Here is a 57,671-nt window from a genome sequence, read left to right on the forward strand (position 1 = left end):
CTGGTGCTCAGCGGCCACAGCCACACCCAGCAGCACGTCTACCACGGCAAGGCCGACGGCTGGAACGGCGACAAGCCGCTGCACGAATACAACGTGGGTGCCAACTGCGGTGCGTTCTGGTCGGGGGTGAAGAATGCCGCCGGCGTGCCGGACAGCACCATGAGCGATGGCACGCCGAAGGGCTATGCGCTGCTCGACGTGGCCGGTAATGGCAGCTACAGACTGCAGTACCGCGTGGCCGGCAAGCCGGCCAGCGAGCAGATCGGCCTGCATGCCCCCAAGGTGCTGCGCCAGGGGGCCTATCCGGCATGGGGCATCTATGCCAACGTCTACATGGGTGAGGATGCCAGCGTGGTCGAGTACCGCGTCGATGGCGGCGCCTGGCAGCCGATGAAGCAGGTCAGCCAGCCCGATCCGCGCCTGATGGTGGAGAACGTGGCCGACGATCTGGCTGACAGCCTGCGTGGCTACGACCGCTCGCCGGAGGCCACCGCATCGCCGCACCTGTGGCGTGGCGCGCTGCCGACCGATCTGGCCGTGGGCAGCCACAAGGTCGAGGTGCGTTCCACCCAGCCCGACGGCGCGGTGTTCACCGCCAGCACCAGCTACAGCCTGCAGACTGCCCAGCCCTGACCCCCGCGCACCAGCGCTCCAGCGAAAGGACCCCGCATGGATATCCGCTTCATGGCCGGCACCACACCGGTGACCCTCAGCCGCCACTGGTTCACCGGCGCGATGCTGCTGCAGAGCGCCACCGAGAAGGTCTGGGTGCAGCACCCGCTGCATCCGGGCACCCACTTCTCGTTCTCGCTGGTACAGTCGTGGCTGCGCCACATCGCCGGCCATGAAGTGCTGGTCGAGCGCACCCGGCCGCTGCTGTTCGCCGGCTTCCGCCCGCAGCGGCTGCGGGTGCTGGTGGATGGCGTGCAGGTGGCCGAACAGGAAGGCATGTAGGCCAACCTGAACCGTCGGCGCGCTAGGCAAAGCCGCCCCGATGCCTGAGAATCGGGGCGATTCAATCGATCCAAGCAGGCCAGCGTGACCATCGCAGCAGCGTCCCCGGTTTCCTCCGACTCCGCCCGCGGCGGTCTTCCACGCCGTCTGGTCGTTGCCGATGTCGGCGGCACCTTCGCCCGCCTCGCGCTGGCTGAAACCCAACCCGGCCAGGCGCCGCTGCTGAGCAGCCATCGCACCTATGCCTGCGCCGAGCATCCCAGCCTGGCGGCGATCCTGGCCGATTTCACCGCAGGCCTTGGCCAGCCGGTGCAGACCGCGGTGGTGGCCATTGCCGGCCTGCTCGATGGCGATGTGCTGATCAATTCCAACCTGCCATGGACGGTCTCGCTGTCGGCCACACGCGCGCAGTCCGGGCTGCACGAGTTGCAGCTGATCAACGATTTCGAGGCGGTGGCGCTGGCCATTCCTTATCTGCGGCCGGACACGCTGGTGCCGCTGAACGGCGATGCTGATCCGGCGCAGGCATTCCCGGCGCTGGTGCTGGGTGCCGGTACCGGCCTGGGCGCCGCACTGCGCTTTGCCGACGGCGAGCGCCCGGTGCTGGCCAGCGAGATCGGCCATGCCGCGCTCGGCGCCGGCAACACGCTGGAATTGCAGGTGCTGGGCAAGCTGCTGCAGCGCTGGCCGCACGTGGACAACGAACGCGTGCTGTCCGGCAGTGGCCTGATGAACCTGTACCCGTGCCTGTGCGAGCTGCGCGGTGCCACCGCGGTGTGGACCAGTACCGAGGCGCTGATCGGTGCCGCCCGCAGCGGCGAGGATGCACTGGCGGTGGAAACGCTGCAGGTGTTCTGTGCCTGGCTGGGCAGCCTGGCCGGCGACGCGGCGATCGCTGTCGGTGCGCGCTCGGTATACCTCGCCGGAGGTATTTCCGCGCATGTGCAGGATTTCCTGGCCGATGGCCGCTTCCGTGAGCGCTTCCTCAACAAGGGCGTACTGACCGAGGTGCTGCGCCAGGTGCCGGTATGGCGGGTGGAGCACGGCCAGTTGGGCGTGCTCGGCGCAGCGGTCTGGCACGCCGCACGGCAGCCCACGCACGACTGATCGGCAGGGTCGGCATCGGGCCGGCCGTGCATTGCAGACTGGGAGGGGAAGATGGTGGATCGCAGGCAGTTCCTGCAGGCCGGTGCACTGGCTGCAGGCATGGCGGCTTTGCCGGGCGTGCAGGCGCGCACGCAGGGTGGGGCCAAGGTGGTTTCGACCTGGGACTTCGGCGTACCGGCCAACCAGGCCGCGTGGAAGGTACTGGCGCAGGGCGGCAGCGCGCTGGATGCGGTGGAAGCAGGCGCACGCTGGACCGAGAGCGAGCTGTGCAACCCCACCGTCGGCCATTGTGGCAACCCGGATCGCGACGGCGTGCTGAGCCTGGACGCGAGCATCATGGATGGCGATGGCCGTTGTGGCGCAGTGGCCGCGCTGGTCGACATCCTGCATCCGGTGTCGGTGGCCCGCAAAGTGATGGAGAACAGCCCACACGTGCTGCTGGTGGGCGAGGGCGCGCAGCAGTTCGCGATGCAGCAGGGTTTCGAGCGCAAGCACCTGCTGACGCCGCAGGCCGAAGCGGCCTGGCGCGAGTGGCTGAAGACGGAGAAGTATCAGCCGCAGATCAACGCCGAGCGGCGAGGTATTCCCGGCAACAGCGACAACCACGACACCATCGGCATGCTGGCGCTGGATGCCAAGGGCCACCTTGCCGGTGCCTGTACCACCAGCGGCATGGCCTGGAAGCTGCACGGCCGGGTCGGCGACAGCCCGATCATCGGTGCCGGCCTGTATGTCGACAACGACGTGGGCGCGGCCACTGCTTCGGGCGTGGGTGAAGAGATGATCCGCAACGCCGCTTCGTTCCTGGTGGTCGAACTGATGCGCCAGGGGCGCTCGCCGGCACAGGCCTGCCGTGAAGCCATCGACCGCGTGGTGCGCAAGCGCCCCGAAGCGAGCAAGACACTGCAGGTCTGCTTCCTGGCCATGAACAAGCAGGGCGAGGTGGGCGCCTACGCGTTGCATCGCGGCTTCGTCTACGCCGTGTGCGATGCGCAGCGCCAGGATGACCTGCGCGACTCGCCGTCGATCTACACGAGCACCCAGGCGTGAGCACGCGGCTGACCCTGGAGGTCGCCAGTAACTCGCTGGCTTCGGCGCTGGCCGCCCAGGCCGGCGGCGCCGACCGCATCGAGCTGTTCGACAACCTGGCCGAGGGAGGCACCACGCCGTCGTTCGCCACCATCGCGCTTGCGCGCGAACGCCTGTCGATTCCGCTGTTCGTGCTGGTGCGACCCCGCCCGGGCGACTTCCACTACGACGCGCTGGAAATCGAACTGATGCTGCGTGACATCGCGCAGTGCCGCGCGCTCGGCTGCGACGGCGTGGTGATCGGTGCGCTGGATGTGCAGGGCGGTATCGACGTGGCGTTGTGCCGTGAACTGGTGCAGGCTGCCGGGCCGCTGCAGGTGACCTTCCACCGCGCCTTCGATGCCGCCCGCGATCTGCCGGCGGCACTGGAACAGGTGATCGAACTGGGTTGCCAGCGCGTGCTGACCTCGGGCGGCCAGGTCAGTGCCGAGGCCGGTGCCGATGTGCTGGCGGGCCTGGTCACCCAGGCGGCAGGACGTATCACGGTGATGGCCGGCGCCGGGCTGGGCCCGGCCAACATCGCCGCCGTCGCACGACGCAGCGGCTGCACCGAACTGCACGCCTCGGCCAAAGGCCTGAGGCGCTCGGCCATGCAGTTCCAGAACCCGGCGCTGCGCGGGCTGGGCCCGGACTGGAGCCAGACCGCCACCGCGACCGTGGCCGCACTGCGTCAGGCCCTCGACGGCTGATCGCAGGGCCGGGGTCGGATCCCTTCGCAGAAGGGCTCCGACCCCACCCGACGCAATCGGGTCATAGCCCTTCTGCGAAGGGATCCGACCCCGGCGCTGTCCTGCGACGGACAAATCCGTTCCGCGCGCGATTGTCGCGATCGCGTCATTGACGTGTGCGCTGTTCTCTCAGCGATGTTTTGCAACCCTTTGATTGTTCTGGATGCCGGCAGCCGATAGCGGCATTCCCTCGGGCATTGCTGCATCGCCGCATGCCCGGCGTGGTTCAGCTGTGCTTTAGTTTGGATCGATCCACAGGGGAGGGTGTCGGGACGGTCTTGAACCGATCCAGGTGCCCGGATCAGCCGTAGCGCCGCGCCACCACCCGTCCGTGCGTCCACACTTTCGAAGAGCAACCACCCATGGCTCAGAACGTCCGCAAGCGTCGTCACCTGCTGTCCCAGGCCCTGGTCCTGGCCCTGTTGCCCCTGGCTGCCAGTGCACAGGAAGCTGCCAGTTCGTCCACCAAGGATCTCGACGCGGTCACCGTCACCGGCTCGCGCATCAAGCGCGCCAGCGTCGAAGGCCCGGCACCGGTCAACGTGATCACCGCCGCGCAGATCCAGAAGGAAGGCTTCGTCAGCGTGTACGACGCGCTGAAGACCCTCACCGAAGCGACCGGCACTGTTGAAGCCGCCTCGCAGTGGGGTTCGCATACGCCCAATGCCAGCGGCCTGAACCTGCGCGGGATGGGCCCGAACCGCTCGCTGCTGCTGGTCAACGGACGTCGCGTGGCCGACTACCCGCTGCCCTATGGCGGTGAAACCAACTTCTCCAACTACGGCAACATTCCGGCCGCGGCGGTGGAGCGCATCGAAGTGCTGACCGGTGGCGCCTCGGCCATCTATGGCTCGGATGCGATCGCCGGCGTGGTCAATGTCATCCTGAAGACCAACTACGACGGCGACGAAGTGCGCGTGCGTGGCGGCACCTCCACCGAGGGTGGGCGCGACACCTGGGACCTGTCCTGGGCCGGCGGCAAGAGAGGTGACAACTGGAGCGTGACCTACGCGCTGCAGTACACCAAGCGCGATCCGTTGTTCGGCCGTGACCGCCCGCAGATGGACGATGCCGATGATGCGCCGTACCCGTCCTGGAACATGGAACAACGCAAGGTCGGCTTCCGTCCTACCGCCGGACTGGCGTTGATCGATCCGACCACGGGCCAGCGCCTGGCGCCGCCCACCGGCACCTGCGAGAAGTTCGGCAGTGAGTACTACACCGCCGATCGACTGGTCTACAACTACGCCGCCAACACCATCACCAACACCGGCCGCCTGTGCGGCATGAGCGCCGACTACGCCAACTGGCTGCTCACCGGCGGTGCCGAGAACGTGTCCGGCAACCTGTATGCCACGTTTGATTTCAGCAATGACCTGCAGGCCTGGACCAATCTGGCGGTCTACCGTTCCGAAGCGATCTGGGGCACCAATCCGCCCGGCGTGTCGCTGATCGACGATGACAACGGCTACTACTGGGACGCCAACCGCAACCGCCCGATTCTTGGCGTGCGCCAGTTCACCCCGAATGAGGTTGGCGGGCTGGATACGTTGCGCAACACCAACCGCGAACTGTCCTGGGACTGGAGCGCTGGCCTGCGTGGCCGCCTGGCCGATCGCTTCGACTGGAGCGCCACGGTGGGGCGTTCCTATTACCGCGTGGAAGAACGGCAGAACGTGGTCGACAAGCAGAAGTCGTACGACTACTTCCTCGGCCCGAAGCTGGGCACCACGGCCGATGGCGAGGCGATCTACGCCTTGAACGAATCGCGCTGGTGGAATCCGCTGACGCCGGACCAGTACTGGCAGATGGGTACGGTGGCGAAGAACCGTGCGGCGTCCTGGGTCAACCAGGCGTCGGCGGATATCACCGGCGAACTGTTCCAGGGCTGGGCCGGCCCGATCTCGTTCGCCGCGGTGGCTGAAGTCGCGCAGCAGGGTTATCACCTCAGCCCCGACCCACGCGCCGGCATCGACTTCGACCTGCAGAACGTCGATCGCGGTGGCGGCGAGCGCACCCGCTATTCGGCCGGCGTCGAGTTCAAGATTCCGCTGCTGGACAGCGTGACCGCCACTGCGGCCGCGCGCTATGACCGCTATGGCAACTACAAGGCCGACGACAGCAGCGAAGCACTGAACATCGGCAGCCAGAAGGAAACCACCTGGAACGTCGGCCTGGAATGGCGCCCGGTTGAATCGCTGCTGGTGCGTGGCTCCTATGCCACCAGCTTCCATGCGCCGGACATGCATTACCTGCTGGGCCAGCCGAGCAGCTCCGAAGTGCAGACCTATGACCGCCTGCGCTGCATCCAGAGCGGTGCCTACCTGGTCAACAACTGCGGCGTGGGCAACACCGATGTCTGGTACACCTTCGACGTGAACCGCCGTGGCACGCCGCTGCTGCGCTCGGAAACCGGTGATTCGTGGACGGTCGGTTTCGTCTGGGACGTGATGCCGAACCTGTCGGTCAGTGCCGACTACTGGGCGATCAAGCTGGAAGACATGATCGTCGACGTCGGCGCCGATGAGGTGCTGGCCAGCGAGGCCGGCTGCCTGACCGGCAAGAACATCGATGGCACGCCGTGGGCCAATCCGGCCGGTGGCGACTACTGCGCCGGCATCCTGGCCCGCGTGAACCGTGACGGCAGCGGCCGCCTGGTGTCGATCGAGCGCGGCCCGTTCAACCTGGCCAGCCGCGAAGTGCGTGGTGTCGACCTGACCGCACGCTATCGCCTGGAAACCGCGCAGTGGGGCAGTTTCCAGCTGGGCCTGAACTACACCAACCAGATCTCGACCAAGGAACAGCGCTACGCCAACGACCCGAACCCGGAACGCCGCGACCGCGACCTGCGCAGCAAGCTGCGCGCGAGCCTGGCCTGGCAGCGCGGCAACTGGAATGCCAATGTCTATGCCGACCGCGTGGGCTCGGTGCCGGGCGTGCGCTACCACTGGGGCACCGACCGCCTGGACAACCCCGGCGGCTGCCTGCCGTTCGCCGACGGCTACGTGCCCAGCGACAGCCCGTCGCTGAACTGCCTGGAGCCGGCGACACGTCCGGACGGCTCGCCGAACCCGAACCCCAATGCCGGGCAACAGACGGCGCGCTACTACGGTCGAGTGGGGCCGTTCATCACCTGGAACTTCAACGTGGGCTACCAGGTGACCGAACACGCGAAGGTAAACGTGTACGTCAACAACGCCTTCAACTCCGCCAGCTGGAACCACAAGGACCCGTACAAGCTGGATTACGACTTCGCCCCGACCCGCCTGCTGGGCGCGGTCGGCCGCGAGTTCGCGTTGGAGTACGTGTTCACCTTCTGAGCAGACCCGCAGGGGGCGCCGGGCTTGATCCGCCTGGCGCCTCCGTCCGCTCGGTAGTTCCACGCCATGCGTGGACGAACCCCATCATGAACCCCGGGGTGGCTGGATTTGACCTTCCCACGATGGCAAGGTTTAGCCTGTCCGCATCCAGAAGGAACCCCGGGAATCCGATCATGAGCACGCCCCGCGCCATTGCAGCCCCCGCAAGCCCCGCCACCATCAGCCTGCCCATCGAAGGCATGACCTGCGCCAGCTGTGTCGGCCGGGTCGAGGCGGCGCTGTCCAGGGTCGAAGGCGTGGGCAGTGTTTCGGTCAATCTGGCCACCGAGCGCGCGGATATCCGCCCGTCCGGTCCGGTCGATCGGGCCGCGTTGATCCAAGCGGTGGAGCGGGTGGGCTACGACGTGCCCCCCACCACCGTTGAACTGGCCGTGGAAGGCATGACCTGCGCGTCCTGCGTGGGCCGCGTGGAGCGCGCGTTGCTGGCGGTGCCAGGCGTGAGCCAGGCCAGCGTGAACCTGGCCACGGAGCGTGCGACCGTGCGCGGCGTGGCTGATACGGCCGCCTTGGTTGCGGCCATCGACAAGGTCGGCTACGCCGCCCGCCCGATCGAGGCCGGTGTGCAGTCCGATGATGAAGCCGCTGAAAAGAAGAATGCCGAGCGCGCCGAACTGAAGCGCGACCTGATCGTGGCGACCGCGCTGGCGCTGCCGGTGTTCGTGCTGGAGATGGGTTCGCACCTGATTCCCGGCATGCACGAATGGGTGATGGCCACCATCGGCATGCAGGCCAGCTGGTACCTGCAGTTCGTACTGACCCTCCTGGTGCTGGCCATTCCCGGCCGCCGTTTCTACCAGAAGGGGTTCCCGGCCCTGCTGCGGCTGGCGCCGGACATGAACTCGCTGGTGGCGGTGGGCACCGCCGCGGCGTTCGGTTATTCGGTGGTGGCAACCTTTGCACCGCGGCTGTTGCCGCCGGGCACGGTGAACGTCTACTACGAAGCGGCGGCGGTGATCGTCGCGCTGATCCTGCTCGGCCGCTTCCTTGAAGCTCGGGCCAAGGGCCGTACCTCCGAGGCGATCAAGCGTCTGGTCAACCTGCAGGCCAAGGTCGCCCACGTGATCCGTGACGGCCGCACCGTCGATATCCCGGTCAATGAAGTGCAGAGCGGCGACGTGGTGGAAGTGCGGCCAGGCGAGCGTGTGCCGGTCGATGGCGAGGTGGTTGAAGGCCGCAGCTACATCGACGAATCGATGATCAGCGGCGAGCCGATCCCGGTTGAGAAGCAGCCGGGCAGCAACGTGGTGGGCGGTACGGTCAACCAGAAGGGCGCACTGACGGTACGTGCGACAGCGGTGGGCGCGCAGACCATGCTGGCGCAGATCATCCGCATGGTCGAACAGGCGCAGGGCTCGAAGCTGCCGATCCAGGCGGTGGTTGACAAGGTCACGCTGTGGTTCGTGCCGACGGTGATGCTGGCCGCGCTGGCGACCTTCCTGGTCTGGTTGATCTTCGGTCCGTCACCGGCGCTGAGCTTCGCGCTGGTCAATGCGGTGGCGGTGCTGATCATTGCCTGCCCGTGCGCGATGGGGTTGGCGACCCCGACCTCGATCATGGTCGGGACCGGCCGTGGCGCTGAAATGGGCGTGCTGTTCCGCAAGGGCGAGGCGCTGCAGCTGCTGAAGGACGCGCAGGTGGTGGCGGTGGACAAGACCGGTACGCTGACCGAGGGCCGCCCGCGCTTGACCGATCTGGAGATCGCCAGCGGTTTTGATCACGGCACGGTGCTGGCGGCGGTGGCGGCGGTGGAGTCGCGCTCGGAGCATCCGATTGCCCGCGCCATCGTCGATGCAGCCACCGAGCAGGGCATCGCGCTGCCGTCGATGGTCGATTTCGAATCGGTCACCGGCATGGGCGTGCGTGCCAACGTTGATGGTGCGCGGGTGGAGGTCGGTGCCGATCGCTTCATGCGCGACCTGGGCGTGGACATCACTTTGTTTGCGACGCTGGCGGCAGAGCTGGGCACCCAGGGCAAGTCGCCGCTGTATGCCGCCATCGACGGCCGCCTGGCCGCAATCATCGCGGTATCCGATCCGATCAAGCCGAGCACGCCGGCCGCAATCGCGGCACTGCATCAGCTTGGCCTGAAGGTGGCGATGATCACCGGTGACAACGCTGGTACCGCGCAGGCGATCGCGCGCCAGCTCGGCATCGACGAAGTGGTGGCCGAGGTGCTGCCGGAAGGCAAGGTCGAGGCGGTGCGCCGCTTGAAGGCCACGCATGGCCATGTCGCCTTCGTCGGCGACGGCATCAACGATGCGCCGGCACTGGCTGAAGCCGATGTCGGCCTGGCCATCGGGACCGGCACGGATATCGCAGTTGAATCGGCCGATGTGGTGCTGATGTCGGGCAACCTGCAGGGGGTGCCGAATGCCATCGCGCTGTCGAAGGCGACGCTGGGCAACATCCGGCAGAACCTGTTCTGGGCCTTCGCCTACAACACCGCGTTGATTCCGGTGGCCGCCGGCGTGCTGTACCCGGTCTGGGGCGTGCTGCTGTCACCGGTGTTCGCGGCCGGTGCGATGGCCCTGTCCAGCGTGTTCGTGCTGGGCAACGCGCTGCGCCTGCGCCGCTTCCAGCCGCCGATGGCGGATGCCGCCGCCGTCACTCATTGAGGGGGATGCCCATGAACATCGGTGAAGCCGCCAAGGCCTCCAGCGTGTCGGCGAAGATGATCCGCTACTACGAACAGATCGGCCTGATTCCCGCCGCTGATAGAACCGAGTCGGGCTACCGGGCGTATTCGCAGGCGGACATCCACCGTCTGCGCTTCATTCGCCGCGCGCGCGATCTCGGCTTCCAGGTGGCCGAGATCGCTGATCTTCTGGGCCTCTGGAATGACACCTCGCGGCACAGTGCCGACGTGAAGCACCTGGCCGAACAGCACATTGCCGATCTGGAACAGCGCATCGAGCACATGCGGCAGATGGCCGACACGCTGAAATCGCTGATCAGTTGTTGTGCGGGCGACGAGCGGCCGGAGTGCCCGATCCTGCAGCGGCTGGGTGAGGACGATCAGACGCCGGTGCCGGTCGATACCGCGAAGACCGGTGCGGTGCGGCGGCGTACGCACAAGCATTGACTCGATAGCGCATGCATGAAAAAGCCCGCGGGTGCGACAGCACCGGGCGGGCTTCTCTGTGTGAGACGGGGTAGGGGATCAGGCAGTACGCGGCGGGAAGCCTGCGTCGTTCACTGCGGCGAAGACGTCTTCCTGCGATGCGGTGGTCTGCACCTTGACCAGGCCGGTCGGCGGGTCGGCGACCACGCTGGCGTTGGGATCGATCTGCTGGATCGCACGGGTCACGCTGCGCGCGCAGCCGCCGCAGGTCATGCCATCGACATGGAATTCCATTTTTAGCTCCTTCAGTGCTCTTGGGGTGGAGTCAGTGTGCACCTTCCAACGATGGCAGGGTCAAGCGCCGGGCTGAACGACAGGCAAGGCGCCGACAAAAAACGGCAGCCACCTGTACCAGCGCGGCTGCCGTGGAGGAACGTCCCCGCCAGGGCGGGGCGTGGGTTGCACCGGGGCGCGCCCGGGCAACCCGGTGTTGCCTTAGAACTTCCAGGTAGCGCCGAAGTACAGCTGGCGGCCTGCATAGGTATTGGAGATCAGGCGTGCCTTGGTGTCGCTTCCCAGGTGCACGCGCTGCTCGGACTTGGTGGCATTGATCACCGAGGCGGTCAGGGTCCAGTCCGGGGTCAGGTTGTAGGCCACGTTCAGGTCCAGCTGGTCATACGGCTCGGTGTAGACGGTGAGGCCATTGTTGAGCCCACCGACCACCTGGCCGCGACGGTTGAACGAGGCGCGCGCGAGGAACTTCTCGTTCTCGTAGAAGACCGTCACGTTGGCCTGGTTCTTGGCGCTGCCGACCAGCGGCGAGGAGCCGATTTCCTGCCCGTCCAGAACAATGGAAGCCAGGTTGGTGTCGTTGTAGGTGTAGTTGGCCTGCACGCCGAAGCCAAAATCGAAGGTGTACTGGCCATACAGCTCGACGCCCTGCGACACACCATCGCGGCCATTGGCCTGGGTCTCGTAGCGCTGCACGTTCACCGCTTCACCGTTGATGACCATGGGCGTGTCGCGCACCACCGGCAGGGTGAAGTTGTCCACGTTCTTGCGGAACAGGCTGACGCCGGCGACCGCGCCCGGCTGGAAGTACCACTCCACGCCCAGGTCGAACTGGGTGGCCTTGAACGGCTCCAGCTGCTTGTTGCTGCCCTGGCCGACCCAGCCTGCGGTCGATGCGCCACCGGCAACGCGGCGATCATTGACGTACTCCTCGCTGTAGTAGCTCAGTGCGCCCGGTGCTGCGATATCGGTGTAGCCAGGGCGGGCGATCACCTTCGATGCGGCACCACGCAGCACCAGCGTGTCGGTGATGTCCCATGCAATGTTGAAACTCGGCAGCACGTCGGTGTAGGTGCGGTCCACGCCGATCAGGCTGTAGGTCTTGCTCTGCGCCAGGTCATGCGGCAGGCGCACGAAGCCGCTCTCGCAGCTGTAGGTCGGGTAGGCCGCAGCGGCGGGATCGGTGCACGCCATCGGCGCGCCGGACGCGTTGTCCAGGAAGTAGTCGTTGAACTTCTCGATCGAGTCGGAAGACTGCGCGAACTGCTTGGTGCGCACCACACGCACGCCGACATTGCCGCGCAGGCGCTCGGTGCGGAAGTTGGCCTGGAAGTAGCCGGAGTAGATCTTCTCGTTGACGTTGTAGACGAAGTCTTCCTCGGTACGGTTGTGCGAACCACCGTAGGTCTTGTTCAGATAGTCGATGTAAGCCGGGTAGTTGATGCCCGGGAACACGTTGGCATTGAAGCCACCGGCAATGTTGCTGATCGGGTTCGACAGGAAGAAGCCGGGCTGCGCATCGCCGGCAGTCGGATCGCAGCCACTCTGGTAGCGGCTGTTGTCATAGTCGGCCGGGTCACGGCCCGGGCACACCCAGTAGGTGTTGCCGGTGTTGCGGTGGACCTTGCCATCACGGTACTTGGCACCGAACTGGATCGAATCCAGCCAGCCGGACTCGAACAGCTTGGTCACGTCGGCCTGGAAGTAGTTCTGCTTGACCTCGGTGCGCTTCCACGACGAATCGGTCGAGCCGGTGTCGACTTCGGCGATGCCGTTCATCAGCTGCTGCTGCAGGTCGGGCGAGAAGGTGGCAGACGGCGTGCCGGTCAGGTCCCATGCGCTGTACTGGTTACCGGACAGGTAGTCGTTGCCGACCTTGCGGCGCGGCTTGGCCGACATGCGGAAGTTCATCGACGGACCACCTTCAGACCAGGTGCGGCCACCGGTGAACGAGGCCTTCCACAGCGGGCTGATGTCCCAGTCGATGGTCAGGTCGGCGGTCTGCGACAGCGCCTTTTCCTTGCTGTAGCCACCGGTCAGCTGCGGTGTCGGCATCGTGCAGTCGTCCGGGCCCCAGCCGCCGGGCTTGAGGCCGGCGGCCTTGGCCTGGTCTTCGCTGCAGTAGTAGGTCTTTCCGGCCAGCTTTTCGAACTGGGCACCGGTGACGGTGTTGCCGCTGGGGTCGAAATCCAGGCCGTTGAGCAGGCGGCCGCCGGCCCAGTTTCCATCGCCGTTGAAGCGGGCCATGCTCCATTCCGGAATCTTCAGCATGTTCTGGGTGTAGTCACCCTGCAGCTCGAAGCGGAAGTAGTTGGCGGTCATCGTGACGTTGTCGACCGGCTTGAACTGGAAGGTCAGCTGGCCGCCCTTGCGCTCGCGCTTTTCTTCCTTCACGGCGAAGTTGACCGAGGTCGGCATGAAGAAGTCGCTGTAGTTGCCGCCGGTCTGGTTGTTGAAGCCGGACTTGCCCCACCAGTAGTGGATGCCATCCTGCTGCTGCACGTTGCCATAGGCGTCGCGTGCCTTGCCGGCGCCGTACCACTGGTAGTCCTCGGTGCTGGCTTCCATGGTACGGGTCGTGCGCTTCTGCTGCGTCACGCCGACCAGCACGCCGAAACGCTCATCCTTGCTGTGCCACGAATACAGGGCCGAGGCCTGCGGGTCGATATCGTGGTGGGTATCGGAGGAGGTGCCCTCGAGCGTGACGAAGCCCGAGTTGGACTCCATGTCCAGCGGACGGCGGGTGTGCAGGATGACCGTGCCGCCGATGCCGCCTTCGTCGATGCGTGCTTCTGGCGACTTGAACAGCTCGGCGCTGGACAGCATGTTCGACGGCAGCAGGGTGTAGTTGAACGAACGGGTGGCTTCGTCGTTGGTTTCCGACGTGGCCACGTAGTTGCCATTCAACTGGGTCAGGGTCAGGTCCGAGGCCAGGCCGCGCACGCTGACACTCTTGCCTTCACCGCCGCTGCGGGTGATGACCACGCCGGGCACGCGCTGCAGTGCGTCGGCCACGTTCTTGTCGGGGAACTTGCCGACGTCCTCGGCGGTGATCACTTCGACAACGGCGTTGGCGTCGCGCTTCTGCTCAAGGCTCTTTTCGATGGCGTAGCGGTAGCCGGTGACCTGGACGCTGTCCAGGTTGGTGGCTTCCTGCGAGCCGCTGGTGGTTGCCTGCTGCGCGGCGGCGCCGGCCGGAACGACGGCGGCGGCCAAGGCCAGCGCGACGGCCAGCGACAATGCGTCCTGGCCATGCGTACGTGGTGAATGCTTCATTCCCATCTCTCCCTCTCTCCTGGATTGATCCGGTGACGTGGCACGGACAACTTGAATCGATCTAATTTGAAGTGACATTGTCGCTATCGCCATGCAGTGGCAGTTGCACCGTGCGCGTGGCCTGGTACGTCCTGTTGCCGCTCCCCCAACTCCCGGCCATCGCAATGTCGGCTTGGATCGATCTAAGCGATGGGCGGGCGTTTTTTAGCATGGGTCGCCCGTGGGCGCATGCTGCTCCGCAATATGGTACTGGCGTGGCGAAGGGATGACGGTTTGCTGAAAACAGTGAAATCGTTTTCGTGCGCAGGGGAGGGTGGGTCGGCAGGGCTGCGCCCTGCACCTGCTCGACGCCAAGGCCAAAGCCAAAGCCAGAACGGCTCTGGTTTTCTGTGGGTTGGGCGGGGCGGTGTCGGATTGCGGGGACGCCGTAAACCCGTCCATGGGGGCTTGGCCGCGGCATCCATGCCGCGGACACCCCGCAATCCGACACCGCCCCACCTTCGACAGTTTCCCGGTGACGGTTGGATTGATCCTGGAACGACATGGGGTCGTGGCGTCAGATCCGTTTTCCTTTGGAAAACGGATCTGACGCCCGATTGATTTCGATATCCGACAGAGATTCATCCACGCATGGCGTGGATCCACAGATCGCGGAAATCTGTCGAAGGCGGGGTGGGTCCGGTTGCGGGGGTGTCCGCGGCATGGATGCCGCGGCCAAGCCCCCAGGGACGGGTTTACGGCGTCCCCCGCAACCGGACCCATCCCGCCATCCCACGGATAGTCGGCTTTTGCTGTTGCTTCGGCTTCGGCAGGTGCAGGGCGCAGCCCTGCCGAACACCCGCTCTCATGCTGCGCCGCAGAATGCATTCGGCTGAACCTGCATGCTCTACTTGAATCGATCTAAATTCACGGTCTGGTGGGTCGGGCGTCATTCCAGGGGGAGCTCTCTGCCGGTCACGGCGGGTCTCAGCGGAACGGTGCCGAACGATCCCGGCCGTCTGCCTCCGCGTCATCGACTACAGGAACCCGACATGCGCCCAGTGCCGTCCGCTCCCGCCGTCCCATTGTCCTCCCGCCCGCTGGCGCGCCTGGCCTGTCTGCTGGCGCTTTCGACCATGCCGATGCTGCTGCAGGCCGCACCGGCGGCGCTGGAGCGCGAGGTCAACACCTTCATCGGCAGCAAGGACGACGGCAATACCTTCCCCGGCGCATCGGCACCGTTCGGCCTGATCCAGGTCAGCCCGATCGGCAGCCACTATTCGGGCTGGCGCTACGACGACGAGAAGATCCGCGGTTTCGGTCACTCCTTCATCTCCGGCGCCGGTTGCTGGGAGCAGGGCGGGCAGGTGTCGATCCTGCCGGTCACCGGCAGCATCGGTCCGGGCGGCGATTTCGATACTGCTGACGCCAAGAACTTCAACCACAAGACCTATGCCGCTTCGTACACGCATGACGGCGAGATCGGCCAGGCCGGCTATTACAAGGTGCGCCTGACCAGCTACGGCGGCATCGACGCCGAGGCCACCGCGCGTACACGTGCCGCGGCCGAGCGCTATACCTTCAGCCAGCGCCAGGGCGAGGGCCACGTGCTGGTCAATGTCGGCCAGGCCAATGAGCGCCATTCGGTGATCGGCAGCGTGGTCGATGTGGTCGGCGACCGCGTGGTCGAGGGCAAGCTGGTGACCAAGAGTTTCTGCGGCGGCCATCAGTACACCACCTGGTTCCGCATCGAGTTCGACCGCCCGTTCAAGGCGCATGGCACCTGGGGCGAGGGCGGCGGCCTGCCGGGCGCGCGCCACAGCATGGAAGGCGAACAGAAGCCGAACGGTGCCTGGCTCAGCTTCGACCTGGCCAAGGGCCAGTCGGTAACGGCGGTCAGCGCGATCTCACATGTGGATGCCGAAGGCGCGCGCATCAATCTGCGCGCGGAGGGCATGCAGGGCGGGGCGCTGCTCGGTTTCGACCGGATGCGCGCGCTGTCCCAGCAGTCGTGGCGCGAGCAGCTGGGCCGGGTGCGCGTGCAGGGCGGCACCGCCGATGACCGCGCTGTGTTCTACAGCGCGGTCTACCACGCGCTGCTGCAGCCGATGACCGGCAACGACGCCGACGGCCGCTACCGCGGCTATGACGATGGCATCCACCGTGCCGATGGCTGGACCTACTACGAGTACTTCTCGCTGTGGGATACCTACCGCGCGCAGAACCAGTGGCTGGCACTGACCCGCCCGGACGTGGCGCGCGACATCGGCCGTACCCTGCTGGCGATCGACGAGCAGGGCGGCTGGCTGCCGCGCTGGGGCTATGCCAACTTCGAGACCAACATCATGACCGGCGATCCGGTCACCCCGTTCATGGTCGACCTGTGGCGCTTCGGTGCGCTCAAGGGCCGTGAATCGCAGGCCTGGGATGCGCTGCGCCGCAATGCCTTCGGCACGCCGCCGCTGAACTCGCGCATGGCTGGCCGCTCCGGCAACCCGACGTACCTGGACAAGGGCTACGTGGTCTACGACCGCGCGTTCCCGTCCAAGGGCATGGACGTCGATCCGCACCACGGCGGTTCGGCTACCTTGGAATACGCAGTGGCCGACTGTGCGCTTTCGCAGATGGCCGATGGCCTCGGCCATGCGCAGGACGCGGCGACGCTGCGTGAGCGCGGCCGCAACTGGCGCAAGGTGTGGGACCCGCAGGTGCGCGACGCCGAGACCGGCTTCACCGGTTTCCCGCGCCCGCGCACCGAGGATGGCCAGTGGTGCACCCCGGCCGATGGCCACTACAGCCCGCGTTCGCACCACGGTTTCCATGAAGGCACGGCGTGGCAGTACCAGTGGCTGGCGCAGCAGGACGTGCCGGGGCTGATCGAAGCGATGCAGGGCCGCGAACAGGCCGGCCGCCGCCTCGATGCCTTCTTCGCGATGGACGCGCTGCAGGCGGACCCGCTCAACGCCGCCCGCAAGGAGTGGGTGGTCGGACCGTACAGCTACTACAACCAGTTCCGCTACAACCCCAACAACGAGCCGGACCTGCACTCGCCGTGGCTGTACACGCTGATCGGCCAGCCGTGGAAGACCGCGGCCGTGGTGCGCGCCGCGCAGCAGTTGTTCACCAATGCGCCCAACGGCGTGACCGGCAACGATGACCTCGGCACGATGTCGGCCTGGTACCTGTTCAGCGCCATCGGCGTGTACCCGGCGGTGCCGGGCAGCGGCCAGTTCCTGCTGCACACCCCGCGCTTCAGCAAGGTGGAACTGGACATGGGCAATGGCCGGACGCTGCGCATCGACGCGCCGGGTGCCGATGGTCGCCGCCTGCAGTACGTTCAGGGCGTGCAGGTCGATGGCCAGGCGCATGCGCCGGTCTGGCTGGACTGGAACCAGCTGCAGCAGGGCCCGCGCCTGCAGTTCGCGCTTGACGCGAAGGCGCCGGAGCAGGGCTGGGGTACGGCGGTGAAGGACCTGCCGGTGTCCTGGTGCGCGGCACCGGGCAGCCAGCTGCGCTGAGCCGGACTGTGCCGTTCGCGGTGACCCAGCGAACGGCACGGCACGACACGGCCCTGATCCATTAGGCTTGAGCCTCCAGCGGAGTCCGGGAAGACGATGAACGACAACGGCAGCAGTCCCAGCAAGCGCGCCGGCAAGGCAGTGACGGTGACCGACATTGCGCGTGCCATCGGCGTGTCACGCGCGACCGTGTCGCTGGTGTTGCGCGGCAGCCCGCTGGTCAACGTCGATACCCGTGCCAAGGTCGAGGCCGAGCTGCGCCGGCAGCGCTATGTCTACAACCGCGCTGCCGCCAACCTGCGCCGACGTACCTCGTCGAGCATCGCGCTGGTGATCAACGATCTTTCCAACCCGTTCTTCGCCGAATTCGCGTCCGGCGTGGACGAGGCGCTGGGCGGACGCGGCTACGTGACCCTGCTCGGCAGTACTGGCGAATCGCCGGAGCGCCAGCAGGCGGTGCTGTCCACGTTGATGGAGCACACCCCGGCCGGCCTGATCCTGTCGCCGGCCGAGGGCAGCGATACCGTGCAGTTGCGACAGGCACTGGGTGCCAATGCCAACGTGCTGCTGTTCAACCGCGAACTGGAAGGGGCCGACTGGGACTTCCTGACCCTGGACAACCAGCACGGCGCCTATCTGGCCACGCGCCACCTGATCGAGCGCGGCCATCGCCAGATCGCCTTCTTCGGCGGCCACGCTGCATCGAGCTCGTGCCACCAGCGCCGTGCCGGTTTCCAGCAGGCGCTGGCCGAGGCCGGTCTGTCGCTGCCGCCGGGCTGGATGATCGAGTCGGCGCCGAACCGGCTGGAAGCCGCTGCGCGCACCGATGAGCTGTTTGCCGATGGCCATCGGCCGAGTGCGGCGGTCTGCTACAACGACACCGTCGCGCTGGGCCTGATGCTGGGCTTGAATTCACGGGGCATCCGTCCGGGAGGTGACTTTGCCGTTACCGGCTTCGACGATATTTCCGAGGCCGCGGTGGCGGTGCCGCCGTTGACCACGCTCACCGCCGATCCGCGCGAGCGGGGCCGGCAAGCTGCGGCGCTGCTGCTGCAACGACTGGACGAACCGGACGCGCCGCCACGGCGCACGGTCGCGCCGGTGCAGTTGCGCATCCGCGAAAGCAGTGCCGCACGACCGAACTGACTTCTTCCGTACACCCCTTCCACGCAACAACGACCTTCCGCGCATCGAGGCGCGTACCGCATGCCGATCTCCGCAACGCCCCGTCCAACGGGATCTTCGGGCAACGCACCTGCCGTCACCAACGGCAAGGCGCTGGCCGTGGTCACCACGATCTTCTTCATGTGGGGCTTCCTGACCTGCCTCAATGACATCCTGATCCCGCACCTGAAGGCGGTGTTCGAGCTGAACTACGCCAAGGCGATGCTGGTGCAGTTCACGTTCTTCGGTACCTATTTCCTGATGTCGCTGCCGGCAGGTCGGCTGGTGGCGGCGCTGGGCTACAAGAAGGGCATCGTGGCCGGCCTGGTGATCGCCGGTATCGGCGCACTGGGCTTCTGGCCGGCGGCCGAGCTGCGCGTGTATGGCGCCTTCCTCGGTGCGTTGTTCGTTCTGGCCACCGGCATCACCGTGCTGCAGGTTGCTGCGAACCCCTACGTCGCGCTGCTGGGCCCGGAGCAGACCAGCTCCAGTCGCCTGACCTTGGCGCAGGCACTGAACTCGCTGGGCACGGCCATCGCCCCGATCTTCGGCGGCATGCTGATCCTGTCCAACACGGTGAAGAGTGCCGATGACATCGCGGCACTGCCGGCCGCCGAACAGCTGGCCTACCGTGCCGCCGAGGCGCAGGCCGTGCAGGGCCCGTACGTGGGGCTGGCCGTCGGGCTGGTGCTGCTGGCGCTGTTCGTATACCTGTTCCGCCTGCCGGCACTGAGCGATGCCACCGAGCAGGCCGACCAGGGCCACCACCACAGCTACCTGGATGCGCTGCGCAAGCGCCACCTGCTGCTGGGTGTGCTGGGCATCTTCTTCTACGTCGGTGCCGAAGTTTCGATCGGCAGCTTCCTGGTCAACTACCTGTCGATGCCCAACATCGGCGGCTTCAGCGAGCAGGAAGCCACGCATTACGTGTCGGCCTACTGGACGATGGCGATGATCGGCCGCTTCGCCGGCTCGGCGCTGCTGGCGCGCTTCTCGCCCAGCCGCCTGCTGGCGATCTTCGCGCTGGTCAACGTGGGGCTGCTGGTCACGACCATGCTGACCTCCGGCAACATCGCGCTGTACTCGGTGGTGGTGATCGGCCTGTTCAACTCGATCATGTTCCCGACCATCTTCGCGCTGAGCATCGAGCGCCTGGGCCCGCTGACCAACAAGGGTTCCAGCCTGCTGATCATGGCCATCGTCGGCGGTGCGGTGGTGCCGTACCTGCAGGGCGTGCTGGCCGACCACATCGGTGTGCAAGCCAGCTTCATCCTGCCGCTGCTGTGCTACGGCTACATCATTTTCTACGGACTGGTCGGCGCACGCACGCCGGCTTCCGCAACGCAGGGAGGCTGAGTCCGGAATGGGTTCCATCGTTTGCTTCGGCGAAATTTTGATCGATCTACTAGCGCAGCCGCCGGCCTCGGCCGATACGCCGCGGGCGTTCCTGCAGTACGCCGGCGGGGCGCCGGCCAACGTTGCCGTGGCCGCTGCGCGGCTGGGCGCGAAGACCCAGTTCGTCGGCATGCTCGGCCGTGACATGTTCGGTGACTTCCTGGCCGACAGCCTGGTCGAGCACGGCGTGGGCACGGATTACATCGTGCGTACCGATGCGGCGAAGACCGCGCTGGCCTTCGTCGCCCTCGACGCCAGTGGCGAGCGCAGCTTCAGCTTCTACCGCCCGCCGGCGGCAGACCTGCTGTTCCGTGACAGCGATTTCCAGGCCGCCTGCCTCGATAGCGCGCAGTGCTTCCACGTCTGCTCCAACAGCCTGACCGAGCCGGCCATCGCCGGGGCGACCTTCGCAGGCATGGACCGTGCACGTGCGGCCGGCGCGGTGGTCAGCCTCGATCTGAACCTGCGTCCCGCGCTGTGGCCGGCGAACGAGGACCCGACGCCGCGCCTGTGGCAGGCGCTGGAACGCGCCGACCTGGTGAAGCTGTCGCGCGAGGAGCTGGACTACCTGGCCGCGCCGCTGGGCGCCGATGGTGAGGCAATGGTGCTGAGGCGCCTGCTGGCCGCGCAGGCGCGCTGGGTGATCGTCACCGACGGTGCGGCCACGCTGCACTGGTACACGCGCGACAACCACGGCACGGTCACCAGCTTCCGCGTGGCCACCGTCGACACCACGGCGGCTGGCGATGCTTTCGTCGGTGGCGTGCTGGTTGGGCTGCTGGAGCGCGGCGGCGCCGGTACCGGTTTTGCCGCCTTCTGCCAGGACCCGGAGGCGATCACCGCCACGCTGCGCTTCGGCGCCGCGGTCGGCGCGCTGGCTGTTACCCGCAAGGGCGCGTTCGCCGCGATGCCCTCGCTCGATGAAGTGCAGCAGCTGCTGCAGGCCCAGGACATTACCGCATGAGCACCTCCCCCGACTTCCGTTCACCCGCGTTCCTGCGCGCGCACATCGCCGATACGATGGCGTTCTACCATCCGCGCTGCATCGATCCGAACGGTGGCTTCTTCCACTACTTCCGTGACGACGGCAGCATCTACGACGCCAACCATCGCCATCTGGTGAGCAGCACGCGTTTCGTCTTCAACTACGCGATGGCCTACCGCAAATTCGGCAACGCCGAGTACCGTGAGGCGGTCGAGCACGGCGTGCGCTACCTGCGCGAGGTGCACCGCAACCCGGCCACCGGCGGTTACGCCTGGACCCTGCGCGACGGCAAGGTCGAGGACGACATGAACCACTGCTACGGCGTGGCGTTCGTGCTGTTGGCCTACAGCTGCGCACTGAAGGCCGGTCTCGAACAGGCCCGCGCATGGATGGACGAGACCTGGCAGCTGCTGGAAGCGCGCTTCTGGGAGCCCCAGCACGGCCTCTACAAGGACGAAGCCGATGGGCAGTGGAACTTCACCGGCTACCGTGGCCAGAACGCCAACATGCACATGTGCGAGGCGATGCTGGCGGCGTTCGAGGCCAGTGGTGAGCAGCGCTATGTCCAGCGTGCGCTGCAGCTGGCCGACAACATGACCCGCCGCCAGGCGGCCAAGGCCGGCGGGCTGGTCTGGGAGCACTACGATGAGAACTGGGAGATCGACTGGGACTACAACCTGGACGACCCCAAGCACCTGTTCCGCCCGTGGGGCTTCCAGCCCGGCCATCAGACCGAGTGGGCCAAACTGTTGCTGATCCTCGATCGCAACGTGCAGGCCGACTGGCTGGTGCCGACCGCGCAGCATCTGTTCGACGTGGCCGTGGCGCGCAGCTGGGACGACGCCCGGGGCGGCCTGTACTACGGCTTCGCACCGGAATCGCGCCGGCAGCCAGGCATGGACGGTGCGCCGATCGGTGGCGACAGCTTCGTCTGCGACGACGACAAGTATTTCTGGGTGCAGGCCGAAACGCTGGCCACCGCCGCACTGATGGCCAAGCGCACCGGCGATGACCGCTACTGGCAGTGGTATGAACGCATCTGGGCCTACTCGTGGGAGCACTTCGTCGACCACCAGTACGGTGCATGGTTCCGCATTCTCGATGCCGACAACCGCAAGTACAGCGACGAGAAGAGTCCGGCCGGCAAGGTGGATTACCACACCATGGGCGCGTGCTACGAAGTGTTGAACGTGGTGCGCTGAAGATCGTTTGAATGCAGTAATGCCAGGCCATGCCTGGCAATCCGGAATCGGTAGCGCCGGGCCACGCCCGGCGGAAGAACAGGAGCTCCGCGTGCATCGTCTTTCCCTGGTTGTCCGTCTGCTCCTGCTGCTGATCGCAGTCTCCGCCTTCCCGGCAACTTCAGCCCCGCTGCAGGCGCGATGGGAATTCCGCATGCTGCCCGGTGATGCGCAGGGTGCAGCCCACCCGGGCCTGCAGCAGTGGCGTGCGGCGAAGGTGCCGGGCAGCGTGCACACCGACCTGCTCGCCCACGGGCTGATCCGCGATCCGTACGTCGGTGCGCCTGAGGCCGAGCTGCAATGGATCGGCCTGGCTGCCTGGGAGTACCGCGCCCGCTTCGACGTGGATGCGGCGACATTGGCCAAGCCCAATGCCGAGCTGCGCTTCGATGGGCTCGATACCTATGCCGAAGTCAGCCTCAACGGCAGGCCGCTGCTGCGCGCGGACAATGCGCACCGCACCTGGCGTGCGCGCGTGGAAGGGCGCCTGCGCGCGAGCGGCAATGAACTGCAGATCGTGTTCCGCTCACCGATCCGCACGCTGTTGCCGGGTGTGCAGGCGATGCCGCACAAGATCGCCGGCAACTATCCTTCGCCCTATGGCGATGAGCCCAAGGACGCGATGGTCGGCAACTTCGCGCGCAAGCCGGCCTATCACTTTGGCTGGGACTGGGGCCCGCGCTATGTCACCGCCGGCGTGTGGCGCTGGGTCGACCTGCAGGCCTGGGATGCGCACCGCCTGACCGATCTTGCCGTGCGTACCGATGCATTGAGCGCGGAGCAGGCGAAGCTGGCCGTGCTGCTGGAGATAGAGCAGGGCGCGGCGGCCGGTTCTGCGGTGGTCCATGTCGATGTGCGCGATCCGCAGGGTCGCATCGTGGCCCAGGTGCAGCGCAGGGTGCTGCTGAAGCCCGGCCAGAACGCCGTCGAAGTGCCGGTCGAACTGGTCAAGCCGCAGCGCTGGTGGCCGGTCGGCCACGGTGCACAGGACCGCTACACCGTGCAGGCCCGCCTGGACGGTGGCGCCGATGCAGCGCTGGTGCGCGAGCAGCGCATCGGCCTGCGCACGGTTGAACTGCGCCGCGAGCAAGACGGCAAGGGCGGGCAGGGCTTCGCTTTCGTCATCAACGGCGTAGAGATCTTCGCAAAGGGCGCCAACGTCATTCCGTTCGATGCCTTCCCCGCACGGGTCGACGCCGCGCGCCTGCGCCAGGTGCTGACCGCCGCACGCGACGCCAACATGAACATGCTGCGCAACTGGGGTGGCGGCTACTATGAGGACGATGCGTTCTTCGACATCGCCGACGAGCTGGGCCTGCTGGTCTGGCAGGACTTCATGTTCGGCGGCGGCATGCAGCCGGGCTACGATCCGGCGTTTCGTGCCAACGTGGTGGCCGAAGCACGCGACAACGTGCGCCGTCTGCGCCATCACCCCAGCATCGTGCTGTGGTGTGGCAACAACGAGGAAGAAACCGCCTGGAAGGACTGGGGCCACGGCCGCGACCTGAAGGCGGCCAACCCGGCATTTGCGGCGAAGGTCTGGCAGGGCTACGTCGACCTGTTCGGCAACGATCTGCGCCAGGTAGTGGGCGAGGAGGGGCTGGGCGTGCCGTACTGGTCCAGCTCACCGAGCAACGACCTTGACGAGAAGGCCAACGATTCAACGCGTGGCGACAAGCACTACTGGCAGGTCTGGGGCAATCCGGCGCTGCCGGTGCAGGCTTACCTGCGCGAGACGCCGCGCTTCATGTCCGAGTACGGCCTGCAGGCATGGCCGTCGGTGGCCACCGTGGACCAGATCGCCACCCGCGCCGAGCAGCGCATCGACAGCCCGGTGATCCGCGCGCACCAGAAATTCATGGCCGGCGAGGGCAACAGCCGCCTGCTGCACTACATCGAACTGGGCTACGGCACGCCGAAGGACTTCGAGGACTTCGTCTACCTCAGTCAGGTGATGCAGGCCGATGGCATCGCGCTGGCCGCGTTGCACCATCGCGCCTCGCGGCCGTACACGATGGGCTCGCTGTACTGGCAGCTCAACGACGTCTGGCCGGGTGCTTCATGGTCCAGCGTGGACTACTTCGGTCGCTGGAAGGCGCTGCACTACGCCGCGCGGCGCTTCTTCGCGCCGGTCACGCTGGCGGCATTGCGTGATGAGGGCAGTACGCGGGTGCGCCTGATCAATGATGGCGCTGCCGCAGATGCACGTTGGCGGTTACGGGTGATGGATGTGGATGGCAAGGTGCTGCGTCGTCGCGAGGACGCGGTGGCGTTGACGGCGGCGGGCGTCACCTCGATCGGTGATTTCCGCGATGCCGAGCTGCTGGCCGGTGCCGATCCGAAGCGCACGGTGGCCGTGTTCGAGCTGCTGCAGAACGGGGCGGTCAGTGCCCGCCAGATCGTCGGATTCGTCGAAGCAAAAGATCAGGTGTTGCCGCGGCAGAAGCTGAAGGCCACCCTGTCCATCGAAGGCGACCACTATCGACTGCGGCTGGACAGCGCAGCTTACGTGCGCGCGACGTGGATCGATTTCGGTGCGCTGGATGTGCAGGTCGAAGACAACCTGCTGGATCTGCTGCCGGGCGAGACCCGGGACATTGCGGTGCGCGGCCCGGTGGACCTGACGACCCTGCGCGAAGCAATGAAGCTGAAGACCCTCAACGATCGTTGAGGGCGGCACATCCTGTTTTGGTAGGTGCCAACCTTCGTTGGCACACCCCGAACATGCCAACCAAGGTTGGCATCTACCAGACGCGGAGACGGGCAGGTGCGGACCGGTGGCCCGCACACCTTGATCGTTGAGGGCGGCACATCCTGTTTTGGTAGGTGCCAACCTTGGTTGGCACACACCGAACATGCCACCCAAGGCTGGCATCTACCAGACACGGAGCCGGGCAGGTGCGGACCGTCGGTCCGCACACCTCGATCGTTGAGGGCGGCACATCCTGTTTTGGTAGGTGCCAACCTTGGTTGGCACACACCGAACATGCCAACCAAGGTTGGCATCTACCAGAAGCGGAGACGTGCAGGTGCGGACCGTTGGTCCGCACACCTCGATCGTTGAGGGCGGAACATCCTGTTTTGGTAGGTGCCAACCTTGGTTGGCACACCCTGAACATGCCAACCAAGGCTGGCATCCACCAGACGCGGAGCGGGGCAGGTGCGGACCGTTGGTCCGCACACCTCGATCGTTGAGGGCGGCACATCCTGTTTTGGTAGGTGCCAACCTTGGTTGGCACACCCCGAACATGCCAACCAAGGTTGGCATCTACCAGGAGCGGAGCCGGGTAGGTGCGGACCGTTGGTCCGCACACCTCGATCGTTGAGGGCGGCACATCCTGTTTTGGTAGGTGCCAACCTTGGTTGGCACACACCGAACATGCCAACCAAGGTTGGCATCTACCAGAAGCGGAGACGGGCAGGTGCGGACCGTTGGTCCGCACACATCTCTTCTTTACAGCTGGATCTGCTGGAAGTTCTCGACCCGCTCGTGGCCGTTGGCGGCCTGGCCGATGCGCGGCATCGGGTAATCATCCAGGCGATCGATCAGGCGGGTCTGCAGGCCGGCTTCGCGGGCGGCGTCCAATTCCTCCACCACATCGGACAGGAACAGGATCTCGCCGGCCGGCACGCCGATCGCCTGCACGATGCGGCGGTAGCTGTCGGCCTCGCGCTTGCCGCCGACTTCGGTATCGAACCAGCCCGACACCAGCGGGCTGAGGTCGCCGGCGTCGCTGAAACCGAAGAACAGCTTCTGCGCCGGCACCGAACCGGAGGAGTACACGTACAGCGGCAGGCCGGAAGCGTGCCAGCCCTTCAGCACCGGCGCCACTTCCGGGTAGAAGTGCGCGGTGTAGTCGCCACGGCGGTAGCCTTCGTCCCAGATCAGCCCCTGCAGCGCCTTCAGTGCGGTGTGCTTGCGGTCCTGGTCGATCCAGCCCTGCAGCGTCTCGGCCACCAGATTGTCCTGGCAGGCACCGCCGATCTCGGTAGCCACCGCGTCCAGCCAGCGGCGGACTTCAGGCTGCTGGCCATGTTCGGCGACGAACGCCGGCAAGGCCTTGCGGGCATAGGGGAACAGCACGTTCTTGACGAACGAGATGCTGCTGGTAGTGCCTTCGATGTCGGTCAGGATGACGCGGGGCTGCATGGATCAGGATGCCTGGGTGGGTACGTAACGGGGGAACTTCTGCGCGATGTCGGTGCCGGTGAAGTGGCCGACCCAGCCATCCGGCTCGGTGAAGAAGCGGATCGCCACGAAGCTGGGTTCCTCGCCCATGTCGAACCAGTGGGTGGTGCCATCGGGCACGGCGATCAGGTCGTCCTTCACGCACTCGATCTCATAGACCTTGTCACCCACGTGCAGGGTGAACAGGCCGGAGCCGGCGACGAAAAAGCGCACCTCGTCTTCCTTGTGGAAGTGCTCGTCGAGGAACTTTTTCCGAAGCTCGGCGCGGTTCGGGTTGTCCGGGGCGATCGAGGCCACGTCCACGCTCTTGAAACCGCGCTCGGCCACCAGGCGGTCGATGTCGGCGCGGTACGCGGCGAACACTTCCTCCTGGCTGGCGCCCGGTGCGACCGGCGCGGTGGCCTGCCAGCGCTCGAAGGTGACGCCGATCTTCTGCAGCTCGGCAGCGATGACCGCGCCGTCCTGGGTGTCCAGCAGCGGCGATTCGGGGCGGATGTCGTCGTAGATGCGCAGTCGGCTCATGGCGGCAGCTTGAACGTCTCGGGGGGAGGACAGGGTAGCAGGGTGGGCGCAGGATGCAGATTCCGGATCGGCATCTGCACCTGTGCGCCGGTTCAGCCGCGCAGCCTGCGCAGTTCCAGCTCGCAGTGGAACAGGAATTCGAAGGCTTCCAGGTGACGGCGCGCCTCGGCCATGTCGCGGCCCCAGGCGTACAGGCCGTGGCCGTCGATCAGGTAGCCCCACAGGTTCTGCCGGTCGAGCAGGTCATCGACCTGCTTCGAAAGCACGTTCATGTCCTGGGTGTTGGCGAACACCGGTACGTCGATGGCCATCTCATGGGTGCTGTTGCCGACGAAGGCCTTCAGCAGTTCGTAGCCTTCCAGGTGCACATGACCCTGCGGCGCGTACAGGCGCGAGGCAATGGTCTGCACCGGCGAATGGGTGTGCAGCACGCAGCCGATCTCCGGGAAGCGGCGGTACAGCTGGGTGTGCAGCAGGGTTTCGGCGGAGGGGCGCAGCGGGCGGCCGACGGCCTTGCCATCGAAGTCCACCACCATGATGTCGTCCTCGATCAGGCGGCCCTTGTCCTTGCCCGAGACGGTGATCGCGGCGTGGCGGTCGTCAAGGCGGTGGGAGAAGTTGCTGCTGGTGGCCGGGGTCCAGCCGGCCTGGGCCAGTTCGCGGACGTTGTCGATCAGCAGCTGGGCCAGTTCGCCCAGGCGGGCGGTGTCGTAGGGGAAGGTGGTGGTGTCCATGGACGGCATTTTACGTGATCCGGCCCGATGCTGGGCCCGCGCGGCGACCGCCTGCCTGCTGCGTGGGCAACGCGAAGCGGTGTGCTGGCAGGCGGCGCGCAAGGGTTGGATCGAGGCAAGCACAGCGCTGGCTGAATGGGGAGGGCAGCGCTCCCGCTGGAAGCGATTCCGGTCGTGGACAGCCCTCTTGCCGCGAAACATCATCGGATTGCCGCAGAAATTCCGGCGAGCGCCAAGGAAAGGAGTACTTCGATGATCGCGCGCGCGATGGGGATGATGGGGGCGATTGGCATCATGCTTGCCAGCAGTGGCTGCACGATGGAATGGGTGAAGATGGATGCGGGTGCGCGGTCATTCGGCCCCGCCCATTCGAGTTGCAGGGCGCAGGCCGACGATCATTGGCCGGTCAGGAATGAAGTGGCCACGCGCACTGTCTACGAAGACCGCAAGGTGCCCTGCAGGCTTGATGAAGTCTGCGCCATTGACGGCAAGTACAACATGGTGCCGATGCCGAAAGAGGAGAGTTACATCGTGGACGTCAACGCGTCCGACCGCAGCAGCGAGTTCAATGCCTGCATGGCCGGTGCCGGCTGGCAGCAGCAGCTCATCTGGTTCAATCGCCGCTAGGCGGAGCCGGCGCGGCGGACGACAGCGGCTCGACCGGTTGCTGCTCAACGGACTCGAGGCAACAGTGGCCAGCGGAGAATGCCGTGGTCGTGCGAATCGTTCAGGCGTAGAGGCTTGAGACGTGCAGCGAGCAGGACAAGAACACGTACGACGTGAATGGAAAGCACGAGCGCGTGCAGCGACCGGAAATCGAGAAGGATGATGGAGATGGCTACGTGTATGCGACTGGCCGTGGCTGCGGGGCTTGCGCCGTTGACCGGCGGTTGTGCGACCGAATGGGCCCGCTTCAGTGATCATGCTGATCCGCTGGATGAGTCGCGGTGGTGCTGCAGGGCAGAGGCCAACGAGAAGTGGCCGGAGAAGATGGACGTTGTCGAGCGCACCGAAGAGATTGAGGTGCTGACGCCTGCAAGGAAGGCGAGACATGCGACGTGGATGGCAAATACAAGACGATGCTGATGCCAAAGACCGAGCGCTACACCGTGGACGTCAACGCCAAGGAGAATCACGAGCACTTCATGGGCTGCATGGGCGGCGCAGGCTGGATACAGAAGACCTTCTGGTTTGGCCGCAGATGATCATCGTCGGGCGCCCTGGTCGCTGGGAATGACCATCATCCACGCATGGCGTGGATCTACCGGACGTGCCGGGAAAGTGTCAGGGGCGGGGAGGCATGGGTTCGCGGGGGTGTCCGCGGCATGGATGCCGCGGCCAAGCCTCCAGGGATGGATTCACGGCGTCCCCCGCTAACCCATGCCTCTCCGCCAAACCCTCAACCCAGCTGTTGCTCTGGAAGTTGCTCCGGCTCCGGCGGGTGCAGGGCCGCAGGCCCTGCAATCCCTTTACTTCACCCGCAGGCGGCTGTGCCTGAAGCCGTAGCAGAAATAGATCACGAAACCGACGAACGTCCACACCCCCATCAGCATCCAGTTGTGCATCGTCATCGCCGACAGCAGGGCAAGGCAACTCAGCACGCCCAGGCTGCAGATCAGCCACGCCATCGGCATGCGGAACGGCCGCGGCAGGTCCGGCTGGGTGCGGCGCAGGATCAGCACGCCGGCGCACACGGCCGCGAATGCGATCAGTGTGCCCATCGAGGTCAGCTCGCCCAGGATGTCCAGCGGGAACAGCGCCGCCAGCAAGGCGATGCCGATGCCGGTGATCACGGTGTTGATGTGCGGAGTGCGGTACTTCGGGTGGATCCTGGTAAACACCGGCGGCAGCAGGCCGTCGCGACCCATGATCATGAAGATGCGCGGCTGGCCGATGATCATCACCAGCACCACCGAGGACAGGCCGACCAGCGCGCCGACCTCGACCACCCAGCGCAGCCAGCCCAGCTGCGGATGCGCGGCCACGGCAGTCACCACCGGCTCGTCGGTGCCGAGCAGCTGGAACGGCACCAGGCCGGTCATCACCGCGGCCATCGCGATGTAGAGCACGGTGCAGATCACCAGCGACAGCATCATGCCGAACGGCATGTCACGCTGCGGATTCTTCGATTCCTGCGCCGCCACCGACACCGCTTCGAAACCGATGTAGGCGAAGAACACCATCGCCGCGCCACGCAGCACGCCTTCCATGCCGTACTTGCCGGGGCCTTCGTTGGCCGGGATGAAGGGCGTCCAGTTGCTGGTGTCCACGTACTTCCAGCCGACCACGATGACCAGCAGGATCAGGCCGGTCTTCAGCACGACCATTGCCATGTTCATCGCCGAGGACTTGCTGATGCCGACGTAGCACAGCCAGGTCAGCAGCAGTACCAGCGCAGCGGCCGGCAGGTTGGCGATCGCGCCGGTGGGGCGCAGCTGTGCATCGAGCGGGGCACTGACCAGCGCCGCCGGTAGATGGATGTCGAACTGGCTGAGCAGGCTGAGGAAATAGCCGGTCCAGCTGACCGCGACCGCCGAGGCGGACACGCCGTATTCGAGCACCAGCATCCAGCCGATGAACCAGGCCGAGAGCTCGCCGAAGGTGGCGTAGGTGTAGGTGTAGGCGCTGCCGGAGACCGGCACCATCGAGGCGAACTCGGCATAGGCCAGTGCGCAGAAGGCGCAGCAGATGGCGGCCAGTACGAAGGACAGCATGATGGCCGGGCCGGCGTGGTTGGCGGCGGCCTGGCCGGTGATGACGAAGATGCCGCCGCCGATCACCGCGCCGATACCGAGGGCGGTCAGGCCCCAGGGGCCGAGGTGGCGGCGCAGGCTCAGGCCGTTGGCGTCTTCATGGGCGGCATGCGGGTGCTTGGTGGCCCACAGTTGCTTGAACATGTGTGGTGGTCTTGTCGAAGCGCGCCACGGGCGGCGCGCGGGGAAAACGGACGGGCCGGCGCGAGGCCGGCCCGTAGGCGGATCAGGGCGACTTGGCCAGCTTGCTGTTACGGATGCCGTAGCCCAGGTAGATCAGCAGGCCGAGCAGCGTCCAGCCAACGAACAGATGCCAATGCACCACGAACGCCTGCCAGAACAGGAACAGGCAGGTGGCAGCGCCGAGCGGGCAGATGATCCAGACCATCGGCACGCGGAACGGGCGGTGCAGGTCCGGCTTGGTATAGCGCAGCACCAGCACGCCGACGCAGACGGTGGCGAAGGCCAGCAGGGTGCCCATCGAGACGAGTTCGCCGAGCACGTTCAGTGGCACCAGGCCGGCCAGCGCGGCAGCGATCACGCCGACCACGATGGTGGCGACGTACGGGGTGCGGAAGCGGGCGTGGACCTTGCCGAAGAACTTCGGCAGCAGGCCGTCGCGGGAGATGGTGTAGGCGATGCGGGTCTGGCCCATCATCATCACCAGCACCACCGAGGACAGGCCGGCGATGGCGCCGATTTCCACGAACGTCTTCAGCCAGGACAGGGTCGGGTAGGGCTCCAGGGCGGTCGCCACCGGCTTGTCGGTGCCCAGCAGGTGGTACGGCATCATGCCGGTCAGCACCGCGCAGACGATGATGTAGACGATGGTGCACACCGCCAGCGAGCCGAGCAGGCCGATCGGCATGTTGCGCTGTGGGTCCTTGGTTTCACCGGCGGCGGTGGAGACCGCGTCGAAGCCGATGTAGGCGAAGAACACGATGGTGGCCGCGCGGAAGATGCCGCTCCAGCCGAACTCACCCGGCACGCCGGTGTTTTCCGGGATGAACGGCTGCCAGTTGGCCGGGTCGATATGGGCCGCGCCGATGCCGATGAACAGGCAGATGACGGTGACCTTGATCGCCACGATGATGGCGTTGACGAAGGCCGACTGGGTCACGCCCACGTACAGCAGGCCGGACACCGCCGCCACGATCAGCACCGCCGGCAGGTTGAACAGCTTGCCGGAGGAGACGAACTCGCTGCCGGTCCAGGCGATGGGCGCGGCGCTGAGCAGGTCCGGGAACGGCATGTGCAGGGTGGTGGTGATGAAGCTGATCAGGTACGCCGACCAGCCCACCGCGACCGAGGCCGAGGCGAACAGGTACTCCAGCACCAGGCACCAGCCGATGAACCAGGCCATGCCTTCGCCCAAGGTGGCGTAGGAGTACGAGTAGGCACTGCCGGAGACCGGCATCATCGCCGCGAACTCGGCGTAGCACAGGCCCGCCAGGGCACAGGCGAAACCGGCCAGCACGAACGAAAGCATCACCGCCGGGCCGGCATGGTTGGCCGCCGCCTGGCCGGTCAGCACGAAGATACCAGCGCCGATCACCGCACCCACGCCAAGCAGGATGAGGTGTTTAGCCGTGAGGGTCCGTTTCAACGTGGCTTCGCCGTCCAGGCTGCCTTCGATGGGTTCGCCGGCATCGACGTGCCCGGCCGGTTCAACCGGCTTGACCCTCAACAGAGCTTTCAGCATGCAGTACTTCCTAGTGATCGGATGGGGTGGGCCGCCGATACGTTGCCGGCAACCCTGGAATGGTGAAGGCCGCGCGAACGGCCCGCTGTACCTTAGCCAAAGCTGAAGCCAACGCACAAGCGCAATCGCAGCAATGAACGGCGATAATGAGCAGTATTTTTCCAGACCGCCCCCATTCATGCGCCAGACCGCCGAAACCCTTGCCGTGCTTGACGATCGCCTGCGTGGCCTGCTGCGGGACTATGCCCGCCGTGAGCCTGCCCACGACGCACTGGCTGCCGAATTCGGCACATTGCTGGACGATCCGGAAGATCCGTTCCGGCGCGAACGGCTGGCCGGGCACTTCACCGCCAGCTGCTGGCTGGTCAGTGCCGATGGCCAGCGCCTGCTGCTGACCCACCATCGCAAGCTGCAGCGCTGGCTGCAGCTGGGCGGCCACGCCGACGGCGACCGCGACCTGGCCCAGGTGGCGCTGAAGGAAGCCGAGGAGGAGTCCGGCCTGAGCGGCCTGGTGCTGGAAGACCCGGCCATCTTCGATCTGGACAAGCACTGGATTCCTGAGCGCAAGAACGTGCCGGGGCACTGGCACTACGACGTGCGTTTCGTGATCCGGGCGCTGGGGGGCGAAGCCTTCGTGCTCAGCGAGGAGTCACTTGACCTGGCATGGCGGCCGGTGACCGAAGTCGTGTCCGATCCGGAATCGGACGAGTCCATGCAGCGCATGGCGCGCCGGTGGCTGGCACGTTGAGGTAAAAAGGGGACGGAGGGGATTAAGTCGTTTATAGCGCATGTGCCGCAAACGACTTAATCCCCTCCGTCCCCTTTTTTCAATACAGGATGCGCGTCCGCAGCGTGCCCGGAATCGCGGCCAACTCGTCGCGCACGGCGGCGGCCTGTTCCTCGCTGGCGGTAATGTCGATCACCACGTAACCCACCTTCGGGTCGGTGCGCAGGAACTGGCCGTCGATGTTGACGTTGTGGCGCGAGAAGATCTCGTTGACCTTGGACAGCACGCCCGGCACGTTCTGGTGGATGTGCAGCAGGCGCAGGCTGTCTTCGTGTTCGGGCAGGGTCACTTCCGGGAAGTTGACCGCCGACAGGGTGCTGCCGTTGTCGCTGTAGCGCACCAGCTTGGCCGCCACTTCCACGCCGATGTTGTCCTGCGCCTCCAGCGTGCTGCCGCCCACGTGCGGGGTCAGGATCACGTTGTCGTGGCGGGTCAGCGGCGATTCGAAGATATCGCCATTGCCCTTCGGCTCGACCGGGAACACGTCCAGCGCGGCGCCTCCGACGTGGCCGCTGGCCAGCGCCGCGTCCAGCGCATCGATGTCGACCACGGTGCCGCGCGCGGCGTTGATCAGGTGCGCGCCCTTGCGCATCTTCGCCAGCTCGGTGCTGCCGATCATCCACTGCGTGGCCGGGGTCTCCGGCACGTGCAGGGTGACGATGTCGGCCCGCGCCAGCAGGTCGTCCAGGCTGGCCGCAGCACGCGCATTGCCCAGCGCCAGCTTGGTTTCCACGTCGTGGAAGATCACCTGCATGCCCAGCGATTCGGCCAGCACGCCGACCTGGGTGCCGATGTGGCCATAGCCGATGATGCCCAGGGTCTTGCCACGCACCTCATGGCTGCCGCTGGCCGACTTCGACCAGCCGCCGCGATGGCACTCGGCATTCTTCTGCGGAATGCCACGGGTCAGCATGATCGCCTCGGCAATCACCAGCTCGGCCACGCTGCGGGTGTTGGAATAGGGCGCGTTGAACACCGGGATGCCGGCCAGCTCGGCCGCGTCCAGGTCGACCTGGTTGGTGCCGATGCAGAAGCAGCCCACCGCGATCAGGCGCTTGGCCTCGGCCAGCACCTCGGCGCTGAGCTGGGTGCGCGAACGGATGCCGACGATGTGCGCCTCGGCGATGCGCGCCTTCAGTTCGTCCTCGGGCAGTGCCTTGGTGTGCGCCTCGATCTGGCTGTAGCCGGCGGCGCTGAACACCTCCACGGCGGTCTGGCTGACCCCCTCCAGCAACAGCACGCGGATATCCTGCTTGGGGAACGAGGTCTTCTTCGGCGACATGGGGCGACACGGCCAGTGGGACAGGGGCTGACCACTATGCCAGATCGCAACGCCCATGGTGCAGTGCGCAATTGGTTGCATCCGTAGCTATCTGCACGGCTGCGGGGCTGGACGCTGGCGCGTGCCGCTGGCACGCTTGCCCGTTCTTCACGCACCGCGCTGGACCGTCATGACCGATTCCCGCATTGCCTCGCTGCAGCAGGCCTGTCCCGGCCTGAAGCTGAAGACCGACCCGGCCGACCTGGAGCACTACGGGCGCGACTGGACCCGGCGCTGGACGCCGGCGCCGCTGGCGATCGCACTGCCGGCCACGGTCGAGGAAGTGCAGGCGGTGATGCGCTGGAGTGCGGGCGAGGGCGTGGCCGTGGTGCCGTCCGGCGGCCGTACCGGCCTCTCCGGTGGCGCGGTGGCTGCCAACGGCGAGCTGGTGCTCAGCCTGGAACGGATGAACAAGGCGCTGGCCTACGACGCGGTCGATCGCACCCTGGTGGTGCAGGCCGGCATGCCGCTGGAAGCCGTGCACAACGCCGCGCTGGACCACGGCCTGATCTACCCGGTGGATTTCGCCGCGCGTGGTTCCTGCACGATCGGCGGCAACATCGCCACCAATGCCGGTGGCATCCGCGTGATCCGTTACGGCAACACCCGCGAGTGGATCGCCGGGCTGAAGGTGGTCACCGCCAGTGGCGAGTTGCTGGAGCTCAACAAGGGCCTGATCAAGAACTCCAGCGGCTATGACTTCCGCCAGCTGCTGATCGGTTCGGAAGGCACGCTGGGCGTGATCGTCGAAGCGACGGTGAAGCTGACCGATCCGCCGCCGGCCAGCAACGTGATGCTGCTGGCGCTGCCCAGCTTCGAAGTGCTGATGCAGGTATTCGCCGCGTTCCGCGCACGGCTGCAGCTGCAGGCCTTCGAATTCTTCACTGATCGCGCGCTGGAGCACGTGCTGGCGCATGGTGCGCAGGCACCGTTCGACGAGGTGCATCCGTACTACGTGGTCACCGAGTTCGCCGCCAACGACGAAGCGCAGGAAGCGGCGGCGATGGCGGCCTTCGAGGACTGCATGGGCAACGGCTGGGTCAGCGACGGCGTGATCAGTGCCAGCGATGCCCAGGCCGCCCAGTTGTGGCGCCTGCGCGAAGGCATCACCGAATCGCTGGCGCGCTACAAGCCCTACAAGAACGACGTCTCGGTGCGGATCTCGGCGATGCCGGCGTTCCTGGCCGAGACCCAGGCATTGATCGGGCAGGCCTACCCGCACTTCGACGTGGTCTGGTTCGGCCATATCGGTGACGGCAACCTGCACATCAACGTGCTCAAGCCCGATGACACCAGCGACGCCGATTTCGTGGCGCAGTGCGAGCATGTGACCAAGCTGCTGGCGCAGGTGCTGGCCCGGTTCGATGGCAGCATCTCGGCTGAACACGGCATCGGCCTGGTCAAGAAGGGCTACCTGGACAGCACCCGCGGCCCGGCCGAGATCGCCCTGATGAAGGCGGTCAAACGCGCGTTCGATCCCCAAGCGCGGCTGAATCCCGGCAAGCTGTTCGACGTTTGAGCCGGGCAAATCCTTCACGCACCCGTTACGCTCCACGCTTCCTCACAACCGGCTTCGAACCGATGACCCGTCCGCTTCTGCTGCTCGCCCTGCTGTCCCTGCCGCTGGCCGGCTTCGCTTCCAGCTTCGCCGGCACCTCGGCCGGTTCCGCCACCGGTGCATCGTCGGGCTCTTCGGCCAGCAGCTCGGGCGACGACAAGGTGGTGCAGGCTGCACGCGACGATGCCGCTGCGTTCGTCGCCAGCGATGGCCAGATCCGTGGCGCCCGCCTGCAGGCCGCACTGGTCCACCTGCGTGAGCAGAGCGCTGCCGCACAGCAGCAGAGCGACCTGGAACTGGCCCGCGCGCTGCTGGCGCGTTGATCCCGGGTAGTGCCGGCCGCTGGCTGGCAACGCCATGACATCTGCACGGAACGCAGCCAGGCATGGCCTGGCTCTACTGCTGGCCGTTCCGGCCGCACATGCCAGCAGCGACCTGCGCCTGGATCCGGAAGGGCTGAGCCCTGCACAGCAGCAGGTGGCGATGCAGACCCTGGCCGACGTGCAGTCCCTGCTGCCAGATGGCCTGCTGCGCGCACTGCCAGCACACGTGCAGGTGCGCTGGAGCGACCACCTGCCGGCCGATGTGCACGGTCGCGCTTTCGCCGGCCGCATCGACCTGCGTCGCGAGCTGCTGGATGATGCCGTGCCCGGCGCACGCCGTGCACGACGCAGCGCGCTGGTGCATGAACTGACCCATGTTGCAGACCGTAGCGGCGCGAACTGGTCGCGCAGTGCGCGCTGGCGCGACCTGGCCGGATGGCAGCGCAAGCCCTGGCATCTTGGCCGTGGTGGCAACGACTTCCGTGACCGTAGTCCGGATGCCTATGAACTGAAGGATCCGGCCGAGTACCTGGCAGTGAACGCCGAGCATTTCGTGCTCGACAGCGAGTTTGCCTGCCGGCGCCCGGCGCTGGCGCAGTGGTACCAGGCGCATTTCGGAACCCCGCCATCGCTGCCGCAGTCGCACTGCGCGGCCACGTTGCCATTGCTGCAGGCCGAATCGGAAGAGGGTGCGGCATCGCTGCTGCAGCTCGATCCTTCGCGCGTCTACGCCGTGGACTACCTGTTCGCCGAAGGCAGTGCGCAGCCGATGAGCCGCTGGGGGCACAGCATGCTGCGGCTGGTGATCTGCCGGCCGGGCCGTGCGCCGGGGCCGGACTGCCGCCTGGACCTGGAGTACCACCGCGTACTGTCGTTCCGCGCATTCGTAGGTGATGTGCAGATTTCCAACTGGCGTGGCCTGACCGGCGGCTATCCCTCGCGCCTGTTCGTGCTGCCGCTGCAGCAGGTGGTGGACGAGTACACCAAGGTGGAACTGCGTGGGTTGCAGTCGCTGCCATTGCAGTTGTCATCCGGCGAGATCGCCGGCCTGCTCGAGCGCACTGCACAGGTGCACTGGAGCTATGACGGGCGCTATTACTTCGTCAGCAACAACTGCGCGGTGGAAACCGCAAAGCTGCTGCAGGCGGGTGTGCCGCGCCTGGGGGAGGCCGGGCTGGCCCAGCTGAGTCCGCGCGGGTTGAAGCGTCGGCTGTCCCGGCTGCATGTGCTGGACGAGCAGGTGCTGACGGACCGCAATGCAGCGCAGGCGCAGGGCTACTACTTTGCCTCGGCGCGCGATCACTATCAGCAGTTGTTCGCGGTGGCGAGCTCACAGCTGGGGCTGCCGGTGCGCGATGTGCGCGCCTGGCTGAAGCTGCCCGCGCATCAGCGTGCGCCCTGGCTGCTGCAGGGCGACCTGCGCGCCAGCGCCGGCCTGCTGTTGCTGGAACAGGCCGCGCAGCGGCGCGCCGAACTGCGCGCGCGCGATGTGCTGAAACGGCGCCTGCTGGCGGCACCGGACAGTGCCGAGACGCGCGGCCTGCGCCAGCTGCTGGAGCAGGGTGGGCAATGGCTGCGCCCGGGTACGCTGCTGGTCGACGATGGCTACGGATTGCCGCTTGCCGATGAGCAGGCGGTGCTGGCCGAAGCGGTTGCCACTGCCAGCGCAGAGGCGGTGCCGGCCTGGCAGGCGCTGCGCGTGCAGCTGCGCCAGCAGTTGCCGGCGGGCCAGCGCAACGAGATGGATGCGATCGATGCCAACCTCGCCGCGCTCGGCGCACGCCTGCGGGAACAGGCAGCCACGCCCGCTACTGGCGCGGAAGCTCGATGACGAAGCGGCTGCCGCCGGCGCTGCCGGGCGTGCAGTAGACGCGGCCGCCATGTGCATCGGCGATGGCCTTGACCACCGCCAGGCCCAGCCCGCTGCCGCCGCCCTGGCGGGAGCGCGAGCCGTCGGCGCGCATGAACGGAGTGAAGATGTCGGTGTGAAGTTCCGGGTCGATGCCCGGGCCTTCGTCCTCGATCGCCACCTGCACGTGTCCGGGCGTGTCGTGCACGGCAATCCGCACCTTGCCCGGGCTGGCGTAGCGGCGCGCATTCTCCAGCAGTGCCAGCAGGGCCTGGCGCAAGCGTGTCGGGTCACAGTGCGCGTTGTGTTCCTCGCGGCTGGTTTCCAGCTCCAGTACGAAGCCGGCGGCGCGGAACTGCGGGTCGACCAGGGTCATCACCGAATGCACTTCGGCCACCACGTCGGTGCGCGCGCGGCGTACGTCCAACCGCGCGTTGTCGGACAGGCTCAACACGCGCAGATCCTCGATCAGGCGTGAGAGGCCTTCGACCTGTGCCAGCAGGCTGCGGAACTGGGATTCGTCTGGCTGGAACACACCCTCGGCCAGCCCCTGCAGGCGACCACGCAGGATCGTCACCGGAGTCCGCAGTTCATGGGCAATGGCCGCATGCCACATCGCGCGCTCGCTCTCCATGTGCTGCAGGCGGCGCGCCATCGCATTGAAATCCTCGACCAGGGTGGCCACTTCGCCGGGCGAGTTTTCCTGGGCGCTGGCGCGCGCACCGAGGTCGCCGCCGGCAAGCGCGCGCACGCTGTCGACCAGCGAATTCAACGGCGACAGGATGCGGTGGGCAAGGCGGAACGAGGCGGCGATGGCCAGTGCCAGGCCGGTCAGGATCACCCCGACCATCCATGCCAGCTCCGGCCCGGTCGGCAGCCAGCTTTCCGGCTCTTCGGCACTGCCGGGGAAGAACTCGACCAGCACCGCGTACAGCAGCCACGATGACAGGATCATCATCACGATGACGCCGATCACCATCAGCGACATCGAGACGATGATGTGGCGACTGAGCCCGGAGCGGCGCAGGCGGGCCATCAGCGGTCGGCCATCAACCGGTAGCCGACACCGCGCACGCTGGCCGGAACATTGACCATGCCCACTTCATCCAGCTTGCGGCGCAGCTTGCTGACATGGCTGTCGACCGTGCGCTCCAGCGCCTCGCTTTCCGGCAGGCATTCGTGCATCAGTTCGCTGCGGCTGAAGATGCGGGTCGGCGCCAGCGCCATGCAGTGCAGCAGCTTGAACTCGGTGAGGGTGAGCAGCACTTCGTGGCTGTAGCCGTCGCCTTCCACATGCACGGCATGGGTGGCCGAGTCGATCAGCAACGGGCCCGCGCGCAGTGCGGTCGGTGCGTCCACCCGCGAGCCACGCAGCGTACGCCGCAGCACGGCGCGCACGCGCGCTGCCACTTCGGCCGGATTGAATGGCTTGACCACGTAGTCGTCGGCGCCCATGCGCAGCGCAGTCAGCTTGTCCAGGTCCTGGTCCAGCGCGGTCAGCATGATCACCGGCGTTTCGCCGCGCTGGCGCAGCTGGGTCAGTACGCTCCAGCCATCCAGCCGCGGCAGTTGTACGTCGAGCAGGACCAGGTCGGGGCGGGCGCTGCGGTGCAGGTCCAGTGCACTGTGGCCATCGGCGGCACGCAGGGTGCGTAGTCCTTCGCGTTCCAGGTAGGCGGTAAGAATATCGGCGATCTCGGCCTCATCCTCGACGATCAGGACGAGGGCGGCGAGGGCAGGGGAGGCATGCATGCAGGGGCGGGGCCTTAAGGTGCTTGCCTCCATCGTATCTCCACAGTTCCTCCATCGAAACCCCATCATCGCCCCGCAGACTGCACGCTTCAGAACCTATCAGCCGCCCGCGCGGCATTGTGCACAGCAATGAGAACCTTCAGGACTCCGGTCGCGTTGATCGCGGCCCTCGCCCTGGCCATGACGGCCTGCTCCGCCCCCGAAGCCACGCCCGAAGCGGCACCGCGCGTCAGCGTGGTCACTGTCGGCCCGCAGGTCGTGCAGCGCGATGACGAACTGCCCGGCCGCGTGGCCGCCGTACGCACCGCACAGATCCGTGCCCAGGTGGGCGGCATCGTGCAGCGCCGGCTGTTTGAGCAGGGTGCGGAAGTGCGCGCCGGCCAGGCCCTGTTCCAGATCGATCCGGCGGCGTTCCGTGCCGATGTCGACTCCGCACTGGCCGCGCTGCAGCGCAGTGAGGCAGCCCTGGGCCGCAGCCGCGTGCAGTCGCAGCGCCTGCATGCGCTGGCGGCCGCGCAGGCGGTCAGCCAGCAGCACCGCGACGATGCCAGTGCCGAGTACGAACAGGCCCGTGCCGCGGTGAACGAGGCGCGCGCGATCCTGGCGCGCCGCCAGCTCGACCTGCGCTATGCAACGGTCAGTGCACCGATTGCCGGCCGCATCGACCAGGCGCTGGTGACCGAAGGTGCACTGGTCGGCGTGGCCGATGCCGAGCCGATGGCGGTGGTGCAGCAGATCGACCAGGTCTACGTCGATGTGCGCCAGCCAGCGGCGCAGCTGGAGTCGCTGCAACGCAATGCCGGTGGCGGCGAGCTGCCGGTGACGATCATCGGTGCGGCCGGCAAGCCGCTGCCCGAACGTGGCCAGATGCTGTTCTCCGGTATCAATGTCGATGCGCGCACCGGTGATGTGATCCTGCGCATCCTGGTCGACAACCCGCAGCGCCAGCTGCTGCCCGGCATGTACGTGCGCGCGAAGGTGCCGCGGGGTGCGCCGGCCAGCGCACTGACCGTGCCGCAGCAGGCCGTGCTGCGCAGTGCCGGTGGCCAGGCCTATGCCTGGGTGATCGCTGGCGATGGCAAGGCGGTGATCCGCACGCTGGAAGTGGACGGTAGTGTCGATCGCCAATGGCTGGTGCGCACCGGCTTGAAGGTGGGCGAAAAGGTGGTGGTCGAAGGCCAGGAACGCCTGCAGGAAGGCGTGGTGGTCGATGCGCGCGACTGGCAGATGCCGGTCGCCAGCGCCGGCGCGGTGCAGGCCGGCAGCAAGGGCTGAGCCTCTACCGGGCCGGTCCCTCCAGGAAAATCCAACATGGCACGTTTCTTCATCGATCGCCCGGTGTTCGCCTGGGTGCTGGCGATCTTCATCATCCTGGCCGGTGTGCTGGCGATCCCGCGGCTGGCGGTGGAGCGCTATCCGGCGGTTGCCCCGCCCAGCGTCAGCATCTATGCCAGTTACCCGGGTGCGAGCCCGCAGACGCTGAATGACGCGGTGGTCGGCCTGATCGAGCGCGAGCTGTCCAGCGTCAAGCACCTGCTGTACTTCGAGTCGTCGGTGGACACCTCCGGCGAAGCCTCCATCACTGCGACCTTCAAGCCGGGTACCAACCCGGAGCTGGCGCAGGTGGACGTGCAGAACCGGATCAAGGCGATCGAGCCGCGCCTGCCGCGCAGCGTGCGCCAGAACGGCCTGTTCGTGGAGGCCGCCGATTCCGGCTTCCTGATGCTGGTCGGCCTGCGTTCGCCGGATGCCGGCGTCAGCGAGGCCGCACTGGGCGACTTCATGGCGCGCAACATCATCGAGGAGCTGCGCCGCATCGATGGCGTCGGCCGCGTGCAGCTGTTCGGTGCGGAGCAGGCGATGCGCGTGTGGCTGGACCCGACCCGGCTGACCGGCTACGGCCTGACCATGGGCGATGTGGCCACCGCCATCGAGCAGCAGAACCTGGAGATCTCGCCGGGGCGCATCGGCGATTCTCCGGGTGTTCCGGGCCAGCGCATCACCGTGCCGCTGAGTGCCGATGGCCAGCTGTCCACGCCGGAGCAGTTCGCTGCCATCGTGCTGCGCGCCGGGGCCGACGGCTCGCGGGTGGTGCTGGGCGATGTCGCCCGCGTCGAGCTGGGCGCGCAGAGCTATGCCTGGGGCACCCGCGAGGATGGCCATCCGGCCACCGCCGCCGGCGTGCAGCTGCGTCCTGGCGCGAACGCGGTTCGCACCGCGTCGGCGGTGCGCGAGCGCATGGCCGAGCTGGCGCCGCTGCTGCCGCGCGGCGTGGAATCGAGCATTCCGTTCGACACCGCACCGTTCGTCAAGATCTCGATCCAGAAGGTGGTGCAGACGCTGCTGGAGGCGATGCTGCTGGTGTTCGCAGTGATGTACCTGTTTCTGCAGAACTGGCGCTACACGCTGATTCCGGCACTGGTCGCACCGATCGCGCTGCTGGGCACTTTCGCGGTGATGCTGGCGCTGGGCTTCTCGATCAACGTGCTGACCATGTTCGGCATGGTGCTGGCAATCGGCATCATCGTCGACGACGCCATCGTGGTGGTCGAGGGCGTGGAACGGATCATGGCCGAGGAAGGCCTGCCGCCGCGCGAGGCCACCATCAAGGCGATGCGCGAACTGACCGGTGCGGTGATCGGCATCACCCTGGTGCTGACCGCGGTGTTCATTCCGATGGCGCTGGCCAGCGGCTCGGTGGGCGCGATCTACCGCCAGTTCACTGTGGCGATGGCGGTGTCGATCCTGTTCTCGGCGCTGCTGGCATTGAGCCTGACGCCGGCGCTGTGCGCGACCCTGCTGCGCCCGAACACCCATGGCCATCATGGTCGTAGCGGGCTGTTCGGCGCCTTCAACCGTGGCTTCGAACGGATGACCGGGCGCTACCAGCGTGGTGTGGCGTCGGTGCTGCAGCGGAGCGGGCGGGTCATGGGCGTGTTCGCTGCGCTGGTGGCCGCGCTGCTGCTGGGCCTGCACTGGCTGCCGGGCGCCTTCCTGCCGGAAGAGGACCAGGGCTACTTCATGACCTCGATCCAGCTGCCGGCCGAAGCCACCGCCGAACGCACGCTGGCCGTGGTCGAAGCCTACGAACGGCACGTGGCGTCACGCCCGGGCATCGGCTCCAACCAGTCGATCCTCGGCTACAGCTTCTCCGGTTCCGGCCCGAGCGCGGCGCTGACCTACACCATGCTGAAGGATTGGGGCGAGCGTGCAGGGGCCACCGCGGCCGGCGAAGTGGAGGCCGCGCAGAAGGCGATGGCGACGATTGCCGAGGGCGAGGTGATGAGCGTGATGCCGCCGGCCATCGACAGCCTGGGCCGTTCGTCCGGCTTCTCGCTCGCCCTGCAGGCGCGTACCGGGCAGAGCCAGGCAGAGCTGCGTGCGGCCCTGCAGCAGCTGCTGAAGCTGGCCGAGGCCAGCCCGCTGCTGTCGGAGGTGCATGCCGATGGCCTGCCTGCAGGCACCAGCGTGCGGCTGGACATCGACCGTGCCAAGGCCGAGGCGATGGGCGTGGGGTTCGAGCAGATCAGCAGCACGCTGTCGGCGGCGGTGGGCTCGCAGTACGTCAACGACTTCCCCAACAAGGGGCGGCTGCAGCAGGTGATCCTGCAGGCCGATGCGCCCCACCGGATGGAGCTGGAGGATGTGCTGAGGCTGTACGTGCGCAACAGCGAAGGCGGCATGGTGGCGTTGTCGGAACTGGTGACGCCGCACTGGACCGAGGCGCCGCTGCAGCTGCAGCGCTATCTCGGCTTCCCGGCGCTGAACCTGTCCGGCGCACCGGCCTCCGGCGTGTCGACCGGCCAGGCCATGGCAGAGATGGAGCGGTTGGCGGAGAAGCTGCCGTCCGGTTTTGCCCTGCAGTGGACCAGCCAGTCGCTGCAGGAGCGGGAGTCCGGTGCGCAGGCGCCGTGGTTGCTGCTGTTGTCGATGCTGGTGGTGTTCCTGGTGCTGGCGGCACTTTACGAGAGCTGGTCGATCCCGCTGGCGGTGATGCTGGTGGTGCCGCTGGGCCTGCTCGGTGCGGTTGCTGCGGTGCTGTTGCGGGGCATGCCCAACGACGTGTTCTTCAAGGTCGGCATGATCACCGTGATCGGGCTGTCGGCGAAGAACGCAATCCTCATCGTCGAGTTCGCGCGCCAGCTGCAGCAGCAGGGTCGCGGCCTGGTTGAAGCGGCGCTGGAGGCGGCGCGGCTGCGCCTGCGGCCGATCGTGATGACCTCGTTGGCGTTCGCGCTGGGCGTGGTGCCGCTGATGCTGGCGCAGGGCGCGTCGAAGGAAACCCAGCAGGCGATTGGAACCGGTGTGTTCGGCGGCATGGTCAGTGCGACGGTGCTGGCGGTGTTCTTCGTGCCGGTCTTCTATGTAGTGGCGCAGGGCGCGCGGCAGTGGATCGCGCAACGCCTGCGCAGGCGCCGGCCGATGCCGGAAGGATCCGTGGATGGAACGGGACATCGTTGAAGACCTGCATGAGCGGCAGTTGGCAGCGCTGGAACAGCGCCTGCGGCAGGCATTGCTGGATGACGACCACGATGCGCTGACCGCGCTGGTATCGCCGGCATTGTTCATGATGGACGGGCAGGGCGGACGCTTGCTCGACCTGCCGTGGCTGGGCGACTGGCTTGCCGGAAACCTGCACGTGCGCAGCCTGCAGTCGTACGCGGTGGAAACGCTGCTGTGCGGACGCCTGGCATTGTTGTCCAGCGACGTGCGCTTGTCGGTGCGCGGGCAGGGCCAGGAGCGCGAGCTGAAACTGCGTCTGCTGCGGGTGTGGACCTGCAGTTCCGGCGAAAGCGGCGCGCAGCTGTTGTCGATGGCGGTACTGGCCGCATGAGCGCGGTCAGGCCGCTTTCAGGCCGCTTTCAGGCCCAGCTCACCGACAGGTGGTAGGGTCGAGCCTCTCTGTAGTGTCGACAAGGAGTCGAGCCATGCGTGTAGTACCCAGTCTGTTGGCAGCCTCCCTCGGGTTGGTGCTGGCCGCGTGCCAGCCGGCCCAGCCGCCCGCCGCAGGCGGCAATGACGCCCCGCCTGCCGCGCCGCAGCCGAGCGCCAGCATCGAAGGTGGCAGCGAGACCACGTACCAGTGTGGAGATCTGAACGTGCGCGCGACCTTCAATGGCGAGGATGCGGCCACGGTGGTGATCGGCGAACGCACCTTCGCCATGAGCTCCGAGCGTGCGGCGTCGGGTGCCAAGTACGGCGATGGCAAGGGCAACAGCTTCTGGACCAAGGGCAGCGATGACGGCCTGTTGAGCCTGAAGGGCGAGGCGGACCGAGAGTGCCATGCGCTCGAAGCCACTGAACGCGATGGCAGCGCCGGCAATGCCGCATTCCGTGCCACCGGCAATGAGCCGGGCTGGCTGGCGGTTGTCGACGGCGACACGCCGGGCCTGCAGGTGGAAGTGGATTACGGTGAGCGTCGTTTCGATGTCGCCAAGCCCACCGCAGGTGCTGACGGCTGGAGTGGCAAGGCGTCCGATGGCACCGACGTCAAGCTCAGCTTCCAGCGCACGACCTGCCAGGACGACATGAGTGGCGAGGCGTTCGATGCCAGGGTGAACCTGACCATCGGCACCCGCCAGTACCACGGCTGCGGCAATTTCGGCGCGAAGCAGCCGTAAGCTACCTGTAGAGCCGAGCCACGCTCGGCTGCAGTCCCTCTCCAACGCACAGCAGCCGTGCGTGGGCTCGTTGCAACACGACTGCTACATCCGATGGCCTGCCTGCGGCGAACACGCCGCAGGCAGGGACAGGCAGCCGATCAGCGCGAGGCGCTTAGTCGGCACGGCCCGCGAATTCGCCGGTGGCGGTGTTCACCAGCACGCGTTCGCCGTTGACGATGTACTCCGGCACCATGATCTCGATGCCGGTGTTGAGCTTGGCCGGCTTCGGGCGCTTGGTGGCGGTGCCGCCCTTCAGTTCCGGCGGCGTCTCGATCACTTCCAGCACCACCGAGGCCGGCAGCTGGATCGCCACCGGCTGCTCGTCGATGACCTGCACGTAGATGCCGGTCAGGCCGTCGGTGATGTAGCCGGCGTCATCGCCGATCACGTCCGCGTCCAGGGTGTAGGGGGTGTAGTCCTCATCATCGAGGAAGACGAAGGCGTCGCCGTCCTTGTACGAATAGGTGGACTGGCGGCGCAGCAGTTCGACCTCGACCAGGTTGTCGTCGGCATCGAAGCTGGCGTCGAGCTTGTTGCCGCCCGGCACGCTGTACATGATGAAGCGGAAGCGGACGTTGCCGCCGCGACCCTGCGGCGAGCTGCGCTCGATGTCGCGGATCTGGTACACGCCGTTGTTGTACTCGACGACGTTGCCCTTCTTGATGTCGTTGGCTTTCATGGTGATCTAGGTCGTTGGGGGAGGGCGCCGTCCCGGCGCCCGTGGGGAATCACTTCGGAGCGAGGCGGGTAGCGCCGTCCAGGCGGATGGTCTCGCCGTTGAGGTAGGTGTTGCCGAGGATGAAGCCGACCAGGCTGGCGAAGTCTTCCGGCTTGCCCAGGCGTGACGGGAACGGAATCGAGGCGGCCAGCGACTGCTGCACGGCTTCGGGCATGCCGTCGACCATCGGTGTCCAGAACACGCCCGGAGCAATCGTATTGACGCGGATGCCGAAGCGCGACAGTTCGCGCGCCATCGGCAGCGTCATCGAGACCACGCCGCCCTTGCTGGCGGCATACGCGGCCTGGCCGATCTGGCCTTCATAGGCGGCGATGCTGGCGGTGTTGATGATCACGCCGCGCTCGCCGTCAGTGCCCGCTTCGTTGTGCTGCATGCGGTTGGCCGCGGCCTTGGCCACGTTGAAGCTGCCGACCAGGTTCACCATCACCGTGCCCTGGAAGCCGGCCAGCGGCATCGGGCCTTCCTTCCCCAGCACGCGGCCGGCGCCGAGGATGCCGGCGCAGTTCATCGCCACGTTCAGGCCGCCGAGGAAATCGTGGGCCTGGTCGATGGCCGCGGTCACCGCCGCCTCATCGCTGACGTTGACGTTGAAATAGCGGGCCTTGTCGGCACCCAGCCCGGCAATGGCGGCAGCGCCCTTGTCGTCGTTGAGGTCGAACAGGGCCACCTTGCCGCCCTGGGCGACGAGGTGCTGGGCCACGGCCAGGCCGAGGCCGGAGACGCCGCCAGTGATCACGGCACGTACGGAAGACAGCTGCATTGAACGGTCCTGCAGGTTCGAGAACCGCCGATTCTAACGGAAGCCGCGACCGCCGCTGTTGTGCACTGCGCCGCCTTTGCGGGGCGGCGCAGTGCGGCGGTCAACCGGCGGCGGCCAGCGCCTGCCCGGTGCGGCTGGCGGTGGCGCGGCCGAGCAGGCCGGCCAGCCAGCGGCCGGTCTCGGCCAGTGCCGGCAGGTCCACGCCGCTGTCCAGGCCGAGGCCCTGCAGCAGGTAGACCACGTCTTCGCTGGCCACATTGCCGCTGGCGCCCTTGGCATACGGGCAGCCACCGGCACCCGACACCGCACTGTCGACCACGCGCACGCCTGCTTCCAGGCAGGTGGCGATGTTGGCGATGGCCTGGCCGTACGTATCGTGGAAGTGCACGGCCAGTGCTTCCATCGGAATCTCGGCAGCGACCGCCTGCAGCATCGCCCGTGCCTTGCGTGGTGTGCCGACGCCGATGGTGTCGCCCAGCGAGATTTCGTAGCAGCCCATCTGGTGCAGGGCGCGTGCAACGCGCACCACATCAGCCAGCGGCACTTCGCCCTGGTAGGGGCAGCCGAGCACGGTGGAGACGTAGCCGCGCACGCGCACGCCATCGGCGGCGGCACGGCGCAGGATCGGCTCGAAGCGCGCCAGCGATTCATCGATGCCGGCATTGGTATTGGTGCGGTTGAACGCCTCGGACGCGGCGGTGAACACCGCTACTTCCTCGACGCCCACCGCACGGGCGCGGTCGTAGCCCTGTTCGTTCGGCACCAGTACCGGGTAGTGGATGCCTGGCCGGCGCTGGATGCCGGCATAGACCTCGGCGGCATCGGCCAGCTGCGGGATCCACTTCGGGCTGACGAAGCTGGTCGCCTCGATGCTGCGCAGCCCGGTGGCCGACAGGCGGTTGATCAGTTCGATCTTGTCGGCGGTGGAGACCGACTGCTTTTCGTTCTGCAGGCCGTCACGCGGCCCGACCTCGACGATGCGGACGTAGTCGCTCATGCGGTTGCCCCATTGGCGGGGCGGTGGCAGACCGCCTCGATGTTGTTGCCATCCGGGTCCAGCACGAAGGCGCCGTAGTAGTCCGGGTGATACCACGGGCGCAGGCCCGGGGCGCCGTTGTCGCGGCCACCGGCGGCGAGGGCGGCGGCATGGAAGGCGTCCACCTGGTCGCGGCTGGCGCAGGCGAAGGCCACGTGCACGCCATGGCTGGCGGTGCCGCCATTGCCAAGCCAAAAGAACGGCTTGCCGTCGCGGCCGAAGCCGATGTGGTCGTGCGCGCCGGTCTGTTCGGCGGTCACTTCCATCACCACGCCGATCTGCAGTGGCGCCAGTGCCTGCAGGAAGAAGGCCTTGCTGCGCGCCAGGTCGGCGCTGGTCAAACCAAGGTGATCGAGCATGTTCAGGCTTCCGTGACCCAATGGGGCGCGCGCTTGTCGAGGAAGGCGCCCAGGCCTTCCTGGCCCTCGGCCGACACCCGCAGGCGCGCGATCAGGGCGGCATTATCGCGATCCAGGGTGTCGCGGTCATGGCTGTCGCGGACCTGGCGGACCAGTTGCTTGGCGGTGGACGAGGCGATCGGGCCGGCCTTGTCGAGCAGGGCCAGCTGGCGTTGCACGGCCTCGTCCAGGCGTTCGGGCTCGACCAGCTGGTGGACCAGGCCGATGCGCAGCGCGGTGTCGGCGTCGAAATGCTCGCCGGTGGCGAACCAACGGCGGGCCTGGCGCGGGCCGATGGCTTCGATCACATAGGGCGAGATCACCGCCGGCAGCAGGCCGAGGCGGCTTTCGGTCAGGCCGAAGCGGGCCGAGGTGCTGGCGATGGCAATGTCGCAGCAGGCGACCAGGCCGACGCCGCCACCGAAGGCCGCGCCATGGACCCGGGCCAGGGTCGGCTTGGGCAGCTCGTCCAGGGTGCGCATCAGCCGGGCCAGGGCCAGCGAGTCCTCGAGGTTATCGGCTTCGCTGGCCGCCGCCATGCCGCGCATCCACTGCATGTCGGCACCTGCCGAGAAGGAGGCGCCGTGGCCGGCCAGCACCACCGCGCGCACCGAAGCATCGTGGCCGGCGGCCTCCAGTGCGGCGGTCAGCCGGGCGATCAGCCCGGCGTCAAAGGCGTTGTGCAGCTCCGGCCGGTTCAGCCAGAGGGTGAGGACGGCGCCGCTGCGCTCGATCTGCAAAGCATCGTTCATGGGATTCCAGGGTCACTCCATACCTGTATGGATCATAGCGGGCCATTGGTCATGGGCCATGACGCGACGCGGGAATGTTAGAATCGAGAACCATTTACATCCAGCAGAGAACACGCTAGATGACGCTGTCCGAACTGCCGCTGCACACCTCGGCCGTGGTCGAGTCCGTGCAGGACCTGCATGCCAACGATGCCATCGCCCGTCGCCTGCGCGAGCTGGGTTTCGTGAAGGGCGAGGAAGTGCGCCTGGTGGCCAAGGGTCCGGTGGGGGGAGAGCCGCTGCTGGTGCAGGTCGGGTTCACCCGTTTCGCGCTGCGGATCAGTGAAGCCAAGCGGGTCGTGGTCGACGCCGCCAGCCAGGAACGACGCGCATGACTGCTACTGCCACTACCGCCCCCCTGCGCGTTGCGCTGGTTGGTAACCCCAACAGCGGCAAGACCGCACTGTTCAACCAGCTGACCGGCAGCCGGCAGAAGGTTGCCAACTACACCGGCGTCACCGTCGAGCGCAAGGAAGGCCGTCTGCGTGCGCCGTCCGGCCGCGAGTTCGCGGTACTCGACCTTCCGGGCGCCTACAGCCTGCATCCGGCCAGCCTGGACGAGGCGATCACCCGTGACCTGTGCCGGGGCTTCTACCCGGGCGAAGCCGCGCCGGATGTGCTGCTGTGCGTGATCGACGCCACCAACCTGCGCCTGCACCTGCGCTTCGCGCTGGAACTGCGCGAGCTGGGCAGGCCGATGGTGGTGGCGCTGAACATGGTTGATGCGGCCCAGCGCCGTGGCATCCAGGTGGACGTGGCCGCGCTGGAGCGCGAGCTGGGCGTGCCGGTAGCGGAGACCGTGGCGGTGCGCAAGCAGGGCGCCAAGGCCCTGGTCGAACGCCTGGATGCGATGGTCCCGCACCTGGATGCACCGGTGCCGGGCCCGGAAGGTGGCATCGATTACCACGCCAGGGTGCGCGAGATCCTGTCGGTGGCCGTGCGCATGCCGGCGCGGACCGCGAAGATCGACGACGCGCTGGACCGCTGGCTGCTGCACCCGGTGTTCGGGCTGATCAGCCTGGCGGTGGTGATGTTCCTGATCTTCCAGGCCGTGTACGCCTGGGCGACGCCGCTGATGGACGCCATCGAGGCCGGTTTCGCCTGGCTCGGCGCCTTCGTCGGCAGCGTCCTGCCGGAAGGCCCGCTGGCCAGCCTGCTGACCGACGGCATCATCGCCGGTGTCGGTGGCGTGGTGGTGTTCCTGCCGCAGATCCTGATCCTGTTCTTCTTCATTCTGGTGCTGGAGGAATCCGGCTACCTGCCGCGTGCGGCGTTCCTGCTCGACCGCATGATGGCCGCTGCCGGCCTGTCCGGTCGCTCGTTCATCCCGCTGCTGTCCAGCTTCGCCTGCGCAGTGCCGGGCATCATGTCCACGCGCAGCATCCAGGACCCGCGTGACCGCCTGGCCACGATCCTGGTGGCGCCGCTGATGACCTGTTCCGCACGCCTGCCGGTGTACGCGCTGCTGATCGGTGCGTTCATTCCGCAGAAGACGGTATGGGGCGTGTTCAACCAGCAGGGCCTGGTGCTGTTCGGCCTGTACGCGGCCGGCATCCTCAGCGCGCTGGCGATGTCGTGGATCATGAAGAAGTGGCGCCGCGACAAGAGCGAGCATCCGCTGATGCTGGAACTGCCGTCGTACCGCCTGCCGCACGTGCGTGACCTGGCGGTCGGCCTGTACGAGCGCGGCATGATCTTCCTCAAGCGCGTTGGCGGCATCATCCTGGCGCTGACCATCCTGCTGTGGGTGCTGTTGTCGTTCCCGGCAGCGCCGGCGGGGGCCACCATGCCCGCGATCGATTACAGCTACGCCGGCCAGATCGGCCATGCAATGGCTGTGTTCTTCGCGCCGCTGGGCTTCAACTGGCAGATCTGCATCGCGCTGATCCCGGGCCTGGCCGCGCGTGAAGTGGCGGTGTCTTCGCTGGCCACCGTGTATGCGCTGTCGGCAGCCGATGACGATGCTGCCAGCCAGGCACTCACCCCGCTGATCAGCGATGGCTGGTCGCTGGCTACCGCACTGTCGCTGCTGGTCTGGTACATCTACGCCCCGATGTGCATCTCGACGCTGGCCACCATCAAGCGCGAGACCAACTCGTGGAAGCAGATGGGCTTTGCTGCGTTCTACCTGTTCGCGGCGGCCTACGTGGCCGCGCTGATCACCTACCAGGTGACCAGGGCGCTGGGAGGCGGCTGATGGATGCCGGCCTGCTGGTCCAGTACCTGATCATCGCGGTGGCCGTGCTGGTCAGTGCCTGGGTGGTGTTGAAGAAGCAGTTCCCCGGTACCGTGCGCAAGCTGCGCGGTGCGTTGGCGCTGGCCCTGCTGAAGCCCGGTCGCGCCGCCTGGCTGCAGGCGCTGGGGCGGAAGGTCGCGCCACCGGCGAGCGGAAGTGGCGGTGCCTGTGGCGGTTGCGACAGCTGCGGGCCGACTCCGCCGAAGCGGCACTGACGCTGCTTTTCCTGCGCTGGTGGGTGCGAACCTTGGTTCGCACGCTTTCCGGGGTTCAGACCTCCCTGCGGATGATCGCCCGGAAGCGTCCATCCCGATTCAATCGCCGCACCGATTCCCGGTTCCCATGGGTTGCCGCGAAGCCGGCCACGTCGGCAAGGGCATCGAGCAGCAGGGCTTTCAGTCCGTCGCGGTTTCCAGCCTGCAGCAGGTCTTCAAGATCCTGCTGGATGAAGGCCCGGCGCAGGCCTGGTGTCTCTTCGATCCGCCAGTCGACGTGGGGCGTGGGAATGCTGGAGCGGTACCTGAAAGCCGTTTCAAGATCGTCAGGTGCGAGGGGATGCTTGAGCAGCTCTGGAAAGTAGAGTCCAGCATTCACATAGAAACCCCGGCTTTCGCTGGCACGCTGGTGATTCACGACAAGCAGGGCATCATCCAGCAAGCGGTAGCGGGTAGTCGTGGTCCCGGCAAAGCCGGTCTTCCTGGCGCACTTGCTGAAGACAGTCGAGGATTTCATGGGCTTTGCCCGGCCGGAACAGGGGGGCACAGCCTTGAGGCGCGGTGCCTGGCGGTCAATTGGCAAACGCGACACCCGCAACGAGCGCCCCAGGTGCGTGCGAACGCCCCGGGTGGGTGCGAACCTTGGTTCGCACGCTCTTCTGGCTAGTTGGCGCGTGAGCCCAGCTCCGCCGCCAGCGCCAGCCACTTGCTGCGTTGTGCCGCTGTACTGCTGCGTACAGCGCCAAGGCGGCTGACACGCACCGGGCGGATGCCGCAGAACTGCAGGGTGGTGGCGCGGATCTGGGCGATGCCCGGGTCGCGGTAGACCCAGCGGTAGTACCAGGGCGGCGTATCCAGCGTGGTGATCACCCGCGCGCTGCGCCCGGCCAGCAGCCGGTCCCACCACACCGAATCGCGCCGGTAGCGGAAGGCGTACCCCGGCAGCAGCACGCGATCGAAGAAGCCCTTCAGCAGTGCTGGCATCGCGCCCCACCAGGTGGGGTAGACCAGCACCAGGTGATCGCAGGCCTCGATCGCTTCCGCGGCGTCCTGCAGGTCGGCTTCCAGCGGCTGGATCTGACGGTAGCCGTGGCGCAGTACCGGGTCGAACTGGAGGTCACCCAGTGCGATCAGGCGCACCCGGTGGCCAGCATTCTCGGCGGCGGTGGCATAGCGCTGGGCGAGGGCGCCGCACAGGCTGTCACGGTCAGGATGGCCCAGCAGGATCAGGATGGAACGGGACACGGCAACCTCGCGCAATGGAAAGTGCGCGAGGTTGGGGTCTGCCCCAGGGGCAGAGTCAAACCGGGGTGGTGCAGCCGCTGGGTTGCAGGATGCAGTCGCCGCTGCCGGAGTGCAGCCACTGCTGCAGTTCGTCGCTGACCAGCTGCAGGTCGCGCTCGACCTGTGCCAGCCGCATCCGCTCGTCGGCAATGCGGCCGCGCTGCTGCTCCAGCAAGGCCAGTACCGCTGGCCAGTCGAGCCGTCCATCGCGGCCCTGCAGGCGCAAGATCGCGGCCAGGGTGATGCCCAGCCCCAGTGCCTGGCGGATCAGCTGCACCCAGGCCACGTCCTGTTCGCAGTAGTCGCGATAGCGGTTCAGGCGTGGCACCGGCGGCAGCAGTCCGCGCGCCTCGTACAGGCGGATGGCCTTGGCACTGGCGCCGGTCAGGCGGCTGACTTCGGAGATGCGCATCGACTCAGTCCCGCACCAGCCCGCCATCGACCACCAGGTTCTGACCGGTCACCGCGCGCGACCAGGGGCTGGCGAAGAACAGCGCGGCATCGGCGAACTCGGCCGGCGTGGTGACGCTGCGCAGTGGCGTGTTGGCGGCGATGTAGTCGAACACTGCTTCCGGCGTGGCGGCGCTGGCATCGGTGGTGCGCAGCAGGCCGCCGGACAACATGTTCACGGTGATGCCATGCGGGCCGAGGTCGCCGGCCAGGGTGCGGGTCAGCGACAGCAGTGCGGCCTTGGCGGCGGTGTAGTCGTGATAGGGCACCACCGGATTCTGGAACAGGTTGGTGCCGATGTTGATCACCCGACCGAAGCGATGGGCCTGCATGCCGGGCAGGGCGGCCTGCACGGTGTTCAGCGCGCCGCGCACGCTGCCCTCGAACTGCGCCTGGAACGCCGGCCAGCCGATGTCGGCAGCGCCGTCGCGGGCATCACCATTGAACGAGAACGCTGCCAGTGCGTTGTTGACTACGGTGGTGACGCCCTGGCCGAAGTGGGCCAGGGCGTGCTGCAGCATTGCATCGATCTCGGCGCGCTCAGTGACATCGGCCGGCAGCGCGATCGCCTGTCCGCCCAGCTCGGCAGCCAGAGCACGTGCGGCGCCTTCGCTTCGGTGGTAGTTGATGATGACGCGCGCGCCCTGGGCGGCGAAGGCGCGGGCGATGTGCTGGCCAAGGCCGCGGCCGGCACCGGTGACCAGCACCAGCTGTTCGCTGATCTGCATGAGGGAACTGCCATCCATTGCATGAAAGGGCATGCAGCGTAGCAGCGATGACGCTTGCCGGAGCGGGCGTGCTGCCGCTAGCCTGCAGGCATGAACCAGACTCCCCTGCGATTGCTCATCCACGGTGCCTCCGGGCGCATGGGCCAGGCCCTGCTGCGGCTGGCCGCCGAACATCCCGAAACCCTGCAGATCGCCGCTGCGGTGACGGGTCGTGCGCCAGCCCAGCGCGTGGTCGATGGCGTACCGTTCTTCGCGGCCAGCGAGCTGCCCGGTGCGCCGGCATTCGACGTGGCGATCGACTTCAGCCTGCCGGAGGGTTTCGACCCGATGCTGGCACTGTGCGTGGAACGTGGTGCGGGGCTGGTCTCGGGCACTACCGGCATCTCCAGCACGCAGCGCCAGGCGCTGGAGGCCGCCGCGGCGAAGATCGCGCTGGTCTGGGCCTCGAATTTCAGCCTGGGCGTGGCGGTACTGGACGAACTGGTCGAGCGCGCGGCGCAGGCGCTGGCCGGCTGGGACTGCGACATCGTCGAGTCTCACCACACCCAGAAGAAGGACGCACCGTCGGGCACTGCACTGACCCTGGGCGCGGCCGCGCAGCGGGGCGGGGCGGAGCCGCACTATGCCAGCCTGCGCGCTGGTGACATCGTCGGCGAGCATCTGGTGCAGTTCGCCGGGCTGGGCGAGCGTATCGAGCTGGTGCACCGGGCCACCAACCGCGACATCTTCGCCCGCGGCGCCCTGTTCGCCGCACGTCAGCTGCATGGCCGGGCCCCGGGCAGCTACCGGGTACGGGACCTGCTGGACGGGCCCAGGTAACGGGCCCGGGTCGATGGTAGATGCCAACCTTGGTTGGCAGGCTTTCCGGGAAGCGCCAACCAAGGTTGGCATCTACCAGGGGCGCGGCGGACCCCGCATACGCCGCCGGATTGAAATGAATGCGCAATCGCCCGTTCATGAAGCGTGATAACCGCTGGCGCGAGCGCCCCGGCAGCGCTACAATTCGCACTCGCCGAATCACGAAAGCCGGACCGGTCCCAGACCGTACGTCCGCGCTTTTTTGCAACCGGATTTCCGTGAAGCGCAGGCGTGACTTCGGCAGCCCCCTCGGTAGCCAAAGTGAGATTCCCGTGACCCAAGCCGCAATCCTCGTCCTCGAAGACGGCACCGTATTCGAGGGCGAATCCGTAGGCGCGCCCGGCCTGTCCGTCGGTGAGGTGGTGTTCAACACCGCCATGACCGGCTACCAGGAAGTGCTGACCGACCCGTCCTACGCCCGGCAGATGGTCACGCTGACCTATCCGCATATCGGCAACACCGGCATGACCGACCAGGACAATGAAGCGTCCAAGGTGTGGTCGGCCGGCCTGATCGTGCGCGATGTTCCGCGTCGCCCCAGCAACTGGCGCAGCCAGGTGTCGCTGCAGGACTGGCTGATCCAGCGTGGCGTGGTTGCCATCGCCGGCATCGACACCCGCAAGCTGACCCGCATCCTGCGCGAGAAGGGCGCGCAGAACGGTGCGCTGATGGCCGGCGACATCGACGTGGAAAAGGCACTGGAAGCCGCCCGCAAGTTCCCGGGGCTGAAGGGCATGGATCTGGCCAAGGTCGTCACTACCGAGAAGACCTACACCTGGACCGAGGGCCAGCTGGACCTGGATGCCAACGCTTTCGTCAGCGTGCCGGCCAAGTACAAGGTCGTGGCCTACGACTTCGGCGTGAAGACCAACATCCTGCGCATGCTGGCCGAGCGCGGCTGCGAAGTGACCGTGGTGCCGGCGCAGACCCCGGCCGCCGAAGTGCTGGCGCTGAAGCCGGATGGCGTGTTCCTGTCCAACGGCCCGGGTGACCCGGAACCGTGCGACTACGCCATCGAAGCGATCAAGACCTTCATCGACGTGAAGATCCCGACCTTCGGCATCTGCCTGGGCCACCAGCTGCTGGGCCTGGCCTCGGGCGCGCAGACCATGAAGATGGGCCACGGCCACCACGGTGCCAACCACCCGGTGCAGGACCTGGACAGCGGCCGGGTGATGATCACCTCGCAGAACCACGGCTTCGCGATCGATGAAGCGACCCTGCCGCCGACCCTGCGCGTGACCCACCGCTCGCTGTTCGATGGCACCAACCAGGGCGTGGCCCGCACCGACGTGCCGGCGTTCTCGTTCCAGGGCCATCCGGAAGCGTCGCCGGGCCCGACCGATGTCGGCCCGCTGTTCGACCGCTTCGTGGTGCTGATGGAGCAGGCCAAGGCGTGATCAGTACGCCGCCGGCCCCCGGTGGCGTCGCGATGGACCGTAAACCCCGCATCGCTGCTGCCCCTGGCGCGGCGCTGCGGATCAAGATTCCTGATCGACAGCGTGCGATCACTCCCCCTTGTCACGCTGTACTGACTTAGAGAAGAAAATGCCCAAGCGCACTGACCTCAAGACCATCCTCATCATCGGTGCTGGCCCGATCGTCATCGGCCAGGCCTGCGAGTTCGACTACTCCGGCGCCCAGGCCTGCAAGGCCCTGCGTGACGAGGGTTACCGCGTGGTGCTGGTCAACAGCAACCCGGCCACGATCATGACCGACCCGGAGATGGCCGACGCCGTCTACATCGAGCCGATCAACTGGCAGACGGTCGAGAAGATCATCGCCAAGGAAAAGCCCGATGCACTGCTGCCGACCATGGGTGGCCAGACCGCGCTGAACTGCGCGCTGGACCTGGCCGACAACGGCGTGCTGGAGAAGTACAACGTCGAACTGATCGGCGCCAAGCGCGAAGCGATCCGCATGGCCGAAGACCGCGAGCTGTTCCGCGTGGCCATGGGTGAGATCGGCCTGGAGTGCCCGACCGCCGCCGTCGCCCACACCCTGGACGAAGCGCTGGAAATCCAGACCCGCGTTGGCTACCCGACCATCATCCGCCCCAGCTTCACCCTGGGCGGCAGCGGTGGCGGCATCGCCTACAACCGCGAAGAGCTGGTCGAGATCGTCAGCCGTGGCCTGGAACTGTCGCCGACCACCGAAGTGCTGGTGGAAGAGTCGGTGCTGGGCTGGAAGGAGTTCGAGATGGAAGTGGTCCGCGATACCGCGGACAACTGCATCATCGTCTGCTCGATCGAAAACCTCGACCCGATGGGCGTGCACACCGGTGACTCGATCACCGTGGCGCCGGCACAGACCCTGACCGACAAGGAATACCAGCGCCTGCGCGATGCCTCCATCGCCGTGCTGCGCAAGATCGGCGTCGATACCGGTGGCTCGAACGTGCAGTTCGGCATCAACCCGAAGACCGGCCGCGTGGTCGTCATCGAGATGAACCCGCGCGTGTCGCGTTCCTCGGCGCTGGCTTCCAAGGCCACCGGCTTCCCGATCGCCAAGGTTGCCGCCAAGCTCGCCGTGGGCTACACCCTGGACGAACTGAAGAACGAGATCACCGGTGGCCTGACCCCGGCCTCGTTCGAGCCGTCCATCGATTACGTCGTCACCAAGATCCCGCGCTTCGCCTTCGAGAAGTTCCCGGCCGCCGACGCCCGCCTGACCACCCAGATGAAGTCGGTGGGTGAAGTGATGGCGATGGGCCGCACCTTCCAGGAGTCGGTGCAGAAGGCCCTGCGTGGCCTGGAAACCGGCAAGGTCGGCTTTGACCCGACCGGCCTGGACCTGGGCAACGAAGACGACCTGCAGACCCTGCGCCGCGAACTGAAGGCGCCGGGTCCGGAGCG

The 57,671-nt window shown here is 66.9% G+C and carries 48 protein-coding genes (2 of these 48 running past the window's edge); 29 read left to right on the plus strand and 19 right to left on the minus strand.

Annotation, left to right across the window (positions count from 1 at the left end; genetic code table 11):
* From AC5P60_RS13235 to cueR, 8 genes are all read left to right on the plus strand, one after another.
* Positions 1–633 carry the 3' end of a calcineurin-like phosphoesterase C-terminal domain-containing protein gene (locus AC5P60_RS13235; RefSeq protein WP_483692748.1) on the plus strand. 957 nt of this gene lie to the left of the window's left edge, so the window shows 633 of its 1,590 coding nt (coding positions 958–1,590); its start codon lies beyond the left edge, outside the window; its stop codon occupies positions 631–633.
* Positions 634–669: 36 nt separating this feature from the next.
* Positions 670–954 carry a hypothetical protein gene (locus AC5P60_RS13240; protein ID WP_005409434.1) on the plus strand — a complete coding sequence of 95 codons (285 nt, stop codon included), beginning with the start codon at positions 670–672 and terminating at the stop codon, positions 952–954.
* An 84-nt stretch (positions 955–1,038) separates the two neighbouring features.
* Positions 1,039–2,061, plus strand: coding sequence for a glucokinase (locus tag AC5P60_RS13245; RefSeq protein WP_033833302.1), 1,023 nt, complete (start codon positions 1,039–1,041; stop codon positions 2,059–2,061).
* A gap of 51 nt (positions 2,062–2,112) precedes the next feature.
* Positions 2,113–3,111 (plus strand): glycosylasparaginase, encoded by a 999-nt coding sequence (locus AC5P60_RS13250; RefSeq protein ID WP_049453834.1) that lies wholly within the window; start codon positions 2,113–2,115, stop codon positions 3,109–3,111.
* Complete coding sequence (locus AC5P60_RS13255) at positions 3,108–3,839, plus strand: copper homeostasis protein CutC (RefSeq protein ID WP_242899394.1); 732 nt, start codon at positions 3,108–3,110, stop codon at positions 3,837–3,839. The genes AC5P60_RS13250 and AC5P60_RS13255 overlap by 4 nt, the downstream gene beginning before the upstream one ends.
* 401 nt (positions 3,840–4,240) lie before the next feature.
* Entirely contained in the window at positions 4,241–7,198 is a 2,958-nt protein-coding gene (locus AC5P60_RS13260) for a TonB-dependent receptor plug domain-containing protein (RefSeq protein ID WP_483692747.1), read from the plus strand.
* Positions 7,199–7,371: 173 nt separating this feature from the next.
* The gene (locus AC5P60_RS13265) at positions 7,372–9,873 is read left to right on the plus strand and encodes a heavy metal translocating P-type ATPase (RefSeq protein ID WP_483692746.1); all 2,502 of its coding nucleotides are present in this window, start codon (positions 7,372–7,374) and stop codon (positions 9,871–9,873) included.
* Positions 9,874–9,884: 11 nt separating this feature from the next.
* Positions 9,885–10,340 carry a Cu(I)-responsive transcriptional regulator gene (cueR, locus tag AC5P60_RS13270; RefSeq protein ID WP_049433126.1) on the plus strand — a complete coding sequence of 152 codons (456 nt, stop codon included), beginning with the start codon at positions 9,885–9,887 and terminating at the stop codon, positions 10,338–10,340.
* 78 nt (positions 10,341–10,418) lie between these two features.
* On the opposite strand, the gene AC5P60_RS13275 is transcribed toward cueR, so the two are convergent.
* Both AC5P60_RS13275 and AC5P60_RS13280 read right to left on the minus strand, forming a co-directional pair.
* Complete coding sequence (locus AC5P60_RS13275) at positions 10,419–10,613, minus strand: heavy-metal-associated domain-containing protein (RefSeq protein WP_005409441.1); 195 nt, start codon at positions 10,611–10,613, stop codon at positions 10,419–10,421.
* 201 nt (positions 10,614–10,814) lie between these two features.
* Positions 10,815–13,892, minus strand: coding sequence for a TonB-dependent receptor (locus AC5P60_RS13280; protein ID WP_353949587.1), 3,078 nt, complete (start codon positions 13,890–13,892; stop codon positions 10,815–10,817).
* Between the two features lie 1,025 nt (positions 13,893–14,917).
* On the opposite strand from AC5P60_RS13280, the gene AC5P60_RS13285 reads away from it, so the two are divergent.
* The 6 genes from AC5P60_RS13285 to AC5P60_RS13310 all read left to right on the plus strand — a co-directional run bounded on the left by AC5P60_RS13285 (position 14,918) and on the right by AC5P60_RS13310 (position 24,839).
* Positions 14,918–17,383, plus strand: a complete 2,466-nt coding sequence (locus AC5P60_RS13285) for a GH92 family glycosyl hydrolase (RefSeq protein ID WP_495201756.1) — start codon at positions 14,918–14,920, stop codon at positions 17,381–17,383.
* Positions 17,384–17,479: 96 nt separating this feature from the next.
* Positions 17,480–18,529 carry a LacI family DNA-binding transcriptional regulator gene (locus tag AC5P60_RS13290; protein WP_005413180.1) on the plus strand — a complete coding sequence of 350 codons (1,050 nt, stop codon included), beginning with the start codon at positions 17,480–17,482 and terminating at the stop codon, positions 18,527–18,529.
* A gap of 60 nt (positions 18,530–18,589) precedes the next feature.
* Complete coding sequence (fucP, locus tag AC5P60_RS13295) at positions 18,590–19,903, plus strand: L-fucose:H+ symporter permease (RefSeq protein WP_111172539.1); 1,314 nt, start codon at positions 18,590–18,592, stop codon at positions 19,901–19,903.
* A 7-nt stretch (positions 19,904–19,910) separates the two neighbouring features.
* Positions 19,911–20,906, plus strand: coding sequence for a carbohydrate kinase family protein (locus AC5P60_RS13300; RefSeq protein WP_049404350.1), 996 nt, complete (start codon positions 19,911–19,913; stop codon positions 20,904–20,906).
* On the plus strand, positions 20,903–22,129 hold the full coding sequence (locus AC5P60_RS13305) for an AGE family epimerase/isomerase (RefSeq protein ID WP_483692744.1): 1,227 nt from the start codon (positions 20,903–20,905) through the stop codon (positions 22,127–22,129). The genes AC5P60_RS13300 and AC5P60_RS13305 overlap by 4 nt, the downstream gene beginning before the upstream one ends.
* Before the next feature lie 91 nt (positions 22,130–22,220).
* Entirely contained in the window at positions 22,221–24,839 is a 2,619-nt protein-coding gene (locus tag AC5P60_RS13310) for a beta-mannosidase (RefSeq protein ID WP_483692743.1), read from the plus strand.
* Between the two features lie 783 nt (positions 24,840–25,622).
* Here AC5P60_RS13310 and mtnC read toward each other — a convergent pair.
* From mtnC to AC5P60_RS13325, 3 genes are all read right to left on the minus strand, one after another.
* A complete protein-coding gene (gene mtnC, locus AC5P60_RS13315; RefSeq protein WP_414498157.1) occupies positions 25,623–26,318 on the minus strand; it encodes an acireductone synthase in 696 nt (231 codons plus the stop codon).
* 3 nt (positions 26,319–26,321) lie between these two features.
* Complete coding sequence (locus tag AC5P60_RS13320; protein WP_049402829.1) at positions 26,322–26,879, minus strand: 1,2-dihydroxy-3-keto-5-methylthiopentene dioxygenase; 558 nt, start codon at positions 26,877–26,879, stop codon at positions 26,322–26,324.
* A gap of 92 nt (positions 26,880–26,971) precedes the next feature.
* Positions 26,972–27,613 carry a methylthioribulose 1-phosphate dehydratase gene (locus AC5P60_RS13325; RefSeq protein WP_414498156.1) on the minus strand — a complete coding sequence of 214 codons (642 nt, stop codon included), beginning with the start codon at positions 27,611–27,613 and terminating at the stop codon, positions 26,972–26,974.
* Between the two features lie 174 nt (positions 27,614–27,787).
* Between AC5P60_RS13325 and AC5P60_RS13330 the strand changes: the two genes are divergently transcribed.
* A complete protein-coding gene (locus AC5P60_RS13330; RefSeq protein WP_239667835.1) occupies positions 27,788–28,240 on the plus strand; it encodes a hypothetical protein in 453 nt (150 codons plus the stop codon).
* Between the two features lie 842 nt (positions 28,241–29,082).
* On the opposite strand, the gene AC5P60_RS13335 is transcribed toward AC5P60_RS13330, so the two are convergent.
* Together AC5P60_RS13335 and AC5P60_RS13340 are read right to left on the minus strand one after the other, a co-directional pair.
* A complete protein-coding gene (locus AC5P60_RS13335) occupies positions 29,083–30,510 on the minus strand; it encodes an amino acid permease (protein WP_049407148.1) in 1,428 nt (475 codons plus the stop codon).
* Positions 30,511–30,592: 82 nt separating this feature from the next.
* Entirely contained in the window at positions 30,593–32,068 is a 1,476-nt protein-coding gene (locus AC5P60_RS13340; RefSeq protein ID WP_005409456.1) for an amino acid permease, read from the minus strand.
* Positions 32,069–32,201: 133 nt separating this feature from the next.
* Here AC5P60_RS13340 and AC5P60_RS13345 point away from each other — a divergent pair, with 133 nt between their 5' ends.
* Complete coding sequence (locus tag AC5P60_RS13345; RefSeq protein WP_483692742.1) at positions 32,202–32,816, plus strand: NUDIX hydrolase; 615 nt, start codon at positions 32,202–32,204, stop codon at positions 32,814–32,816.
* A gap of 79 nt (positions 32,817–32,895) precedes the next feature.
* Here the strand turns inward: AC5P60_RS13345 and serA are convergent, their stop codons facing one another.
* Positions 32,896–34,137 carry a phosphoglycerate dehydrogenase gene (gene serA, locus AC5P60_RS13350; protein WP_033833465.1) on the minus strand — a complete coding sequence of 414 codons (1,242 nt, stop codon included), beginning with the start codon at positions 34,135–34,137 and terminating at the stop codon, positions 32,896–32,898.
* Between the two features lie 169 nt (positions 34,138–34,306).
* Here serA and AC5P60_RS13355 point away from each other — a divergent pair, with 169 nt between their 5' ends.
* The 3 genes from AC5P60_RS13355 to AC5P60_RS13365 all read left to right on the plus strand — a co-directional run bounded on the left by AC5P60_RS13355 (position 34,307) and on the right by AC5P60_RS13365 (position 37,888).
* Positions 34,307–35,695: an FAD-binding oxidoreductase gene (locus AC5P60_RS13355; protein ID WP_024958330.1), complete on the plus strand. Its 1,389-nt coding sequence runs from the start codon at positions 34,307–34,309 to the stop codon at positions 35,693–35,695.
* Between the two features lie 62 nt (positions 35,696–35,757).
* Positions 35,758–36,057 carry a DUF2388 domain-containing protein gene (locus tag AC5P60_RS13360; protein ID WP_005413193.1) on the plus strand — a complete coding sequence of 100 codons (300 nt, stop codon included), beginning with the start codon at positions 35,758–35,760 and terminating at the stop codon, positions 36,055–36,057.
* 34 nt (positions 36,058–36,091) lie between these two features.
* Positions 36,092–37,888, plus strand: a complete 1,797-nt coding sequence (locus AC5P60_RS13365; protein WP_483692741.1) for a DUF7844 domain-containing protein — start codon at positions 36,092–36,094, stop codon at positions 37,886–37,888.
* Here the strand turns inward: AC5P60_RS13365 and AC5P60_RS13370 are convergent.
* Positions 37,866–38,942, minus strand: a complete 1,077-nt coding sequence (locus tag AC5P60_RS13370; protein WP_005409462.1) for an ATP-binding protein — start codon at positions 38,940–38,942, stop codon at positions 37,866–37,868. The genes AC5P60_RS13365 and AC5P60_RS13370 overlap by 23 nt on opposite strands.
* Entirely contained in the window at positions 38,942–39,658 is a 717-nt protein-coding gene (locus AC5P60_RS13375; RefSeq protein ID WP_005413196.1) for a response regulator, read from the minus strand. The genes AC5P60_RS13370 and AC5P60_RS13375 overlap by 1 nt, the downstream gene beginning before the upstream one ends.
* A 129-nt stretch (positions 39,659–39,787) precedes the next feature.
* Between AC5P60_RS13375 and AC5P60_RS13380 the strand changes: the two genes are divergently transcribed.
* The 4 genes from AC5P60_RS13380 to AC5P60_RS13395 all read left to right on the plus strand — a co-directional run bounded on the left by AC5P60_RS13380 (position 39,788) and on the right by AC5P60_RS13395 (position 45,279).
* The gene (locus AC5P60_RS13380) at positions 39,788–40,933 is read left to right on the plus strand and encodes an efflux RND transporter periplasmic adaptor subunit (RefSeq protein ID WP_164227427.1); all 1,146 of its coding nucleotides are present in this window, start codon (positions 39,788–39,790) and stop codon (positions 40,931–40,933) included.
* A 36-nt stretch (positions 40,934–40,969) separates the two neighbouring features.
* Positions 40,970–44,119 carry a multidrug efflux RND transporter permease subunit gene (locus tag AC5P60_RS13385; RefSeq protein WP_483692740.1) on the plus strand — a complete coding sequence of 1,050 codons (3,150 nt, stop codon included), beginning with the start codon at positions 40,970–40,972 and terminating at the stop codon, positions 44,117–44,119.
* The gene (locus AC5P60_RS13390; protein WP_005413199.1) at positions 44,100–44,492 is read left to right on the plus strand and encodes a nuclear transport factor 2 family protein; all 393 of its coding nucleotides are present in this window, start codon (positions 44,100–44,102) and stop codon (positions 44,490–44,492) included. The genes AC5P60_RS13385 and AC5P60_RS13390 overlap by 20 nt, the downstream gene beginning before the upstream one ends.
* Positions 44,493–44,586: 94 nt before the next feature.
* Positions 44,587–45,279, plus strand: a complete 693-nt coding sequence (locus AC5P60_RS13395; RefSeq protein WP_483692739.1) for a COG3650 family protein — start codon at positions 44,587–44,589, stop codon at positions 45,277–45,279.
* A 154-nt stretch (positions 45,280–45,433) separates the two neighbouring features.
* Here the strand turns inward: AC5P60_RS13395 and yeiP are convergent, their stop codons facing one another.
* From yeiP to AC5P60_RS13420, 5 genes are all read right to left on the minus strand, one after another.
* A complete protein-coding gene (gene yeiP / locus AC5P60_RS13400) occupies positions 45,434–46,000 on the minus strand; it encodes an elongation factor P-like protein YeiP (protein WP_005409468.1) in 567 nt (188 codons plus the stop codon).
* A 49-nt stretch (positions 46,001–46,049) separates the two neighbouring features.
* The gene (locus AC5P60_RS13405; RefSeq protein ID WP_005409469.1) at positions 46,050–46,820 is read right to left on the minus strand and encodes an SDR family oxidoreductase; all 771 of its coding nucleotides are present in this window, start codon (positions 46,818–46,820) and stop codon (positions 46,050–46,052) included.
* A gap of 100 nt (positions 46,821–46,920) precedes the next feature.
* Positions 46,921–47,817 carry a hydroxymethylglutaryl-CoA lyase gene (locus AC5P60_RS13410; protein WP_005409470.1) on the minus strand — a complete coding sequence of 299 codons (897 nt, stop codon included), beginning with the start codon at positions 47,815–47,817 and terminating at the stop codon, positions 46,921–46,923.
* The gene (locus AC5P60_RS13415) at positions 47,814–48,215 is read right to left on the minus strand and encodes a VOC family protein (RefSeq protein WP_049402821.1); all 402 of its coding nucleotides are present in this window, start codon (positions 48,213–48,215) and stop codon (positions 47,814–47,816) included. The genes AC5P60_RS13410 and AC5P60_RS13415 overlap by 4 nt, the downstream gene beginning before the upstream one ends.
* 2 nt (positions 48,216–48,217) lie before the next feature.
* Positions 48,218–49,006 (minus strand): enoyl-CoA hydratase/isomerase family protein, encoded by a 789-nt coding sequence (locus AC5P60_RS13420; protein WP_483692738.1) that lies wholly within the window; start codon positions 49,004–49,006, stop codon positions 48,218–48,220.
* 119 nt (positions 49,007–49,125) lie between these two features.
* On the opposite strand from AC5P60_RS13420, the gene AC5P60_RS13425 reads away from it, so the two are divergent.
* Genes AC5P60_RS13425 through AC5P60_RS13435 form a run of 3 tightly spaced genes read left to right on the plus strand, consistent with a single transcriptional unit; the run spans position 49,126 to position 51,496 of the window.
* The gene (locus AC5P60_RS13425; RefSeq protein WP_005409473.1) at positions 49,126–49,380 is read left to right on the plus strand and encodes a FeoA family protein; all 255 of its coding nucleotides are present in this window, start codon (positions 49,126–49,128) and stop codon (positions 49,378–49,380) included.
* Entirely contained in the window at positions 49,377–51,242 is a 1,866-nt protein-coding gene (gene feoB, locus AC5P60_RS13430) for a ferrous iron transport protein B (protein WP_483692737.1), read from the plus strand. The genes AC5P60_RS13425 and feoB overlap by 4 nt, the downstream gene beginning before the upstream one ends.
* A complete protein-coding gene (locus AC5P60_RS13435) occupies positions 51,242–51,496 on the plus strand; it encodes a DUF6587 family protein (RefSeq protein ID WP_033833455.1) in 255 nt (84 codons plus the stop codon). The genes feoB and AC5P60_RS13435 overlap by 1 nt, the downstream gene beginning before the upstream one ends.
* A gap of 55 nt (positions 51,497–51,551) precedes the next feature.
* Here the strand turns inward: AC5P60_RS13435 and AC5P60_RS13440 are convergent, their stop codons facing one another.
* The 4 genes from AC5P60_RS13440 to AC5P60_RS13455 form a co-directional block, all read right to left on the minus strand.
* Positions 51,552–52,013 (minus strand): DUF4304 domain-containing protein, encoded by a 462-nt coding sequence (locus tag AC5P60_RS13440; RefSeq protein ID WP_049431942.1) that lies wholly within the window; start codon positions 52,011–52,013, stop codon positions 51,552–51,554.
* Between the two features lie 146 nt (positions 52,014–52,159).
* A complete protein-coding gene (locus tag AC5P60_RS13445; protein WP_483692736.1) occupies positions 52,160–52,741 on the minus strand; it encodes an NAD(P)H-dependent oxidoreductase in 582 nt (193 codons plus the stop codon).
* Positions 52,742–52,796: 55 nt separating this feature from the next.
* Complete coding sequence (locus AC5P60_RS13450; RefSeq protein ID WP_242899239.1) at positions 52,797–53,192, minus strand: MerR family transcriptional regulator; 396 nt, start codon at positions 53,190–53,192, stop codon at positions 52,797–52,799.
* Positions 53,193–53,196: 4 nt separating this feature from the next.
* On the minus strand, positions 53,197–53,958 hold the full coding sequence (locus tag AC5P60_RS13455) for a 3-oxoacyl-ACP reductase (protein ID WP_427916209.1): 762 nt from the start codon (positions 53,956–53,958) through the stop codon (positions 53,197–53,199).
* 90 nt (positions 53,959–54,048) lie between these two features.
* Here AC5P60_RS13455 and dapB point away from each other — a divergent pair, with 90 nt between their 5' ends.
* The 3 genes from dapB to carB all read left to right on the plus strand — a co-directional run.
* On the plus strand, positions 54,049–54,777 hold the full coding sequence (dapB, locus tag AC5P60_RS13460; RefSeq protein ID WP_483692735.1) for a 4-hydroxy-tetrahydrodipicolinate reductase: 729 nt from the start codon (positions 54,049–54,051) through the stop codon (positions 54,775–54,777).
* 311 nt (positions 54,778–55,088) lie between these two features.
* A complete protein-coding gene (carA, locus tag AC5P60_RS13465) occupies positions 55,089–56,216 on the plus strand; it encodes a glutamine-hydrolyzing carbamoyl-phosphate synthase small subunit (RefSeq protein ID WP_005413213.1) in 1,128 nt (375 codons plus the stop codon).
* Between the two features lie 148 nt (positions 56,217–56,364).
* Positions 56,365–57,671, plus strand: the start of a protein-coding gene (gene carB / locus AC5P60_RS13470) for a carbamoyl-phosphate synthase large subunit (RefSeq protein ID WP_495201757.1). The gene runs 1,936 nt beyond the window's last position; 1,307 of the gene's 3,243 nt are visible here — the first part of the coding sequence; the start codon lies at positions 56,365–56,367; its stop codon lies beyond the right edge, outside the window.

This window comes from Stenotrophomonas sp. YJH_SMC_120 (assembly GCF_059368675.1).

Bases quoted from the DNA above. Each gene is read 5' to 3' on its own strand.
- AC5P60_RS13240 (WP_005409434.1), top strand. From the start codon at position 670: ATGGATATCCGCTTCATGGCCGGCACCACACCGGTGACCCTCAGCCGC.
- AC5P60_RS13250 (WP_049453834.1), top strand. From the start codon at position 2,113: ATGGTGGATCGCAGGCAGTTCCTGCAGGCCGGTGCACTGGCTGCAGGC.
- AC5P60_RS13260 (WP_483692747.1), top strand. From the start codon at position 4,241: ATGGCTCAGAACGTCCGCAAGCGTCGTCACCTGCTGTCCCAGGCCCTG.
- AC5P60_RS13265 (WP_483692746.1), top strand. From the start codon at position 7,372: ATGAGCACGCCCCGCGCCATTGCAGCCCCCGCAAGCCCCGCCACCATC.
- cueR (WP_049433126.1), top strand. From the start codon at position 9,885: ATGAACATCGGTGAAGCCGCCAAGGCCTCCAGCGTGTCGGCGAAGATG.
- AC5P60_RS13275 (WP_005409441.1), bottom strand. From the start codon at position 10,613: ATGGAATTCCATGTCGATGGCATGACCTGCGGCGGCTGCGCGCGCAGC.
- AC5P60_RS13280 (WP_353949587.1), bottom strand. From the start codon at position 13,892: ATGGGAATGAAGCATTCACCACGTACGCATGGCCAGGACGCATTGTCG.
- AC5P60_RS13285 (WP_495201756.1), top strand. From the start codon at position 14,918: ATGCGCCCAGTGCCGTCCGCTCCCGCCGTCCCATTGTCCTCCCGCCCG.
- AC5P60_RS13290 (WP_005413180.1), top strand. From the start codon at position 17,480: ATGAACGACAACGGCAGCAGTCCCAGCAAGCGCGCCGGCAAGGCAGTG.
- fucP (WP_111172539.1), top strand. From the start codon at position 18,590: ATGCCGATCTCCGCAACGCCCCGTCCAACGGGATCTTCGGGCAACGCA.
- AC5P60_RS13300 (WP_049404350.1), top strand. From the start codon at position 19,911: ATGGGTTCCATCGTTTGCTTCGGCGAAATTTTGATCGATCTACTAGCG.
- AC5P60_RS13305 (WP_483692744.1), top strand. From the start codon at position 20,903: ATGAGCACCTCCCCCGACTTCCGTTCACCCGCGTTCCTGCGCGCGCAC.
- mtnC (WP_414498157.1), bottom strand. From the start codon at position 26,318: ATGCAGCCCCGCGTCATCCTGACCGACATCGAAGGCACTACCAGCAGC.
- AC5P60_RS13320 (WP_049402829.1), bottom strand. From the start codon at position 26,879: ATGAGCCGACTGCGCATCTACGACGACATCCGCCCCGAATCGCCGCTG.
- AC5P60_RS13325 (WP_414498156.1), bottom strand. From the start codon at position 27,613: ATGGACACCACCACCTTCCCCTACGACACCGCCCGCCTGGGCGAACTG.
- AC5P60_RS13335 (WP_049407148.1), bottom strand. From the start codon at position 30,510: ATGTTCAAGCAACTGTGGGCCACCAAGCACCCGCATGCCGCCCATGAA.
- AC5P60_RS13340 (WP_005409456.1), bottom strand. From the start codon at position 32,068: ATGCTGAAAGCTCTGTTGAGGGTCAAGCCGGTTGAACCGGCCGGGCAC.
- AC5P60_RS13345 (WP_483692742.1), top strand. From the start codon at position 32,202: ATGAACGGCGATAATGAGCAGTATTTTTCCAGACCGCCCCCATTCATG.
- serA (WP_033833465.1), bottom strand. From the start codon at position 34,137: ATGTCGCCGAAGAAGACCTCGTTCCCCAAGCAGGATATCCGCGTGCTG.
- AC5P60_RS13355 (WP_024958330.1), top strand. From the start codon at position 34,307: ATGACCGATTCCCGCATTGCCTCGCTGCAGCAGGCCTGTCCCGGCCTG.
- AC5P60_RS13360 (WP_005413193.1), top strand. From the start codon at position 35,758: ATGACCCGTCCGCTTCTGCTGCTCGCCCTGCTGTCCCTGCCGCTGGCC.
- AC5P60_RS13365 (WP_483692741.1), top strand. From the start codon at position 36,092: ATGACATCTGCACGGAACGCAGCCAGGCATGGCCTGGCTCTACTGCTG.
- AC5P60_RS13370 (WP_005409462.1), bottom strand. From the start codon at position 38,942: ATGGCCCGCCTGCGCCGCTCCGGGCTCAGTCGCCACATCATCGTCTCG.
- AC5P60_RS13375 (WP_005413196.1), bottom strand. From the start codon at position 39,658: ATGCATGCCTCCCCTGCCCTCGCCGCCCTCGTCCTGATCGTCGAGGAT.
- AC5P60_RS13380 (WP_164227427.1), top strand. From the start codon at position 39,788: ATGAGAACCTTCAGGACTCCGGTCGCGTTGATCGCGGCCCTCGCCCTG.
- AC5P60_RS13385 (WP_483692740.1), top strand. From the start codon at position 40,970: ATGGCACGTTTCTTCATCGATCGCCCGGTGTTCGCCTGGGTGCTGGCG.
- AC5P60_RS13390 (WP_005413199.1), top strand. From the start codon at position 44,100: ATGGAACGGGACATCGTTGAAGACCTGCATGAGCGGCAGTTGGCAGCG.
- AC5P60_RS13395 (WP_483692739.1), top strand. From the start codon at position 44,587: ATGCGTGTAGTACCCAGTCTGTTGGCAGCCTCCCTCGGGTTGGTGCTG.
- yeiP (WP_005409468.1), bottom strand. From the start codon at position 46,000: ATGAAAGCCAACGACATCAAGAAGGGCAACGTCGTCGAGTACAACAAC.
- AC5P60_RS13405 (WP_005409469.1), bottom strand. From the start codon at position 46,820: ATGCAGCTGTCTTCCGTACGTGCCGTGATCACTGGCGGCGTCTCCGGC.
- AC5P60_RS13410 (WP_005409470.1), bottom strand. From the start codon at position 47,817: ATGAGCGACTACGTCCGCATCGTCGAGGTCGGGCCGCGTGACGGCCTG.
- AC5P60_RS13415 (WP_049402821.1), bottom strand. From the start codon at position 48,215: ATGCTCGATCACCTTGGTTTGACCAGCGCCGACCTGGCGCGCAGCAAG.
- AC5P60_RS13420 (WP_483692738.1), bottom strand. From the start codon at position 49,006: ATGAACGATGCTTTGCAGATCGAGCGCAGCGGCGCCGTCCTCACCCTC.
- AC5P60_RS13425 (WP_005409473.1), top strand. From the start codon at position 49,126: ATGACGCTGTCCGAACTGCCGCTGCACACCTCGGCCGTGGTCGAGTCC.
- feoB (WP_483692737.1), top strand. From the start codon at position 49,377: ATGACTGCTACTGCCACTACCGCCCCCCTGCGCGTTGCGCTGGTTGGT.
- AC5P60_RS13435 (WP_033833455.1), top strand. From the start codon at position 51,242: ATGGATGCCGGCCTGCTGGTCCAGTACCTGATCATCGCGGTGGCCGTG.
- AC5P60_RS13440 (WP_049431942.1), bottom strand. From the start codon at position 52,013: ATGAAATCCTCGACTGTCTTCAGCAAGTGCGCCAGGAAGACCGGCTTT.
- AC5P60_RS13450 (WP_242899239.1), bottom strand. From the start codon at position 53,192: ATGCGCATCTCCGAAGTCAGCCGCCTGACCGGCGCCAGTGCCAAGGCC.
- AC5P60_RS13455 (WP_427916209.1), bottom strand. From the start codon at position 53,958: ATGCAGATCAGCGAACAGCTGGTGCTGGTCACCGGTGCCGGCCGCGGC.
- dapB (WP_483692735.1), top strand. From the start codon at position 54,049: ATGAACCAGACTCCCCTGCGATTGCTCATCCACGGTGCCTCCGGGCGC.